This is a genomic window from Neobacillus rhizosphaerae, from assembly GCF_050477885.1.
In the GTDB taxonomy this organism is placed as follows: domain Bacteria; phylum Bacillota; class Bacilli; order Bacillales; family Cytobacillaceae; genus Neobacillus; species Neobacillus rhizosphaerae_A.
Map to the genome: position 1 here is coordinate 1 of NZ_JBCNAC010000053.1, position 57671 is coordinate 57671.

The 57671-nt window shown below is 39.7% G+C and carries 68 protein-coding genes and 1 other annotated feature (1 of these 69 running past the window's edge); of the genes, 6 read left to right on the top strand and 62 right to left on the bottom strand.

Features of this window, described 5'->3' with window-relative positions; translation table 11 throughout:
• Window positions 1–178 precede the first annotated feature (178 nt).
• On the bottom strand, window positions 179–409 hold the full coding sequence (locus ABES03_RS06705) for a hypothetical protein (protein WP_308081533.1): 231 nt from the start codon (window positions 407–409) through the stop codon (window positions 179–181).
• Window positions 410–546: 137 nt separating this feature from the next.
• Here ABES03_RS06705 and pdaB point away from each other — a divergent pair, with 137 nt between their 5' ends.
• Window positions 547–1299 carry a polysaccharide deacetylase family sporulation protein PdaB gene (gene pdaB, locus ABES03_RS06710; protein ID WP_430116262.1) on the top strand — a complete coding sequence of 251 codons (753 nt, stop codon included), beginning with the start codon at window positions 547–549 and terminating at the stop codon, window positions 1297–1299.
• 26 nt (window positions 1300–1325) lie between these two features.
• On the opposite strand, the gene ABES03_RS06715 is transcribed toward pdaB, so the two are convergent.
• Window positions 1326–2003 (bottom strand): KinB-signaling pathway activation protein, encoded by a 678-nt coding sequence (locus tag ABES03_RS06715; protein ID WP_430116265.1) that lies wholly within the window; start codon window positions 2001–2003, stop codon window positions 1326–1328.
• 151 nt (window positions 2004–2154) lie between these two features.
• Here ABES03_RS06715 and gerD point away from each other — a divergent pair, with 151 nt between their 5' ends.
• On the top strand, window positions 2155–2790 hold the full coding sequence (gene gerD / locus ABES03_RS06720; protein ID WP_430116268.1) for a spore germination lipoprotein GerD: 636 nt from the start codon (window positions 2155–2157) through the stop codon (window positions 2788–2790).
• Window positions 2791–3030: 240 nt separating this feature from the next.
• Here gerD and ABES03_RS06725 read toward each other — a convergent pair whose 3' ends face one another.
• The 3 genes from ABES03_RS06725 to ABES03_RS06735 all read right to left on the bottom strand — a co-directional run bounded on the left by ABES03_RS06725 (window position 3031) and on the right by ABES03_RS06735 (window position 5532).
• The gene (locus tag ABES03_RS06725; protein ID WP_430116269.1) at window positions 3031–4083 is read right to left on the bottom strand and encodes an Mrp/NBP35 family ATP-binding protein; all 1053 of its coding nucleotides are present in this window, start codon (window positions 4081–4083) and stop codon (window positions 3031–3033) included.
• 141 nt (window positions 4084–4224) lie between these two features.
• Window positions 4225–4953 carry an N-acetylmuramoyl-L-alanine amidase CwlD gene (cwlD, locus tag ABES03_RS06730; RefSeq protein ID WP_430116270.1) on the bottom strand — a complete coding sequence of 243 codons (729 nt, stop codon included), beginning with the start codon at window positions 4951–4953 and terminating at the stop codon, window positions 4225–4227.
• Window positions 4954–5088: 135 nt separating this feature from the next.
• Window positions 5089–5532 (bottom strand): YbaK family protein, encoded by a 444-nt coding sequence (locus ABES03_RS06735; RefSeq protein WP_335530587.1) that lies wholly within the window; start codon window positions 5530–5532, stop codon window positions 5089–5091.
• A 196-nt stretch (window positions 5533–5728) separates the two neighbouring features.
• On the opposite strand from ABES03_RS06735, the gene ABES03_RS06740 reads away from it, so the two are divergent.
• From ABES03_RS06740 to ABES03_RS06750, 3 genes are read left to right on the top strand one after another with little or no spacing between them, the layout of a single operon-like run.
• On the top strand, window positions 5729–7216 hold the full coding sequence (locus tag ABES03_RS06740; protein ID WP_430116271.1) for a spore germination protein: 1488 nt from the start codon (window positions 5729–5731) through the stop codon (window positions 7214–7216).
• A 17-nt stretch (window positions 7217–7233) separates the two neighbouring features.
• Complete coding sequence (locus ABES03_RS06745; RefSeq protein ID WP_430116274.1) at window positions 7234–8322, top strand: GerAB/ArcD/ProY family transporter; 1089 nt, start codon at window positions 7234–7236, stop codon at window positions 8320–8322.
• Window positions 8319–9380 carry a Ger(x)C family spore germination protein gene (locus ABES03_RS06750; protein WP_430116276.1) on the top strand — a complete coding sequence of 354 codons (1062 nt, stop codon included), beginning with the start codon at window positions 8319–8321 and terminating at the stop codon, window positions 9378–9380. The genes ABES03_RS06745 and ABES03_RS06750 overlap by 4 nt, the downstream gene beginning before the upstream one ends.
• A 50-nt stretch (window positions 9381–9430) precedes the next feature.
• Here ABES03_RS06750 and nhaC read toward each other — a convergent pair whose 3' ends face one another.
• From nhaC to ABES03_RS06770, 4 genes are all read right to left on the bottom strand, one after another.
• Window positions 9431–10861 carry a Na+/H+ antiporter NhaC gene (gene nhaC / locus ABES03_RS06755; protein WP_430116279.1) on the bottom strand — a complete coding sequence of 477 codons (1431 nt, stop codon included), beginning with the start codon at window positions 10859–10861 and terminating at the stop codon, window positions 9431–9433.
• Window positions 10862–11250: 389 nt separating this feature from the next.
• On the bottom strand, window positions 11251–12921 hold the full coding sequence (locus ABES03_RS06760; protein WP_430116282.1) for an alpha-amylase family glycosyl hydrolase: 1671 nt from the start codon (window positions 12919–12921) through the stop codon (window positions 11251–11253).
• Window positions 12905–15589 (bottom strand): glycoside hydrolase family 38 C-terminal domain-containing protein, encoded by a 2685-nt coding sequence (locus tag ABES03_RS06765; protein ID WP_430116284.1) that lies wholly within the window; start codon window positions 15587–15589, stop codon window positions 12905–12907. The genes ABES03_RS06760 and ABES03_RS06765 overlap by 17 nt, the downstream gene beginning before the upstream one ends.
• Window positions 15590–15669: 80 nt before the next feature.
• Window positions 15670–17628 (bottom strand): fructose-specific PTS transporter subunit EIIC, encoded by a 1959-nt coding sequence (locus ABES03_RS06770; RefSeq protein WP_430116287.1) that lies wholly within the window; start codon window positions 17626–17628, stop codon window positions 15670–15672.
• A 169-nt stretch (window positions 17629–17797) separates the two neighbouring features.
• On the opposite strand from ABES03_RS06770, the gene ABES03_RS06775 reads away from it, so the two are divergent.
• A complete protein-coding gene (locus tag ABES03_RS06775; RefSeq protein WP_430116290.1) occupies window positions 17798–18547 on the top strand; it encodes a MurR/RpiR family transcriptional regulator in 750 nt (249 codons plus the stop codon).
• A 269-nt stretch (window positions 18548–18816) separates the two neighbouring features.
• On the opposite strand, the gene ABES03_RS06780 is transcribed toward ABES03_RS06775, so the two are convergent.
• The 53 genes from ABES03_RS06780 to sigH all read right to left on the bottom strand — a co-directional run.
• The gene (locus tag ABES03_RS06780) at window positions 18817–19524 is read right to left on the bottom strand and encodes a hypothetical protein (protein ID WP_430116292.1); all 708 of its coding nucleotides are present in this window, start codon (window positions 19522–19524) and stop codon (window positions 18817–18819) included.
• A gap of 127 nt (window positions 19525–19651) precedes the next feature.
• Window positions 19652–20044, bottom strand: a complete 393-nt coding sequence (gene rpsI / locus ABES03_RS06785; protein ID WP_098533175.1) for a 30S ribosomal protein S9 — start codon at window positions 20042–20044, stop codon at window positions 19652–19654.
• Window positions 20045–20064: 20 nt separating this feature from the next.
• On the bottom strand, window positions 20065–20502 hold the full coding sequence (gene rplM / locus ABES03_RS06790; RefSeq protein ID WP_430116293.1) for a 50S ribosomal protein L13: 438 nt from the start codon (window positions 20500–20502) through the stop codon (window positions 20065–20067).
• 256 nt (window positions 20503–20758) lie between these two features.
• Window positions 20759–21499, bottom strand: a complete 741-nt coding sequence (gene truA / locus ABES03_RS06795) for a tRNA pseudouridine(38-40) synthase TruA (RefSeq protein ID WP_430116295.1) — start codon at window positions 21497–21499, stop codon at window positions 20759–20761.
• Between the two features lie 12 nt (window positions 21500–21511).
• Window positions 21512–22309 carry an energy-coupling factor transporter transmembrane component T family protein gene (locus tag ABES03_RS06800; RefSeq protein WP_430116298.1) on the bottom strand — a complete coding sequence of 266 codons (798 nt, stop codon included), beginning with the start codon at window positions 22307–22309 and terminating at the stop codon, window positions 21512–21514.
• A complete protein-coding gene (locus ABES03_RS06805; RefSeq protein ID WP_430116301.1) occupies window positions 22306–23175 on the bottom strand; it encodes an energy-coupling factor ABC transporter ATP-binding protein in 870 nt (289 codons plus the stop codon). Before ABES03_RS06805 ends, ABES03_RS06800 begins: the two co-directional genes overlap by 4 nt.
• Window positions 23151–23990 (bottom strand): energy-coupling factor ABC transporter ATP-binding protein, encoded by an 840-nt coding sequence (locus ABES03_RS06810; RefSeq protein ID WP_430116303.1) that lies wholly within the window; start codon window positions 23988–23990, stop codon window positions 23151–23153. The genes ABES03_RS06805 and ABES03_RS06810 overlap by 25 nt, the downstream gene beginning before the upstream one ends.
• A gap of 359 nt (window positions 23991–24349) precedes the next feature.
• Window positions 24350–24712: a 50S ribosomal protein L17 gene (rplQ, locus tag ABES03_RS06815; RefSeq protein WP_289989314.1), complete on the bottom strand. Its 363-nt coding sequence runs from the start codon at window positions 24710–24712 to the stop codon at window positions 24350–24352.
• A 54-nt stretch (window positions 24713–24766) separates the two neighbouring features.
• A complete protein-coding gene (locus ABES03_RS06820; protein ID WP_430116305.1) occupies window positions 24767–25711 on the bottom strand; it encodes a DNA-directed RNA polymerase subunit alpha in 945 nt (314 codons plus the stop codon).
• 177 nt (window positions 25712–25888) lie between these two features.
• A complete protein-coding gene (rpsK, locus tag ABES03_RS06825) occupies window positions 25889–26278 on the bottom strand; it encodes a 30S ribosomal protein S11 (RefSeq protein ID WP_026574109.1) in 390 nt (129 codons plus the stop codon).
• 21 nt (window positions 26279–26299) lie between these two features.
• Window positions 26300–26665, bottom strand: coding sequence for a 30S ribosomal protein S13 (rpsM, locus tag ABES03_RS06830; RefSeq protein ID WP_166243776.1), 366 nt, complete (start codon window positions 26663–26665; stop codon window positions 26300–26302).
• 22 nt (window positions 26666–26687) lie between these two features.
• On the bottom strand, window positions 26688–26801 hold the full coding sequence (gene rpmJ, locus ABES03_RS06835) for a 50S ribosomal protein L36 (protein WP_000868344.1): 114 nt from the start codon (window positions 26799–26801) through the stop codon (window positions 26688–26690).
• Window positions 26802–26838: 37 nt separating this feature from the next.
• Window positions 26839–27057 (bottom strand): translation initiation factor IF-1, encoded by a 219-nt coding sequence (gene infA, locus ABES03_RS06840; RefSeq protein WP_007085268.1) that lies wholly within the window; start codon window positions 27055–27057, stop codon window positions 26839–26841.
• Window positions 27058–27240: 183 nt separating this feature from the next.
• Window positions 27241–27987 carry a type I methionyl aminopeptidase gene (map, locus tag ABES03_RS06845; protein ID WP_430116307.1) on the bottom strand — a complete coding sequence of 249 codons (747 nt, stop codon included), beginning with the start codon at window positions 27985–27987 and terminating at the stop codon, window positions 27241–27243.
• On the bottom strand, window positions 27984–28637 hold the full coding sequence (locus ABES03_RS06850; protein WP_430116309.1) for an adenylate kinase: 654 nt from the start codon (window positions 28635–28637) through the stop codon (window positions 27984–27986). The genes map and ABES03_RS06850 overlap by 4 nt, the downstream gene beginning before the upstream one ends.
• A gap of 57 nt (window positions 28638–28694) precedes the next feature.
• Window positions 28695–29990 carry a preprotein translocase subunit SecY gene (secY, locus tag ABES03_RS06855; protein WP_430116312.1) on the bottom strand — a complete coding sequence of 432 codons (1296 nt, stop codon included), beginning with the start codon at window positions 29988–29990 and terminating at the stop codon, window positions 28695–28697.
• Window positions 29990–30430, bottom strand: a complete 441-nt coding sequence (gene rplO, locus ABES03_RS06860; protein ID WP_309856931.1) for a 50S ribosomal protein L15 — start codon at window positions 30428–30430, stop codon at window positions 29990–29992. The genes secY and rplO overlap by 1 nt, the downstream gene beginning before the upstream one ends.
• 32 nt (window positions 30431–30462) lie before the next feature.
• Entirely contained in the window at window positions 30463–30645 is a 183-nt protein-coding gene (gene rpmD, locus ABES03_RS06865; protein WP_307413407.1) for a 50S ribosomal protein L30, read from the bottom strand.
• A gap of 13 nt (window positions 30646–30658) precedes the next feature.
• Window positions 30659–31159 carry a 30S ribosomal protein S5 gene (rpsE, locus tag ABES03_RS06870; RefSeq protein ID WP_098533200.1) on the bottom strand — a complete coding sequence of 167 codons (501 nt, stop codon included), beginning with the start codon at window positions 31157–31159 and terminating at the stop codon, window positions 30659–30661.
• 24 nt (window positions 31160–31183) lie between these two features.
• Window positions 31184–31546 (bottom strand): 50S ribosomal protein L18, encoded by a 363-nt coding sequence (gene rplR, locus ABES03_RS06875; RefSeq protein WP_413304658.1) that lies wholly within the window; start codon window positions 31544–31546, stop codon window positions 31184–31186.
• 32 nt (window positions 31547–31578) lie between these two features.
• Complete coding sequence (gene rplF, locus ABES03_RS06880) at window positions 31579–32115, bottom strand: 50S ribosomal protein L6 (protein WP_308081558.1); 537 nt, start codon at window positions 32113–32115, stop codon at window positions 31579–31581.
• Between the two features lie 31 nt (window positions 32116–32146).
• Entirely contained in the window at window positions 32147–32545 is a 399-nt protein-coding gene (gene rpsH, locus ABES03_RS06885; protein WP_007085276.1) for a 30S ribosomal protein S8, read from the bottom strand.
• Between the two features lie 29 nt (window positions 32546–32574).
• The gene (locus tag ABES03_RS06890; protein ID WP_034676107.1) at window positions 32575–32760 is read right to left on the bottom strand and encodes a type Z 30S ribosomal protein S14; all 186 of its coding nucleotides are present in this window, start codon (window positions 32758–32760) and stop codon (window positions 32575–32577) included.
• Window positions 32761–32784: 24 nt separating this feature from the next.
• Complete coding sequence (rplE, locus tag ABES03_RS06895; RefSeq protein ID WP_308081559.1) at window positions 32785–33324, bottom strand: 50S ribosomal protein L5; 540 nt, start codon at window positions 33322–33324, stop codon at window positions 32785–32787.
• Window positions 33325–33352: 28 nt separating this feature from the next.
• Entirely contained in the window at window positions 33353–33661 is a 309-nt protein-coding gene (gene rplX, locus ABES03_RS06900; protein ID WP_308081560.1) for a 50S ribosomal protein L24, read from the bottom strand.
• Between the two features lie 36 nt (window positions 33662–33697).
• Complete coding sequence (gene rplN, locus ABES03_RS06905) at window positions 33698–34066, bottom strand: 50S ribosomal protein L14 (RefSeq protein WP_308081561.1); 369 nt, start codon at window positions 34064–34066, stop codon at window positions 33698–33700.
• Window positions 34067–34105: 39 nt separating this feature from the next.
• Window positions 34106–34369, bottom strand: a complete 264-nt coding sequence (gene rpsQ / locus ABES03_RS06910; protein ID WP_430116317.1) for a 30S ribosomal protein S17 — start codon at window positions 34367–34369, stop codon at window positions 34106–34108.
• Between the two features lie 22 nt (window positions 34370–34391).
• On the bottom strand, window positions 34392–34592 hold the full coding sequence (gene rpmC, locus ABES03_RS06915) for a 50S ribosomal protein L29 (RefSeq protein ID WP_040203247.1): 201 nt from the start codon (window positions 34590–34592) through the stop codon (window positions 34392–34394).
• Window positions 34582–35016, bottom strand: a complete 435-nt coding sequence (gene rplP / locus ABES03_RS06920) for a 50S ribosomal protein L16 (RefSeq protein ID WP_307282803.1) — start codon at window positions 35014–35016, stop codon at window positions 34582–34584. The genes rpmC and rplP overlap by 11 nt, the downstream gene beginning before the upstream one ends.
• A gap of 2 nt (window positions 35017–35018) precedes the next feature.
• A complete protein-coding gene (gene rpsC, locus ABES03_RS06925) occupies window positions 35019–35675 on the bottom strand; it encodes a 30S ribosomal protein S3 (RefSeq protein ID WP_308081563.1) in 657 nt (218 codons plus the stop codon).
• 3 nt (window positions 35676–35678) lie between these two features.
• Window positions 35679–36020 (bottom strand): 50S ribosomal protein L22, encoded by a 342-nt coding sequence (rplV, locus tag ABES03_RS06930; RefSeq protein ID WP_430116320.1) that lies wholly within the window; start codon window positions 36018–36020, stop codon window positions 35679–35681.
• Between the two features lie 17 nt (window positions 36021–36037).
• Entirely contained in the window at window positions 36038–36316 is a 279-nt protein-coding gene (gene rpsS, locus ABES03_RS06935) for a 30S ribosomal protein S19 (protein ID WP_040203241.1), read from the bottom strand.
• 60 nt (window positions 36317–36376) lie between these two features.
• Window positions 36377–37207, bottom strand: a complete 831-nt coding sequence (gene rplB, locus ABES03_RS06940; protein WP_430116322.1) for a 50S ribosomal protein L2 — start codon at window positions 37205–37207, stop codon at window positions 36377–36379.
• Between the two features lie 29 nt (window positions 37208–37236).
• Window positions 37237–37521 carry a 50S ribosomal protein L23 gene (rplW, locus tag ABES03_RS06945; RefSeq protein ID WP_308081566.1) on the bottom strand — a complete coding sequence of 95 codons (285 nt, stop codon included), beginning with the start codon at window positions 37519–37521 and terminating at the stop codon, window positions 37237–37239.
• A complete protein-coding gene (rplD, locus tag ABES03_RS06950; protein WP_308081567.1) occupies window positions 37521–38144 on the bottom strand; it encodes a 50S ribosomal protein L4 in 624 nt (207 codons plus the stop codon). The genes rplW and rplD overlap by 1 nt, the downstream gene beginning before the upstream one ends.
• 29 nt (window positions 38145–38173) lie before the next feature.
• Complete coding sequence (gene rplC, locus ABES03_RS06955; protein WP_430116324.1) at window positions 38174–38800, bottom strand: 50S ribosomal protein L3; 627 nt, start codon at window positions 38798–38800, stop codon at window positions 38174–38176.
• Window positions 38801–38838: 38 nt separating this feature from the next.
• Window positions 38839–39147 carry a 30S ribosomal protein S10 gene (gene rpsJ, locus ABES03_RS06960; protein ID WP_007085291.1) on the bottom strand — a complete coding sequence of 103 codons (309 nt, stop codon included), beginning with the start codon at window positions 39145–39147 and terminating at the stop codon, window positions 38839–38841.
• Window positions 39148–40173: 1026 nt separating this feature from the next.
• A complete protein-coding gene (gene tuf, locus ABES03_RS06965) occupies window positions 40174–41361 on the bottom strand; it encodes an elongation factor Tu (RefSeq protein WP_308081569.1) in 1188 nt (395 codons plus the stop codon).
• 129 nt (window positions 41362–41490) lie between these two features.
• Window positions 41491–43572, bottom strand: a complete 2082-nt coding sequence (gene fusA, locus ABES03_RS06970; RefSeq protein WP_430116326.1) for an elongation factor G — start codon at window positions 43570–43572, stop codon at window positions 41491–41493.
• A gap of 53 nt (window positions 43573–43625) precedes the next feature.
• Window positions 43626–44096, bottom strand: a complete 471-nt coding sequence (gene rpsG, locus ABES03_RS06975) for a 30S ribosomal protein S7 (protein ID WP_308081571.1) — start codon at window positions 44094–44096, stop codon at window positions 43626–43628.
• 41 nt (window positions 44097–44137) lie between these two features.
• A complete protein-coding gene (gene rpsL, locus ABES03_RS06980; protein ID WP_026565517.1) occupies window positions 44138–44560 on the bottom strand; it encodes a 30S ribosomal protein S12 in 423 nt (140 codons plus the stop codon).
• Between the two features lie 103 nt (window positions 44561–44663).
• Entirely contained in the window at window positions 44664–44912 is a 249-nt protein-coding gene (locus ABES03_RS06985) for a 50S ribosomal protein L7ae-like protein (RefSeq protein ID WP_430116328.1), read from the bottom strand.
• A gap of 165 nt (window positions 44913–45077) precedes the next feature.
• Entirely contained in the window at window positions 45078–48677 is a 3600-nt protein-coding gene (rpoC, locus tag ABES03_RS06990) for a DNA-directed RNA polymerase subunit beta' (protein ID WP_430116331.1), read from the bottom strand.
• Between the two features lie 106 nt (window positions 48678–48783).
• A complete protein-coding gene (rpoB, locus tag ABES03_RS06995) occupies window positions 48784–52344 on the bottom strand; it encodes a DNA-directed RNA polymerase subunit beta (protein WP_430116332.1) in 3561 nt (1186 codons plus the stop codon).
• Between the two features lie 257 nt (window positions 52345–52601).
• Window positions 52602–53201, bottom strand: a complete 600-nt coding sequence (locus tag ABES03_RS07000) for a class I SAM-dependent methyltransferase (protein ID WP_430116333.1) — start codon at window positions 53199–53201, stop codon at window positions 52602–52604.
• A gap of 127 nt (window positions 53202–53328) precedes the next feature.
• Entirely contained in the window at window positions 53329–53691 is a 363-nt protein-coding gene (rplL, locus tag ABES03_RS07005; protein ID WP_066321249.1) for a 50S ribosomal protein L7/L12, read from the bottom strand.
• 60 nt (window positions 53692–53751) lie between these two features.
• Window positions 53752–54252, bottom strand: coding sequence for a 50S ribosomal protein L10 (gene rplJ, locus ABES03_RS07010; RefSeq protein ID WP_430116335.1), 501 nt, complete (start codon window positions 54250–54252; stop codon window positions 53752–53754).
• Between the two features lie 33 nt (window positions 54253–54285).
• Window positions 54286–54431: a sequence feature (ribosomal protein L10 leader region), on the bottom strand.
• A 54-nt stretch (window positions 54432–54485) separates the two neighbouring features.
• A complete protein-coding gene (rplA, locus tag ABES03_RS07015; protein ID WP_430116338.1) occupies window positions 54486–55184 on the bottom strand; it encodes a 50S ribosomal protein L1 in 699 nt (232 codons plus the stop codon).
• A 103-nt stretch (window positions 55185–55287) separates the two neighbouring features.
• A complete protein-coding gene (rplK, locus tag ABES03_RS07020) occupies window positions 55288–55713 on the bottom strand; it encodes a 50S ribosomal protein L11 (protein WP_071458930.1) in 426 nt (141 codons plus the stop codon).
• 220 nt (window positions 55714–55933) lie between these two features.
• On the bottom strand, window positions 55934–56467 hold the full coding sequence (gene nusG / locus ABES03_RS07025; RefSeq protein ID WP_430116341.1) for a transcription termination/antitermination protein NusG: 534 nt from the start codon (window positions 56465–56467) through the stop codon (window positions 55934–55936).
• A gap of 138 nt (window positions 56468–56605) precedes the next feature.
• The gene (secE, locus tag ABES03_RS07030) at window positions 56606–56788 is read right to left on the bottom strand and encodes a preprotein translocase subunit SecE (RefSeq protein ID WP_308081579.1); all 183 of its coding nucleotides are present in this window, start codon (window positions 56786–56788) and stop codon (window positions 56606–56608) included.
• A 47-nt stretch (window positions 56789–56835) separates the two neighbouring features.
• The gene (rpmG, locus tag ABES03_RS07035) at window positions 56836–56982 is read right to left on the bottom strand and encodes a 50S ribosomal protein L33 (protein WP_430116344.1); all 147 of its coding nucleotides are present in this window, start codon (window positions 56980–56982) and stop codon (window positions 56836–56838) included.
• A gap of 117 nt (window positions 56983–57099) precedes the next feature.
• Window positions 57100–57671, bottom strand: partial view of an RNA polymerase sporulation sigma factor SigH gene (gene sigH, locus ABES03_RS07040; protein WP_335544677.1) — the 3' portion only. 79 nt of this gene lie beyond the right edge of the window; only the last 572 of its 651 coding nucleotides appear in the window; its start codon lies off the right edge, out of view — the gene reads right to left on this strand; its stop codon occupies window positions 57100–57102.

A 57671-nucleotide genomic window follows, 5' to 3' on the forward strand; every position in this document is an offset into this window, starting at 1 on the left:
GTTTAGTTTTCAAAGAGCAAAAAATCTCATTCGCTCAAAAGCGACTTTTTTAATATACCATCTGCAAAACATCATGTCAACAACTCTTTAAATTTCATTAAGTTGTTTATATGTCAGCAGCGACGTTTATTAATATACCAAGGCCACAAATAATTGTCAACGGATTTATAAAAAATTCTTATCCTTTTTTTCTATCTTTCTTTCCTCTCCTCATATACTTCAAACATTCATGTGGTGAAGCCACTCTTCTAAACAATGTAAATAATACTTTATATCTTTCTTCCATTGCTCTTTTTACAATATGATCAATTCGCTCATCTCTTAAATCAAATAGTATTTCATCCATTTCTCTTTTAATAAGGTATTCCATTTCTTTTACTTCTTTTTCATTAATCAGAAGTCCAAACATTGAATAACCTCCAGCAAATAATCTAGTTATAGTAGTCTTTTCCAATTTCTGTGATTTTATAAACTTATTTTTTAATCATATTTTCAAAAATACAAGCATAGGTTGAGACAAGGATGGTATTGGACGAGGTGGGAAGGATGAATTTCTTTTTTGTATTGAATGGGAAGTCTTTAAAAAATGTATCATTGGTATTAATTGCAGCTTTTTTTACTGCATGGTTTCTTTATATGGAAAACCATGCACAAATTCCAGTTTTTTCAACGAAAGATGGCCCAAAGGCGGTCTATCGAGGGGAAAGAGATTTAGCTTTAACCTTTAATATTGGCTGGGGTGATGAAAAGGCAGAACCAATTTTAGACACGTTAAAGAAAGAAAATGTGAAATCAGCCACCTTTTTCTTGGCAGGTTCTTGGGCAGAAAGACACCCCGATCTTGTTAGTCGGATTGTGAAAGAAGGATATGAAATTGGTATTCTTGGATACAATTATGTAGAGTATACCGATTTAGAGGATGTGAAGATTGCTAAGGATATATCTAAAGCACAAGAAGTCTTCACAAAATTAAATGTGAAAAGCATCAAACTGTTGCGTGCCCCGACTGGACACTTTGATGAACGCACTTTAAAAATCGCCAAGAGATATGGCTACACAGTAGTCCATTGGAGTGTTGATTCAAAGGATTGGCAAAATCCAGGTGTATCAACTATCGTCGAGAATACAAAAAAAGCGAAGAAGGGGGATATTATTCTTCTTCATGCATCAGATTCCGCCAAGCAAACGGCGAAAGCATTGCCGCTCATTTTAGCGGATATTCGCCAAAAGGGATTGAAATTTGTTTCCGTAACAGAAATGATTGCAAACGGTGAAGCCCACTCAAAAGAAATTAGGTAAAAAAATCCACAGAAAAAACCGCCCATTTAATTGGACGGTTTTATTTTTTTATTTTTATTTTTCGCATTAGGACTAGCTGTTTGTGCACGGTTTTGACGTTCTTGTGCAGATTGTGTATTTAATTTATGAAGAATTAATAGCTGATAGGCATTACAGGCCATTAAAGCAAACATCATGAGATATAGCCAGCTTCTCTCGTTTACACGAAGAACAGGTACCCACTCAACTAGGGTAACTACAATCATAAAGAAAAGAGCAGGAATAAATGCCTCTCGACTAGTCTGTTTCGTTTTATACCAGGCTACGATTAGACCAACCACTAAAAGAATGAGGGCAGGACCAAAATAAGGTAAGACAGAATCCCCATGTTTAGCAAAGTTATCGTAACGTAAATAGATCAAATCAAATAGAGCAAATAGAATAAGAACCATTTGAACCGCATTCCAGAGAGATGCCGATTTAAAAATCCCTAAACCAAACCGATGAACCGTTAAATAAGCAAAAAAGCCCATTTGACTAATGACACTAAAAAGAAAACCCATAACAATTAACCAAATTAACGTTGATAAAATATCAATGATTCTAAATTCGACAAAATAAGGCTGAAATTCGTTCCAGCGAACAATAAAACCCACAATAGCCGTCGTGATCCCGCCTATTAATAATGTGGTCATAAAAAGTCTTACCCAATTGCGGCTTGTCACACTATAAACCTCCATATTACATATAATGAATACCATACTGATTGTACCAAGCCAAATTTGAAAAATCCATAATTTCATTTACATACGAATAATCTCTTCCCTTTTAAATCATTCTAAAATTAAGGATTCTTATGTGAAAGGAGCTTGAATAATGAAAATTAAAAGTATGTTGCTCCTCCTACCCATCATGTTGTTCCTAACAAGCTGTTCTTCTGGTGAATCAAGTAGTGGAGGGCAAATTGATTACGAACAAACAAAGAAAATGGTAGTCGATATCTTAAAGACAGATGATGGTAAGAAAGCAATTCAAGATGTAATGGCTGATGATAAAATGAAAGAAAAGCTTGTGATGGACCAAAAGGTGGTCTCAGACACCATTGAACAAACTCTTACCTCAGATAAAGCGACAGATTTTTGGAAAAAAACCTTCAGCGATCCAAAGTTTGCTAAAGGTGTTGCCAAGAATATGAGAAGCGAAAATGAAAAACTGCTTAAGGAACTAATGAATGACCCTGAATATCGTGGCATGATGATTCAGGTTTTTAAGGAACCAGAAATTCAAAAAGAGATGGCAGACGCTCTGAAAAGCAAAGAATACCGTGCCCATCTTCAGTCCGTCATTTCTGAAACCATAGAAAGTCCGTTGTTTAAAGCTAAAATGCAGGAGTTGCTACTAAAAGCAGCAGAAGAAGCACAAGGAAAATCAAGCTCAAAAGATCAAGGTGGAAGCCAATCTGGTGGTCAGAGCTCTGGAGGTGGACAAAGCGGAGCTGGCGGTGGGCAATAAAGCGTAACAACCATAAAAATAGCCTCTTCGTCATCGAAGAGGCTATTTTTAATTTTTTGGATCTGTTAAAATTGTCCGTTGATTTCCGCTCCAGGCGCTTCGCTTTCCGTGGGTGTTTCGGCGAGCCTCCTCGGCGCTAGCGCCTGCGGGGTCTCCCCTGAACCATACTCCCACAGGAGTCTTCGCGCCTTCCGCTCCAATCAACAGGGTATAAATATCATCACTGTTCTTTAACACAGCCTATTTTTTAAGCAAACTGGTCACTTTTTCAGCAATTTCCAAATAAATCTTACCGATTTGATGATCTTCCTGATAAACAGATGGAGCAAAATCTTCATCATTCCAGTCAGGCTGATTTAGTGGTATCCGTCCAAGAACTTCCGTATGTAACTCCTCGGATAATTTATCACCGCCGCCTTGACCAAATACAAATTCTTTTTCACCTGTTAGCTTACTTTCGAAGTAGGCCATATTTTCAATTACACCTAGCACCTCGTGCTCAGTTCGGATAGCCATCGCTCCCGCACGTGCAGCTACAAATGCCGCTGTTGGATGTGGAGTAGTGACGATAATTTCTTTACAAGCAGGTAGCATTGTGTGTACATCTAATGCAACATCCCCTGTACCTGGTGGTAGATCTAACAGTAAATAATCAATTTCTCCCCATTCCACTTCATTAAAGAAACTATTCAGCATTTTTCCTAACATAGGACCACGCCAGATAATTGGGGCATTATCTTCTACAAAGAATCCCATTGAAATAACTTGAACACCAAAGCGTTCCACAGGGATAATTTTTTCTCCCCTTACAACCGGTCTTTTTGTAATTCCCATCATATCTGGTACACTGAACCCATATATATCAGCATCAATAAGACCCACTCTTTTACCTAAACGCGCTAAAGCTACAGCTAGGTTTACAGATACAGTTGATTTACCTACTCCACCCTTACCACTAGCAATAGCAATAAAAGTCGTATTGTTAGATTGAAGCAGATTTTTTTCCTTTTCTGGTTCCGCATGGCGATGCTGCGCTAATACTTCTTCAGGTAGTTGATTGAAACGGATTCCAACAGTCGCTGCACCTGCTTCTTTTAAAAGATTAACAATTTGTGTTTGCAACTGTAACTGTTCAGACGTCCCTGTTCTTGCAATGGCTATTTTCACGCTAACGTGATTTTTCTCTTCTTTTATTTTAATTTCTTCAATCGCATGTAATTCAGCTAATGTTTTATGTAAAAATGGCTCTTTAAGGCTGCCAAGAACCTCTTGGATCTTTACCTCTGTTAACATGAAAAGCACCTCACCTTATGAATTCGTTTCCATCTCTCAGTATACCATAATCATGCCGGGATACAGTTAAATGAATCACACGTACTACCTATTAAACCACAGAAAAGTATATAAACAAAAAAGGGATGGAAGAATTCCCCATCATCCTTCATCTATTTCTTTAATTTCTTTTTCATTAGTAAAATAACGCAAAATTCCTTTATAGATCGAAATAGCTACTTTCTCCTGATAGGAATCCTTTTTTAACATTGCTTTTTCACCAGGGTTTGAAAGAAAGCCAACCTCAACTAGCGCTCCTGGTTTTTTTGCATTTTTTAAAATATATATTTGGTTCAAAGGTTTTGCTTTCCGGTTTGTATTTTCTAAATTCTTGCGTAGCTCTTCTTGAATAAATTTAGCTGCCCTTGCATTCTCTTGATGATGCGGTGCATAGAAGGTTTGGGCTCCGCTCCATCTGGAGGAAGGTATAGCATTTAAATGAATGCTTACAAAGAGGTCATTATCGGTTTTATTAATCATCTTTAATCTTTTTCTCAAGTCTTCCACTTTTCTTCTACTATACCCTCTTGTATCAGAATCGGCTAAATCGGTATCCGTTTCGCGTGTCATAATCACGAGAGCTCCTTGCTGTTGGAGATAATCCCTTACTTTTAAGGTGATATCTAATGCTATGTCTTTTTCAAGGGTTTTCCCTGTTCCTGCTCCACCATCTGGACCTCCATGGCCTGCATCTAATAAAATGATTTTACCTGACAACGGTAGATTCCATGTATTCCAAGAATCGTCCTCTATAAAGTCATGTTGTAAAATGAGAAACAAAACAAGCAAACCTGCAATAAAACTTATGATTTTTATTCTTCGCTTCGACACCCAAATCATCCTTCCCGCTCGTCCGTGTTCAATAAACTATATGGGACAAGAGGGAAAAATAGAACAGAAGAAAGAGTAAAGCAGAAGTGCACTAGCCGCTATGCACCCCTGCCAATATAATCAAAAGTTCCAATTTTAATGTAGGCGGAGTTTATGACGCCTTTGGCCCTTTTCAAACCCTTCTCTCCACCAAACATGAATATACTGTTCACATAGGTAATAAAGCGATTCACTCATCGTGCCTTCTTCGCCATTTCCCCAGTATAGTAAAAAGTTGTATAAGGTATCTATTAGGTGTTTTTCTTCTTTGTAACACCGCAGCCGCACTGCTTCTAAATCCTCGCCGTAATAGCCAAATTTGCTGAATTTAGACCCTAATAAGAATGCCTCTAAAGCTACATCATAGCAAGCTTCTTCTATACCCGTATTCATGACAAAACTGGAGGCAATTTTTGTTGAACCAAAATATTGTTTTACTCTTTCTTTTAACGTATTGATGGATAAGTCCCGAAGTACGGAACGCTCATATTTAATCTGTTTTTCACGTCTTTTTTCTTTAAAGGTAGTAATAACAGTCACTTCAATTTCACCTCTTAGAACTATTCTTTATCCCTTGTTCATAAGAAATGCAAATACTCTATTACCAATTTTTTATGAAAGTGAACAGGCAATTATTAATCGACAGAATTCAATAAGTACAAATATACGATTACATAATCCTTCCACTAAAGGAAATACTATTCTAAATGTAAAAATACGGCGGTGAAATGTAATAATGAACTGGTTTATGAAAAAAAAAGCCCAAAATAGTGAAAAAGCAACGTTAGAACAATATCTCCAACGTTCGAATGATTATACAAAAGTTCATTATATAAACCAAGCAACCAATAGCCGGTTTTGTTTTTCCTTTATATCTACACTCATTGACGAGAGCATTTTGCAGGAAAATGTCCTTCCCTATTTACTAGAAAAGCCGTTAGAAAGTATCGAAGACGTCAAAAAAATCATTCCCATTGCTGATGTACAGGTAAGTAATGATGAAAGCCTCATCGAACAGAAATTGTTTAATGGATATGTCCTTTTAACCCTTGATTCAGATCCTACTCATTTTGCCTTTTTGGCCGCTCAAAAAGAGGTTGTCCGCAGCATTACACAGCCAGAGGTTGAGTTTAGTGTCATCGGACCAAAAGAAGCGTTTGTCGAATCTCTCGAGCAAAATGTCAACTTAATTCGTAAACGATTACCTGTTAAAGAACTAATTAGCGAACAGTGGACACTTGGCTCTCTTTCCAAAACGAAAATTTCAATGATGTATCTAGCTGAAATCGCTGATCCTGATAATGTCCAAGAAGTTAGAGAGAGGTTAAACAATGTTGATTTCGACGCCATAACCGATAGTTCTTATATTGTTCAATTAATCTCAGATAATAAAAATTCCCCCTTCCCACAGCTTCTCGATACCGAGCGACCAGACCGGGTAACTGCCATCTTGGCAGAGGGGAAAATCGCCATATTTGTTGATGGGTCTCCGCATGTGCTGATTACCCCAACAACGCTCGTTGAATTTTTCGGCTCGTTTGAAGATTACTTTTTGAATTGGATGATATCCTCATTCTTTCGATTAATCCGGCTTTTCGCCGTTGCCTTTTCCATTTTGATAACACCCATATATGTCGCGACTTTGTCTTATCATTATGAACTGATTCCAAAGGATTTAATGAATACGTTAGTTACGTCTCGCCGTGAAATACCGCTTCCTCCTATTTTGGAAGCCTTGTTTTTAGAGCTAACGATTGAGCTACTACGTGAGGCTGGGGCCCGACTTCCTACAAAGGTCGGTCAGACAATCGGTATCGTGGGTGGTATCGTTATCGGGACCGCTTCGGTTGAAGCAGGACTAACAAGTAATGTTCTATTAATTATCGTCGCTCTTGCTGCACTCGCTTCATTTACGACTCCTGTTTATAAAATGGGCAACGCCATTCGTTTACTGCGCTTTCCATTTTTATTTTTTGCTGAGCTTTGGGGCCTCTTAGGAATCGTTTTTTGTTTTTGTCTGTTACTGGCACATTTAATTAGACTAACATCCCTTAATAGACCATTTTTAGAACCGATCTATCCACCAAGAATGACGGACCTAAAGGATTCTATTATTAGGCTTCCATTCTCAAAGCAATCCTTAAGACCACAGACTTTAAGGACTCAAAACCCCGTTCGTTTTACTCCTAGTAAAAAAGTGAAAAAAGGAGATATTGACGAATAGAACGCGGAGGACGTGCTATGGAACAATTAGTGCCGGAAAAAGCAAAAGTATCGCCTTTTTTAGTTTTCTTTCTCGTCCATTCAATGCAGGTGGGTATAGGCGTTCTTGGCTTTCAACGCATTATCGCTTTAACAGCAGGATATGATGCATGGATGTCGGTGATTTTTGCAGGTTTAAGTATTCATATCATTATATGGATGATGTATAAAATACTTGAGACAGGCGATGGTGATATCGTCACTGCCCATTCGTTTGTTTTCGGGAAGAAAATAGGGAAACTTCTTTCACTTCCCTTTGTCCTTTATTTTTTAATGATTGCCTTGACCCTTCTAAGAACCTTTATTGAAGTCGTCCAAGTATGGATGTTCCAGGATATGAGCACCTTTTGGTATTCTTTCGCATTTTGTGGATTAGCCATATATATTATCTTTGGAGGCTTTAGAACAGTGACCGGAGTGGCATTCTTTGGAGTTGTGCTCCCTGCCTATTTAATCTTAACTTTTTTCTTTACGATTCCTTATGCAGATGTAAAAAATTTGCTTCCTATTTTTGATCATTCAATTAAGGATTTGGCCATGGCATCTTATCAAATGTCGCTAACCTACCTTGGGTACGAAGTATTGTTATTTTTTTATCCTTATATTAAAGATCCTCAAAAATCGAAAAAGTGGGCGCATTTAGGGGTCCTTTACACAACAGTACTCTATACTTTGCTAACGTTCGTAACCTTTACCTACTTTTCAGAGGGGCAGCTGCAAAAAAATATTTGGGCCACCCTGACGATGTGGAAAGTGGTTGAAATGCCCTTTGTTGAAAGATTCGAATACATTGGGATTGCTAATTGGAATATCATCATTCTTCCTAATTTTTGCATCGCCCTTTGGTGTGGTAGCCGAATTATTAAAAGAGTGACCAACATAAAACAAAAATATGGCGTTCTAGCATTAGCAATAAGTACTTTAATTTTTATTAATTTTTTTAAATCACGGGATCAAATAAATACTCTTATCGACTATACTGGAAAAATTGCCTTTTTCCTTAATTACGGCTATATTCCTTTGCTCTTTTTTCTTGTGTTAATTGTGAAGAAGGTGAAGAAAAAATGAGAAAACTCCTTACCTTTTTTATTGTTTCGACCATTCTTACTGGATGCGTTCGAAAAGAAATTTTAGACGATGTCAATCTTGAAACGGGAAGTGCCTATGATTATATTGATAATCAAATACGCGGCACGGCTCTCATTCCTGTATACTTACCAGATAAATCTGTTGAAAATAAAACTTTTACCGCTTCTTCAAGTCTAAGCAGAGACTTTTTAAGAGATGTTCAGCGTCAATCGTCGGACCCGCTCGTAACAGGGTCAGTTAAAGTGGTTCTATTTGGGGAAAAACTTGCCAAGGAGAAAGGCATTTTAGCCCTCATTGACTCCTTCCAACGAGACCCGAGCATCGGTGCTGGCCTTTACCTTACTGTCACTGAAGGAGAAGCCAAAAATGTTATTGAAGGGAAATATGGAAAAAGAGGAAATGCTGTCTACTTATCCAATCTTATTCGTCATAATATGAAGTCAAAGGATTTACCTAAAACAAATTTACAACGCTTTTTATTTGATTTCCATCAAAAGGGAAAATCCCCCTATCTCCCGCAAATTCGATCATTAGGTGATGAACAAATTGAAATAAGTGGAATTAGCTTTTTTAGGTATGGTCGTGTAGTTGAAACGATTCCTGCTTCAAAGATGTTTTATTTTAAGCTTCTTGTAGACAACTACAGTGAGGGAACCTTAAAGGTAAACATAGAAAAAGAAATTGCATCTATTGAAAGTATTCGTTCCAAATTCAAGATGAAACTCGTAGCTAGGAATCCCTTTACCGTAAATGTGCACATTAAAGTGAAAGCGATGTTGAATGAATACACCGGAGCTAGTTTGACACCAAAAGATCTAAAGAAAGTTGAAAAAAAAGTGGAAAAGGACATTGAATCAGTATGTCTTAAGTTAACAAAAGGTTTTCAAGAAAAAGAAATTGATCCAGTAGGATTTGGCCATTTTATAAAAAGTAGAACAAGGAATTTCAGTTTTAAAAAGTGGGATACCGACTATCAATATTTGAAAGTCCATGTTCATGCAGATGTGAGTATTATCGAATCAGGTGTTATTGAATAAATTAATTTAATTAAGACTCCTAGCCGTCAAAGTCTAGGAGTCTCTACTAGTTAGTTCATATTTTGTGACTGCTTCAATTTTCGACTATTGGAATAGATTTTAGCAGGCTTCGGAAGCGTAATACCTGTAAAACCATAAAAAACGGTGAGTAGCGGTGAAACTAAGCAAAACAATGCAAATGGAAAATATTCTGTAACGGGAACTCCCAGGACTGATGCTAAAAATACACCGCATACACTCCACGGTACAAGCGGATTAACAACTGTCCCTGCATCTTCAAGAACCCGTGAAAGATGCTTTGGTTCCATGCCTGCTTTTTTGAAATGCTCTTTAAATGCATTCCCAGGCAAAAGGATTGATAAATATTGCTCACCAAGTATAAAATTTACTGCTATCGCCATTCCGGCAGTTGCACTGATTAATATGGACACTCGTTTTAATTGGGAATTAATTATTGATAAAACCGCTGGTACTATTCCTAATCTGAACAGCAAGCCTCCCATGCTTAGTGCAAGCAGAATGACTGATATGCTAAACATCATGCTTTCCATTCCACCCCGTGTCAAGATTGAATCAACTTCCTTTATCCCACTTTCAGATTTGTAACCAGAATAGAGCAGGTCTAAAAATCCTTTACCGCCAATTCCACTATTGGTATAAAACGAGATAATAAGAGCAGATAAAATGCCTGCGGAAAGCGTTGCAATAGCAGGGACCTTTTTGGCAGCCAAAAGCGCAAGAATAATGAATGGTAATAGTGAATACCAGTGCACTAGGTTCAAGTTTAATAAAGTATCCTTAACAACTGCAATTTGTTGAATGCCTTTTGCAGTTTCCGCTGGGGATAGAAGCAGATAGACGACAAATGAAAGAATAAAAGCAGGGATGGTCGTCCATGCCATATTTTTTATATGGTCAAATAGATCGGCTCCCGCAACACTTGATGCAAGGTTTGTTGTATCCGATAAAGGCGACATTTTATCACCGAAGAAAGCACCTGATACTACCGCCCCTGCTGTGATCACAGGTGAAATACCCAGTGCAGTGCTTGCAGAAACAAATGCGACTCCCACTGTAGCAGCAGTGGTTAAAGAGCTCCCTATACTGAGGCCTATAATGGATGTTACGACAAAAACAATTGCATAGTAAAATTTCCCCGAAACTAAGTCAACCGCTAAATAAATAAATGTTGGAATGGTACCACTGGCCATCCAACTGCTTATCAGCATCCCGATAAAAAAGAAAATCATAACTGCAGCGATGCCGGATTTTGCTCCATTTGCCATGGCTTCTTCCAGATCTTTAAAGCTTACTTTTTTAATTACGCCATAACCCAGCAATAGAGCTATTCCAGAAATTATCGCTAGGTGCGGGACCACCTGAAGGCCAATGATCAAATAACCCACCAGACCCATTAAAACCGCTATAATCAACGTGGCTTCAGTTGGTTTAATGGATAATCCATTTTGTTCTTGTTCCATACAAAAATTCCCCCTAATAAAGATAGAAATAAACGCAAAAAAGCCCCTTCGTCTAGGGACGAAAGGACTCCGCGTTACCACCCTAATTGGCAAGGTAAAATCTATACCTGCCCTCTTAAATAAGTATGCCCGTTTAAAACAGCTGTACTTCAAAATGGTCATCGCCCAGATTTTCACCCTTCATCTGGTCTCTGTTTGCTGCTCATGACATTTCTACTAAAACTGTAGGCGCGTTATTTGCTTTTTTACTAAAACGCTTTTAAGTGTTAAAGTATGTGTGTAAGTAATATACAACGCCAAACCCTATTTGTCAAAAGATTTTTTAACATAATAAAAAATACTCCCAACCAAATTGGTTGAGAGTATTTGAACGTTCAGGGGAAAATCATTTATTTTTTAATCCACATGAATTGATAAGGAGCCAGTTCTACATTTCCTTCAACGAATTCCTTACTCCAAAGGTCGTAGCCTTCTAACGGAAGCTTGACCTCAATTTTTTCTTTTGCAGTGTTCACAATAAATAATACAGTCTCATCTGTTTCTTTATTTTGGCGAATTAAGGAAAATACCTGCTCACCCAGCTCTAATATATCCTGATCAGCAAAGGGAGAAAAGGCTGTCTCCTTCTGACGAGTACGTATGATTTTCTTTATTCCTGAGAATACTTTTTGCCTTCTTGTCGATACTTCCAATTGACTGATTAAATCTTCATACTCAAATTTTTCACGGTTAATCCGTCGGTTAATACCTGAAGCTTCAATTCCCTCATAATCGTTTCCAGATCCAAGGAGGGAATGATAATAAATAGCTGGGACACCCATTACAGAAAACAAAATAGAGTGCGCCGCAAGCATTTTCTCTACAATTATATCCTCGCTCACATCTTCTTCCTTATTAATTAAAGCATCCATATAATTTATATTCAGCTCATACGGAGACTCCGTGCCATCTGGATTACTTTTATAAGAAACCCTTCCACCATTCTCCAGAACCTTTTCCGCCAATGCTGACCGCTCTTCCTCTGTTAAAATTCCTTCTGTGGGTCGCATACCAATTCCATCATGGCTTGCTAAAAAGTTAAAATACGTTGCTTTGTCTGATACTTTTCCAATTGTTTTCGCCCATTTTGTCAGTTTGCTTGCATTATGGGTTGTCAGTGTATGAAGGACGAGAGGTGGCAGCGAAAACTGGTATACCATGTGTGCCTCATTCTGACCATCTCCAAAATAACTAATATTCTCATTATGCGGAACATTCGTCTCCGTAATCAGCAGCGTGTTCAACTCTAACTCCATTAATATCTCCCGCCACAATTGGATTATTGCATGTGTTTGCGGCAAGTGAATACAAGATGTGCCTGATTCCTTCCACATAAAACCGATTGCATCCAAGCGAATACTCGTCCCGCCACGGAACGCATACTCTAGTAGAATGTCTGTCATCTCGAGCAGTACAGGGAAATGCTTAAAGTTCACATCTACCTGATCTTCACTAAACGTTGTCCAGGCAGTCTTTCCACCATACTCATGATAAAGAGGAGATGTACGAGGCCGAACAACCTTTGACGCATCAAAGTCATCCTCTTTAGGAATAAAGAAGTTTTTATACTTAGGGTCATCCTTTAAATATCCTTGAAACCATTTGCTTGATTTAGACATATGATTAGCTACAAAATCAAACATTAACCGATAGTCTTCAGCCATCTGTTCAATGTCAGCCCAATCACCCAGTTTCGGATGAATTTGACGATAATCAACGACAGAGAATCCATCATCTGAAGTATATGGGAACATGGGAAGTAGGTGAATATCTGTAATCTCATTCTTAGCATATTCATTAATAAACCTGTTCAAAGTTCTTAATGCTGGCTGCCCTTCTTCTTTAATAATGTCACCATAAGTAATAAGATACACATTCTTTTCAGTTAAGTGGGACGTTTCTTTCCATTCTTTTTTCATCCATTTTTTTGCGAGCTTATTAATCTCACTCTTATAATCTTCTGTATACTCTACTCCATAGATCGTTTTTAACAATGTTTCAACTTTAGTTAAAAAACTCATGTATCCCACTCTCCTCCATGACAAGCTTCAATGTAACATATCCTTTTGGTAGGATTGTCACCCGTTCGTTCACACTCAATTGGGCCTTTTCATTCAAGCTCGTTTGCTCCATTGACTTTACATGTACACTTGTCAGATTTAATACTTGCGCTTCACTGCCCGGATTGAATAGCCGAATAATGATCGATGAATCATCATGTGCCTTTTTCATCGAACTAAAAAACACATCCTTGTTGGAAACTTCAAGTAAACTAAATCGCGAAGGAAGCTTGGAAACCGGATAAGGAATTTCAAATCGGTCCAAACGTTCTTCAAATGTATTTAAGGTCTGCTTCTGATAACACACATGGTGTCCACGATAACAATTTACCACACTGAACAAATGGGATTCATTCAACACTTTAGAGAAATAAATCGCATACTCAAAGTTCATTTCCCCCTGCATCTGTGCATCGGGAGTATAAACAATCTTGTTATTAATTCCAGACGCACGTCCTGGTCTCCATTCAAGGTTATCTCGTCCAAGCAAGCCCACACTTCGGAATAATGTTAGTGCCAGTTCCCCCGTATCTTTTACGACTTGATATTCTTTGATACCTTTTGTTATCACGGCAGAGGTAACCTGGCCATTTGTTGTACCTGCTATGTTTTCTAAGGGGTAAATCGGTACAGGAGCTTCTGCAAATTTTAACTCTTTCCAGTTTTCTATATATGGATTAACAGTTGGGCGCTGAATTAAGCTGAATCCCTGGTCTCCAAAGGAATTTTCAGGAGCTTCGATTCCCGTTTGTAAAAGGATTCTTAGTCTGCAGTCTTTTACATGATTATCAAGATCATGGTTAACTCTGATAAAATCTTCGCCTTTTCTAAGCTCAAAACGTGTAACAATTACTAGTTCTTTAGAGAATACACCAGCCTGCCGCTCTTCTAAATCGGCAGGAACCTCCAAAATATGCTCCACTTCCATAATTTCTAACCCAGCACTTGCATCAATAGAAAGAACTTTTGCTTTTTTAGAGTAGATTTCCTTGTCATCCCTCAGTGGGGAGAAGTCATAAGAATCACCAGCATCAGCCACATGCTCAAATCGAATAAAGTCAGTAATCAGTAAATCATTTTCTTTTATATATAAATTCAGTACACCGTGATCCTCTTGAATAAAATAGTGTTCGTTTTCAATAAGACCATTAGTTTTTGGCGAGAAGGTTAGATAGCCTGTTTCTTTACTATCAACCACTTCAAATGTCCCATAACCCATCGCAGGCAGCTTTATATCACGAAGAAGGACTACATTACGATAATAGCCAGGAGCTTCCATTTCTTTCTCTCCTTCTGCTGTGACGACAATGGTTTTCCCTCCACTTATATATTCCTGTTCTAAAACATCCATCATAACCTGGTTCGCTTCTCGATCACGGACAAAGAACTCTCTCGTTTTTGTAAATAAAACCATCTTTCGAGAGCCTTCAAATGCTACAGGCAACAAATGAAACATAACAAAAATAGAATCTTTGCCAAGTTCTTGGCTAATCGCTTCAGTGATTTGCTTTTTCAAAAGGTTTAAGCAGCCATCTGCCATACGGATTACCTTTTTCAACCTGCTAACGATTTCTTTATTCGTATCGTCGGAGTTACATCCGCCAATGCTGTCATGCGCATGGACGTCAAATAGCATCTTCCACATTTCATCTAGCCACGCTTGTGGATACCTAAAGCCAAGGGCAGTAGCCAAACTACCAAGTGGCTCAAGCTGATAAATGACTTTTTCTTCTGCTAAATCATTCAGTTTTTTAATGTCATAACGTTGTGAACGAATCGTGTTATGAATACGGGATTTTTGGGTGGCTATTAATTCACCCTGTATCACATTAGTAAATCGTCCCTCTTGATCCCATGTATCTCTCATAAATGTTTCATAATCTGATAGCACATATTCATACTGTTCATCTATTTCATTCAATGCTTTCACAGTCTCTGGAAAATGCTCACGTACCAATACCTGATCACCCCCAGCAGGAAGCAGTAAGTGATCTGTATTCTTATTTAAATTTGTCAATTTTTCTAAAATGGGCAGCAATCGCTCTTTCATGTACTCATTGTCTGCCGCTAAAAACTTTCCAGGTCCATATCCAAAATAAATGTTGTTTGCCTTTACGCTTTTCCCATCAGGAGATTGCCAAGTGAAGTTCAAATCACTATTCAATTGTTCTGTGTATATTCCACGCTGTAACACACTATATTCAATCTTAAATTCATTAAAAATTGAGGGCAAATAGGTGTTTTGCCCAAAAATATCAGGAAGATAGCCCACGTTCATGGAATGCCCCATCTTTTCAGCAATACGGGTGCCATATAGTAAGTTTCTAATCAATGATTCCTTATTTACAAGCAATGAATCTGCCTGCGTATACCAAGGACCGACGAGAATCTTCTTTTCACTAATCAAAGCTGCCAAGCGCTGTTTTTCCTCAGGACGGATTTTTAAATATTCATCGATAATCGAGCTTTGAGCGTCAAATACATATCCAGTATACTCGGGGTCGTTTTCCATAACGTTCATTAATCGATCCATATTTTCAACGAGTAAAAGATTGGAATCTTCTAAAGTAAAATACCACTCTCTATCCCAATGAGAATGTGGTACAACGTAAACTTTTTTCTTCTTCATCCTAGTTCCCTCCCACGATGTCTATTTTCAACTTAAAAGAAAGAGGGGTCACCTCTCTTAAGATGCGCCCCTTTTTTGTTTTATGCCTGAGTTTCTTTTTTCTTTAAAATTGAAAAGCGTACAAAAATATTAGTTAGTGCGATAAAGCCTACTCCCACTAAGAGTCCTACAAGGTATGCCCATAAGTTTTCAACCATTGGCCAGCCCCAAATAGCAGGTAGAGGCAGCCATTGAACAGCTCCTAACACAACGGCCGTTGCACTTCCTAGAATCGCACCGATAATATTGATTGGAATCGTAATCAGCGGATTGCGAAGCATGAACGGAATTGCCCCTTCGCTGATTGCAATAAAGCCTAATAACAATGAGGTATTCCCTGCAATTCGCAGATCCTCCGGAAACACTCTACGGCCAACGATATACTTATCAATCACTGTTGCAAGACCGATACCAATTGGCGGAATGACGATTGCTAATACGCGGGCAGTTAACGGATATACATGATCCGCAGCTAAACCAATAGCTATAGCTCCAGCCGCTTTATTAATTGGCCCCCCAAGGTCAAAGGCAGTAGCAGAAGCGATGATAGCTGCAAGAATTACATCACCTGTACCTGCTGCAGATTCAATCCAATTGCGAAGGATGACATTCAATCCTCCAAATACAGGATCTACAATATAAAAATTTAAGAAGAAAATAGCTAATACACTTATTGCAGGAATAATTAACATTGGTTTCATTGCCTGCAGGTTCTTGCTTAATTGAATTTTTTGATTTAGGAAACGACTAACGTAACCAGCAGTTAAACCCAGGATTAACGCACCAAGGAACCCCGATGGAATTCCTCCCTCAACAGCCCAAAACGTATAATGAAGACCACCAGCAAATGCCCCCCCAATGAATCCGGAAACTAGTCCTACTCGGTCTGCCAACGAATAAGCAACAAATGCTGCGAATATAGGATACATAAACTTGAAGATCAAACCGCCAAACATATCTAAATAATGTAAGATCACAAATAGTTCATTGGGATGTGTCGCATATTTAGGATCACCGAGTTCATTTACAAGTCCAAATGGCATCGCTCCTAGTTTGGCAATCCCCATCATAAGTCCCGCTGCAACAATAACTGGGATCATGTACGAAATACCGGTCATTACCGCCTGAACAGCTTCTCTAAAGAATCCACCACCAGAGGAAGTAGTTATTACATCAGCTGATTCAACACCCTCAACTACCCCATCAGGATTATTTAGTGCTTTTTGAATCATTTCTTTACCTTTTCTTAGAGGCTCTGCAACGCGGGTTTGCACAAATGGCATTCCAAAGAAACGTTCTTTTTGTTTCGGTGCTATATCTGTTGCAAAAATAACTGCATCTGCTTTTTTTATTACTTCTGGAGAAAGCTGATCCTCTATTCCGTTTGCGCCTTGTTTTTCGACTAGAACCAATACTCCAAGATCACGACCCGCTTGTTCAAGGGCTTCAGCAGCCATATACGTATGTGCAATGCCTGTTGCACAAGCTGTAACGGCAATCACTGTTTTGGTGAACTCTTGGTCCACTACCGGCTCTGTTACTTTTTCTATATCTAGAAGGTTTAGAAATTGTTCAGGCGTAGCTGCAGCCATTAGCCTATCCAAATAACCCTCACGCATTAGATTCGTACTTAATTCAGACAATATCTTTAAGTGGGTTGTGCCTGCTTCGTTTTCTGGGATAGCAATTAAGAACACTAGTTGCACCTTATTGCTTGGATCAATACTCGGCCAATCATTCAGTGGCGTTCTTAATCTAGCCACAGCAAAAACAGCCTTTTTAACAGTTGAAGATTTTCCATGTGGGATCGCCAATCCCTTTTCAAGTCCGGTTGGAGAAATCTCTTCCCTCTGTAAAACCTTCTCCAAAAATGCCTGTTCTGAAACTATATAACCTTCTTTATAAAGGTTAGAGATCAGTTGCTGGATGACTTGCTCTTTACTATTGGCCTGAACATCAAACACTACTAAATTCGGATGGGTCATGTTTCTAATTCCCATAACATTCACTCCTGTCTCACCTATTATGAAAACACTTTCAATTCCTTATACTATAGTTTTAACATAGAAAAAGCGGTTACAATTGTACATCCTCTGTACATTTGTACAGAATGAATACTATACTTGATTTACTAGATAAAAGATTTGGATGGAAATGAGGAACAACCAGATGGGGAAAATTCTCGACCAGTTCGGTAATCATATAGCAGAATTAACTTCGACAGAAAAACAGGTGCTTTATTACATTGATCAAAATTTAGATGAAGCAAAAAAACTTTCGCTGACCGAAATCGCGAAAGTGAATAATGTAAGTACCACAACAATTGTAAGGATGACACATAAACTTGGTTTAGAGGGGTTTTCAGAATTAAGGTATCTCCTAAAAACAATTGAAAATCAGCAGTCTCTGCTAAACGATAATCCGGTAGAACGATATCAAACAGAATTTCTATCTGCATTTGAAACCATTTCTATTGAAGAATTGGAAAAGCTCAGTGAGAGAATTAAGAACGCTAAACGAGTGATTGTAGTGGGCGTAGGGTTGTCCAAAATGCTCGCGGAGTATTTTAGTATGCTTCTTATGCAAACAAACAAGCAGACACATTATACATATGAATCACATATGATTGACCTTCTTCCTAACATGGTGGAACCCAAAGATTTAGTCTTTTTTATCTCTTCGAGTGGGGAAACACAAACGGTCATAAAAGCAGCGGAAAAACTATCCTACAAGGTCGTTGAAACGGCAGCAATTACGAATACCTCTGATTCAGCGTTAGGAAAACTAGTCAAAACAAACCTCAGTATGACAGTTGAACGAGTAAAGTATGCTGGATATGATATTACTGCTCGTTCCACTTTGATGCTGTTGATTGATTTATTGTTTGAATACTATTTAAAGAAAAGTATCGGTAAATAGGAATACCTTTTTTAAAAGAGTCTACTACATTAGGTTCTTTTTTTCTTTATTAGAATAGCTAATATAAGCTTCTAAAATTTGTCGATATCTACTCAGAATTTGTCGATATTTCCCGGGAATTTGTTGAAAATTAAAAAAATAGTGGATACGGTAGTTTAAATATCATCTCGCATATCGACTCTTTTTTTATTAAAGCAGAAGTCTCTGGGGATTTATTTGTATGTTATATCGCCCTGCGATACAAGAAAAAAAAGCCTAAAACAGGCACTTTATTTTCTGAATATGGAGAAAAGCCATGCCCATTTTTCTTTAGGCTGTTGTATCGCTTCTTCTAAACGTTTATTAAAATCATTTTGTGAAATCCACTCATTTTTCTGTTCGTCCCGCATATTTTGTATTTCTTTTTGTAAGAAATCGCTTATTTGTTGCTCCTGTTGCAATAACGTTTCATAATGGGTCATTTGTTGTTCAGTTAATTTTTCTATTTTAGCATGCGTTTTTTGTGCGGAATTTCCAATATTAGAACTTATAACATGATGATCTTGCTGGAGCCGGGAAACCGTTGTTTTAAGCTGAGACATATCGTTCGTCAATTGGACATTCATTTCACGTGTGGCTGCGAGTTCTTGAGCTAAAAACAATAAGATCTCTTCTAATTGTTTGGGGTCTTGGGGTAAATTACTATATGTATCGGGTATAGCAATCTCACTTTCATTAGGTCCTTCCAAACTTTCTTTTTGTTTATATACAATGTTTTTAGCTGTTTCGTCTAGGGGCTTGTCCGTATCGCGTAACGCTATAAGCGCTCCGATGTCAGATTGTACAAAAATACGCCGATCTCCATCTTTCAAAAATTCATATCCATTCCGCTCTAAGATTTGGCCATACTTTCGAACAGTGGGTGTTGCAATTCCTAATTCTTCTGCCACTTCTTTGGAAGAGAAAGCTTGTTCATTAGGTTGTATATCAAGTCGCATATCGGACCTCCTTTTAATTTAAATATGAACATTTTTAGATAAATTTGCAAGGGTCATATCACCTAGCGATACAAAATAAAAAAGACCCTCAACCAAATGGTCGAGAGTCTTGGAATGTCCGCAAAGATTAACGCTTTGAGAACTGAGGCGCACGACGAGCACCTTTAAGACCGTATTTCTTACGCTCTTTCATACGTGCATCACGAGTTAATAAACCTGCGCGCTTTAATGTTGGACGGAACTCAGGATCAGCTTGAAGTAATGCGCGAGCAATACCGTGGCGAATTGCGCCAGCTTGACCAGTGTATCCACCGCCGCTTACGTTTACAAGAACATCATAGCTTCCTACAGTTTCAGTAGCTACTAATGGTTGTCTTACAACAACACGTAAAGCTTCAAATGGGATATAATCTTCGATTTCACGACCGTTAACTACAATTTTACCTGTGCCTGGAACTAGACGCACACGTGCGACTGAGCTCTTACGGCGACCAGTACCGATATATTGAACTTGTGCCAAGTTAATTCCCTCCCTCTAAATTATCCGCGAAGTTCGTAAACTTCAGGTTTTTGTGCTTGGTGCGGATGTTCGCTACCAGCATATACGTGTAATTTTTTGATCATTTGACGGCCAAGAGAATTCTTTGGAAGCATACCTTTAATAGCAAGCTCGATCATTTTCTCAGCATAGTTTGTACGCATTTCAAGAGCAGTTCTTTGTTTTAAACCACCAGGATGCATGCTGTGACGGTAGTAGATCTTGTCAGTTAATTTCTTTCCTGTTAGTTCTACTTTAGATGCATTAAGAATAATTACATTATCACCAGTGTCAACATGTGGTGTAAAAGTTGGTTTGTTTTTACCACGTAGAATTGATGCTACTTCAGAAGCAAGACGTCCAAGAGTTTTGCCCTCAGCATCAATCACGTACCATTTACGCTCGATATTGTTGGCATTTGCCATAAACGTTGTACGCATGAGTTTCCCTCCTAATTAAATCCATTAAAGATTATTTTTTCGCACGTTCATAAAGCAGTTACTGTTTATTCTGTTCCGGGAATCCACAATAATGCCGTTGTGCGCTTAAGTTTTCTAATTCATATATTTTCAATCACGATGAAGACTTTCCGGGGCTTAATCGTGGGATTAAAAACACACACATATAATATAATAAATACTTTAGGTCTATATGTCAAGGGGATGTTACACCAGGTTGGGTTGTTTTATTCAAAAGTTATTTGTAAAAAACTTCCCAAAGGTATAGACCGTGGGCTGGAGCTGTTTTTCCTGCCAGGCGACGATCTTTTTTTTCTAGAATGGCAGGGATGTCCTCAGGGTTTCGATCACCAGACCCTACTTCTAGCAAAGTGCCTACCAAAATACGAACCATATTATACAAAAAACCGTTTCCGACAAAGCGAATCGTAAGCTGGTCATCTTCCAGCAAAAAGTCAATTTCTTTAACAGTTCGTATTTTATCTTCTACTTCTGTTCTTGCAGAACAAAAGCTAGTAAAGTCATGGGTGCCAAGGAAATATTTACTTGCTTCCCTCATAGCTTCTAAATTGAGACGATAGGGGTACCGATAGGCAAAGACCCTCTGAAAAGGATTCCTCTTAGACGATAAATGCAGCACATATCGATACTCTTTCCCTAACGCATCAAACCGAGAATGAAAGCTGTCGCTCACTTTTTTAACCGAAAGAATTGAAATATCCTCCGGCAGCATCGAATTTAGGGCGATTTCCCACCGGTCCTCAGAAATAGGCAGGGGCGAATCAAAATGAATCACCTGTCCTATTGCATGAACGCCTGCATCTGTTCGTCCAGAGCCTGTAACCTTCACAGAGGTGCCCTTATGCATTTTTGCTAAGACGCCTTCTATCTCTCGTTGTACAGTCCTCTTATTTGGTTGTACTTGATACCCCGAGAAACCCGAGCCATCATAGGATATTATGCATTTGTATCTTTGCATGGTTTCGCTCCATTATGAACGTAATAAGATTAAAAAGATGGTTAAAACACCTAGGAGTACTAATTGCAAGGAATCGCCTAATTGCCATTCGAGCTGCCTGTATTTTGTTCTTCCTTCTCCTCCGCGATAACCTCTTGCTTCCATCGCTATGGCCAGTTCTTCCGCCCGTTTAAAGGAGCTGACAAACAACGGAATAAGTAGTGGAATGACTGCCTTAATCCGCTCCCTAAAGGGACCACTTGAAAACTCAACACCACGGGCCATTTGAGCCTTCATGATTTTGTCTGTTTCCTGCATTAATGTTGGGATGAAACGTAAGGATATAGACATCATTAGAGCCATTTCATGGACAGGAAAATGTATCTTTTTTAATGGATGTAAAAGAGTTTCTAATCCATCTGTAATTTCAATTGGAGTGGTTGTTAAAGTTAACAATGAAGTCATTAAAATCAAGAAGAAGAATCGTAAAGAAATAAAGATTCCCTGTCTGACACCTTCTTCATATATTTTAATGGGTCCCCATTGATATAAAAGGTCTCCTTGTTTCGTAAAGAACAATTGCAAGGCTAAGGTAAAGAGCACAAGCCATAGAACCGGTTTCAGGCCACCGTATAAAAAACGAACAGGAATGCGGGACAAACCAAGCATGAAAAAGGTATAAATTCCTATTAGTGCATAGGTAACTGCATTATTCGCGAAGAAAATAACACATACAAATAAAAAGATAATCAGCAATTTAGAACGAGGGTCCATTTTGTGGATTAGAGAATCGGCAGGAACATAACGGCCAAAAATCATTTTCTCCATCATGAGTGAACACCTCTTTTTAATGTTTCAGTAACAGCTTCAGATAACTCTTCTATTGATAAATACATTTTATCGAGTTTTACACCTATTTTTTCTTCAAGCTTTAGCTGGAAACGAACCACTTCTGGAACATCCAATCCCATTTGTACCAACTGGGCAGGCGCAGAAAAGATTTCTTCTGGTGTTCCTTTGTTTACTACTTTTCCTTGTTGCATGATGACAATCTGGTCTGCGTATCTAGCTGCATCTTCCATACTATGTGTAACTAATATAGTGGATAGATTTCTATCCTTATGGAGTGTATAAAACATATCCATAATTTCTTTCCGGCCGCGTGGATCAAGTCCTGCGGTAGGTTCATCCAAGACGATAACATCTGGTTCCATGGCCAACACACCAGCAATCGCAACTCGACGCATTTGCCCGCCAGAAAGATCAAATGGGGATTTTTCTAAGACATCTTCCCCAAGTCCTACTTGTTTCAATGCAAGACGCGCCCGCTTTTTTGCCTCAGTTTCAGAAACACCGAAATTAAGTGGACCAAAAATAATATCCTTTTCTACTGTTTCTTCAAAAAGCTGATGTTCCGGAAATTGAAAAACAATGCCTACCTTTTGCCGTACTTGTTTTAAATTCTTATTTTTTTTCTGTGCTCTAATTTCATGTTCCCCAATCTTAACCGTTCCATTAGTTGGTTGTAAAAGGGCATTTAGATGCTGAAGAACCGTTGACTTGCCAGAACCTGTATGACCGATTATTGCCAAATATGTTCCAGATGGAATATCGATAGATACATCCTCAAGCGCTATGCGTTCAAAAGGAGTGTTTGCTTGATAACGGTATTCTATATGTTGAAGCGAGATGTCCATAGCTCTGTCACCAACTCTTCTTCCGATAAATAATGCTTGGATAGGTCAATCCCTTTTTGACGGAAAGCTTTGCTCATTTTAACCGAGAACGGAATATCCAATCCTAATTGAATCAACTGCTCGTCCATTGAAAAAATCTCTTCCGGTACGCCTTCACGGAAAACCTCACCTTTATTCATGACAATAATTCGATCTGCTTTTGCTGCCTCTTCCAGATCATGAGTAATAGAGATTACCGTTAAAGACTTTTCTTCTTTTAATAGTCTAACCGTCTCTAAAACCTCCTCACGACCTCTTGGATCAAGCATGGAGGTTGCCTCATCTAGAATAATAATAGAAGGCCTTAAGGCAAGTACGCCAGCAATTGCTACTCGCTGCTTCTGTCCACCTGATAGATGGTGGGGCTCTTGATATAGAAATTTATCCATTTTCACTTTCTTCAATGAATCTTCCACACGCTGGACCATTTCATCTCTAGGTATGCCATGATTTTCTAGACCAAAAGCCACATCATCCTGTACAGTTGTGCCGACAAATTGGTTATCGGGGTTTTGGAATACCATCCCTAATTTTTTTCGGACATCCCATACCGTTTCTTCATTCAAACCTATGCCGCATACCGTGATATCACCCTTTTGTGGGAATTGCAACCCATTTAGGAGCTTTGCCATAGTAGACTTACCTGAGCCATTATGACCAACAATGGCCAGCCATTCACCTTCATAGATATCGAATGTAACATTATTAAGTGCGTAGCGTTCTTGTCCTTCGTATTGAAAGGAAACTCCCTTAAGTGAAACAATTGATTCGTTCATTGTCATTCCTCCTCTCGACTAACATACTAAACTAAGCTCTACTAAGACAATATTTTTACATATAAAAAAAGCCCGCACCTCGTCCCTGGGCAGCAATTACTAAGGCTGCAAAAAGGAATTTCTATCAAGAAATGGGAGGAGGTGCATGAGCTAGACGAGACGTGAAAAAGAAAACAATTGATTATGAATCGTTTTCAATCCAAGGGGGTATTACTCCCTTCATGCTCCTACACGTAGAAGTCACGCTCATCATAACACTCGTTTGGCTTGGATCGAACAATATATTCTCTTACAGAAAAAGGGCAAAGAACAAGTTTGTTTGTAAACTGTCCAGCGCCCTTGTTGTCTGTTAAAAGGTATTAAACTAACTCGATAATAACCATTGGCGCACCGTCACCGCGGCGAGGTCCAAGTTTCATAATACGAGTATATCCACCTTGACGCTCTTGGTATCGTGGAGCGATATCAGCGAAAAGTTTTTGTACAGCATCTTGACCATTTTCAGCATTAGCAACTTCATTACGAACGTAAGAAGAAGCTTGACGACGAGCATGTAAATCGCCGCGTTTACCTAAAGTGATCATTTTTTCAACAGTCACACGAAGTTCTTTCGCGCGAGTTTCTGTTGTTTCGATGCGCTCGTTGATAATTAAGTCTGTAGTTAAATCACGTAGCATAGCTTTACGCTGTGCACTTGTGCGTCCTAACTTTCTGTATGCCATGAAGGGTTCCCTCCTTTGTTGAAGTCATTAAACGGATTATAAGCAGTGTTTGAACTAGTCGTCCTTACGCAAGCCTAATCCAAGCTCTTCTAGTTTCGCCTTCACTTCTTCGAGTGATTTGCGGCCTAAGTTTCGAACCTTCATCATATCTTCTTCAGTCTTATTAGCTAATTCCTGAACAGTGTTGATTCCAGCACGCTTTAAGCAGTTATAAGAACGAACAGAAAGGTCAAGTTCTTCAATAGTCATTTCAAGAACTTTTTCTTTTTGATCTTCTTCTTTTTCAATCATGATTTCAGCATTTTGAGCTTCATCGGTTAACCCAACGAAAATGTTCAAATGCTCGGTCAAAATTTTCGAACCAAGAGCAATCGCTTCCTTTGGCCCAGTGCTTCCATCTGTCCAAACATCTAGCGTTAGCTTGTCATAATTTGTCATTTGACCTACACGAGTATTTTCTACTTGATAGGACACACGAGAAACTGGCGTAAAGATTGAGTCAATTGGAATGACACCAATTGGTTGATCTTCTCTCTTGTTCAGATCAGCCGGTGTGTAACCACGACCGCGTCTTGCAGTTAAACGCATGCGAAGATGACCATTTGAAGCTAATGTAGCAATATGAAGGTCTGGATTTAAGATTTCAACATCACTATCATGAGTGATATTGCTTGCCTTAACAGGTCCTTCACCCTGAACATCAATCTCAAGAGTTTTTTCTTCGTCAGAGTAGATTTTTAAAGCTAATTTCTTAATGTTTAAAATGATGGATGTTACATCCTCTACGACGCCTTCAATTGTTGAGAACTCATGAAGTACCCCATCGACCTGAATCGATGTAACAGCGGCACCTGGGAGTGAAGATAGTAGGATACGACGTAAGGAGTTACCCAAAGTGGTACCATATCCACGCTCAAGTGGCTCTACGACGAACTTCCCGTACTTGGCATCATCGTTGATCTCAACCGTTTCGATTTTTGGTTTTTCTATTTCGATCATCAAATAACCCTCCTTCAAAACGTCGAAATCTCAACTAGTTTCATTCACTAATTGAAATTCCCCCATGTATACGTTCCCGTTTTGTGCACAACAACTGGAATAAATTCTCTGTATGAACTCTAAAAAATTAGTATCATATCCATTATAGACGCTTGATACAACTTCTATACAGAAAAATTAAACGCGACGGCGTTTTGGTGGACGGCATCCATTATGAGGAACAGGTGTAACGTCTTTGATTGCAGTTACTTCAAGACCAGCAGCTTGAAGTGCACGGATTGCAGCTTCACGGCCTGCGCCAGGTCCTTTAACTGTAACTTCTAAAGTTTTCATACCATGTTCGATAGATGTCTTTGCTGCAGTTTCAGCTGCCATTTGAGCTGCGAATGGAGTAGATTTACGAGAACCTTTAAATCCAAGCGCTCCAGCACTTGACCATGAAATTGCATTACCATGAACATCAGTGATTGTTACGATCGTATTGTTAAAAGTTGAACGGATATGAGCGATCCCAGATTCAATATTCTTTTTAACACGACGTTTACGAGTATTAGTTTTACGTGCCATTTAAATAACCTCCTTTGCCGATTACTTCTTCTTGTTCGCAACAGTCTTACGAGGACCTTTGCGTGTACGAGCGTTGTTTTTCGTATTTTGTCCACGAACCGGTAAACCACGACGATGACGTAATCCGCGGTAGCAGCCGATTTCCATTAAACGCTTAATGTTAAGAGAAATTTCACGGCGAAGATCACCTTCAACTTTTAATTTGTCGATGATGTCACGGATTTTGTTTAATTCGTCTTCTGTTAAATCACGTACACGAGTATTTTCAGAAACACCTGCTTCAGCTAATACTTTTTGTGCAGTATTTTTACCAATACCATAAATGTAAGTTAAAGAGATAACTACACGCTTTTCACGTGGAATATCTACACCAGCAATACGTGCCATATTTTAGCGCACCTCCTTCAGATTAACCTTGTTTTTGTTTATGTTTAGGGTTTTCACAGATAACCATAACTTTTCCGCGTCTACGGATAACTTTGCACTTTTCGCAGATCGGTTTAACAGATGGTCTTACTTTCATTATCCTAACCTCCTTAATGGTACGGAGTGCAAGCTGATTATTTAAAGCGGTAAGTAATTCTTCCGCGTGTTAAGTCATATGGAGAAAGCTCAACAGTCACCTTGTCACCCGGAAGGATTCGAATGAAGTGCATTCGAATTTTGCCAGAAACATGAGCTAGCACAGTATGACCATTTTCTAATTCTACCTTAAACATTGCATTTGGCAAAGTTTCAATTACTTTACCTTCAATTTCGATTACATCATCTTTGGCCATCGGTCTCGTCTCCCTTCTCTATTCAGAATAGCATTCGCCAATACATAGTAGGGCGCATTGGGTCAATTCTTCATACGTAATCCTGCAACCTTACAATTTTAACATAATGAGTAGCATTCTGTCCTCTAGTAACTATTACAAATTACAAATATTTCGGATTAGAATGGGTCTAGTAATAAAATACTAAATTTTAGTTAATATTTCAAAACCTGTTTCAGTGATCGCAATCGTGTGCTCAAAATGTGCACACCATTTTCCATCCACTGTAACAACCGTCCAATCGTCAGCCAATGTTTTTACATACCGGCTTCCGGCATTCACCATCGGTTCAATTGCAAGGACCATACCAGGCTTTAATACAGGACCTTTGTTTGGTAGACCAAAATGAGGAATATCTGGATCCTCATGTAAGTCTTGCCCTACTCCGTGCCCCACATACTCACGTACAATAGAAAAGCCATTTGCTTCCACATACTTTTGTATCGCATGGGAGATGTTCGAGAGTCGCTCGCCCGGTTTAGCTTCCTTTAAGCCTTGATAAAGTGACTCCTCTGTTACGTCGAGTAAACGCTGGGAATTTTCATCAATCGTTCCTACAGCATATGACCAAGCTGAATCACCATGATAACCATTATATTTAGCACCGATATCGATACTAATGATATCGCCCTCATGAAGGACGCGGTCCCCAGGAATTCCATGAACAAGTTCATTGTTCACACTTGTACAAATACTGCCGCGAAAACCATTATACCCTTTAAACGAAGGAATAGCATCCTTGCTGAGGATAAACTCTTCAGCAATTCTGTCCAATTCACGCGTTGTCATACCTGGAGCGATATGTTTCTTTAACTCTTGATGAGTCAAAGCAACTATCCGACCAGCTTCCCGCATGATGTCAATTTCCTTAGGGGTTTTACAAATGATCATTCAGCTAAGCCCCCAAGTAATTCCTCGATATCAATAAATACTTTATTAATATCTTGTTGTCCATCAATTGTGCGTAAATATCCCTTATCCTCATAAAAACCTAATAATGGTGCAGATTGCTTAATGTTAACGTCTAAGCGATTTTGGACTGTTTCTGCATTATCATCTGCTCTTTGGTATAGCTCCCCGCCACAGCGGTCGCAAACACCCTCTTTTGCAGGAGGATTAAAAACTAAATGATAAGTAGAGCCACAATCTTTGCAAATCCGTCTTCCAGTCAAACGATCCATTAAAATACTTTTATCCACGTCGATATTAATCACGTAGTCAATCTTTTTAGTTAGATCAGCTAATAGATTCTCTAACGCTTCTGCTTGAGGTACAGTCCTAGGAAAGCCGTCTAGTAAGAAGCCTTTTTGACAGTCTTCTTTACTTAAACGTTCACGTACAATGCCGATTGTTACTTCATCAGGAACAAGTTCGCCTTTGTCCATGTATGATTTTGCTTGTAACCCTAGTTCGGTTCCTTCTTTCATCGCTGCACGGAACATATCTCCAGTAGAGATATGAGGGATGCCGTATTTTTCGACGATTCGTTCAGCTTGAGTACCTTTACCTGCACCAGGTAGCCCCATTAAAACTAAATTCACACGTGTTCCCCCCTCGTGCTATAAATGGGTTTTAGGGAACAATAGTCCCCAAAACCATTACTTTATAAATCCTTTATAATGACGTTTAACCAGTTGAGCTTCAAGCTGTTTGTACGTGTCAAGCGCAACGCCGACAACGATCAAAAGACTTGTTCCTCCAATTTGAGCCGATTGCGGTAAATTCGCTATTTTAATAAAAATAGTTGGAAGTACTGCAATGATGGTTAGGAAGATTGCACCAACAAAGGTTAATCGATATAAAACGCGAGTTAAGTATTCCTGCGTGCTCTTACCAGGACGAATTCCTGGGATGTAGCCGCTTTGCTTCTGTAAGTTTTCCGCTGCTTGTTCAGGGTTAACTTGGATAAAAGCATAGAAATAAGTGAACGCGATAATTAATGCTGCATATAGCGTCATCCCAAGTGGATGAGAATAATCTAGATTTCTGTTAATCCAAAGCGTGACATCATTTGTTGGAAAAAATGATGCAATCGTTCTTGGTGTTACAATGAATGAAACCGCAAAGATGACAGGAATTACACCCGCAGCGTTAACTTTTAACGGCATGTGTGTAGACTGTCCTCCAACAGGATTCTTTCCTGCAACAACACGTTTTGCATATTGAATTGGAATTTTACGATTGGCTTGTTGGATGAAGATAACACCAACAACAATTGCAATAACAGCAAGTGCTATTATGACAACAGTTACAATACGTAAAAATAAAGCTTCTCCTGCGTTTTCAAACTGCTGAACATAAATTTGATTGATAGTTGAAGGCATACCAGCAACGATCCCTGCAAAGATGATAATGGAAATACCATTTCCAACACCCTTTTCAGTTATTTGCTCACCTAACCACATCAAGAAAGAAGTACCAGCAGTAAGTGTAACGGCAATCAGTAGATACGTACCAATTCCAGGGTTTTCAATCAAACGGCCACTTGCTAAGTTGTTGAAACCGTATGACATACCTAATGCTTGGATAAATCCAAGCACAACAGTGAAATAGCGAGTGAATTGAGCAATCTTACGACGGCCAGATTCACCTTGCTTGGACCATTCCGTAAATTTAGGAACAACGTCCATTTGTAACAACTGAATGATAATGGAAGCTGTGATATACGGCATAATACCCATTGCAAAGATGGAGAATTGTTTCAATGCCCCACCGCCAAAGGTATTTAAAATACCGAAAACACTAAGCTTATCCTGACTAGCAAGTACATCAGCATTAACATTCGGTACAGGAATAAATGTACCTAGTCGAAAGACGACTAGCATTAAGAGGGTGAATAAGATCTTACGTCGTATATCACCCACGCGCATAAAATTGGAGATTGTCTGGAACATTAGATCACCTCAGTAGTTCCACCAGCAGCTTCGATCGCTTCCTTAGCAGCAGAGGAGAATTTGTGAGCTTTTACAGTCAACTTTTTCTCTACGTTCCCTTTAGCAAGAATCTTGATTCCTGCTTTTTCGTTACTTACAACGCCTGTTTCGATAAGAAGTTCTGGAGTAACTTCTGTACCTTCTTCAAAGCGATTTAATGCATCAAGATTGACAACAGCATATTCTTTGCGGCTGACATTTGTAAATCCGCGTTTTGGTAAACGACGGTATAAAGGTGTTTGACCACCTTCAAAACCTAAGCGTACACCACCGCCTGAACGAGCATTTTGTCCTTTATGACCTTTACCCGCGGTCTTACCTTGACCAGAACCGATACCACGTCCTAAACGTTTACGCTCTTTACGAGAACCTTCGGCAGGTTTTAATTCATGAAGTTTCATATTGGCACCTCCTTATGAAAGAAAAGAATCAATTATTGTTCTTTAACTGTTACAAGGTGAGCAACTTTGTTAATCATACCGCGAATCGCAGCGTTATCTTGATGCTCAACTGTTTGATTTAATTTACGTAAACCTAATGCAGTAACTGTCGCGCGTTGGTCCTCAGGGCGACCAATTACACTACGGTTGAGGGTAATTAAAAGTTTATTCGCCATTTGATTTCCCTCCTTATCCTAACAGTTCTTCTACTGATTTACCACGTAATTTAGCTACGTCTTCAGCACGTTTTAATTGTTTTAATCCGTCAATAGTTGCACGAACCATGTTGATCGGAGTGTTAGTTCCTAATGATTTAGAAAGGATATCAGCAACTCCACCTAATTCAAGAACGGCACGAACTGGACCACCAGCGATAACTCCTGTACCTTCAGAAGCAGGCTTTAGAAGGATTTCGCCAGCACCAAAGCGTCCAATTACTTGGTGAGGAATTGTAGTTCCAACCATTGGCACTTCGACTAAGTTTTTCTTTGCATCTTCGATGGCTTTACGGATTGCATCTGGAACCTCTTGAGCTTTACCAGTACCAAATCCTACATGACCGTTTTTATCCCCAACTACTACAAGAGCAGAGAAACGGAAACGACGTCCACCTTTAACAACTTTCGCAACACGGTTAACCGTAACTACGCGTTCTTCAAGTTCAAGTTTGTTTGGATCAATACGACGCATCTTTTTGTGTCCCTCCTTTGTCTATTAAAATTGTAAGCCGTTTTCGCGAGCAGCATCAGCTAATGCTTGCACACGTCCGTGGTATAGGTATCCTCCACGATCAAAGACAATAGAAGTAATACCTTTTTCTACCGCACGTTTAGCGACTAATTCTCCGACCTTTTGTGCTGCTTCAACGTTACTAGTAGATTCAAGACCGAAATCTTTTTCTTTAGTAGAAGCACTTGCTAAAGTTACTCCAGCCATGTCATCGATTAATTGAGCATAAATATGCTTATTTGAACGAAACACGTTTAGACGTGGACGAGCAGAAGTACCGCTAAGTTTCGCACGAACACGAGCATGTCTTTTCTTGCGAGTAGCGTTTTTATCTTGCTTCGTAATCATTTACGTCACTCCTTTCGTTTACCTATGCGGCATTACTTACCTGTTTTACCTTCTTTACGACGAACGTTTTCGCCTTCGTAACGGATTCCTTTACCTTTATAAGGCTCTGGAGGACGTACTCCGCGGATATTGGCAGCTAATGCACCAACACGTTCTTTATCAGTACCTTTTACAATAACTTTTGTATTAGCAGGTACTTCGATTTCAAGGCCAGCTTCAGGTTCAATTTCAACTGGGTGAGAATAACCTACGTTTAATACAAGCTTGTTACCTTGCTTTTGAGCACGATATCCAACCCCGATTAACTCAAGGTTTCTTGTAAATCCGTTGGAAACACCTTCAACCATGTTCGCAATCACTGCACGAGTTGTACCGTGCAACGCGCGGTGTTCTTTCACGTCAGATGGACGAGCGATCGTTACAACGTTCTCTTCAACGTTGATTGTGATATCAGGATTAAAAGTACGAGTTAATTCGCCTTTAGGTCCTTTAACAGTTACTGTACTACCGTTTAAAGTAACAGTAACACCTGCTGGAATTTCAATTGGTTTTTTTCCTACGCGAGACATTTAGTGCACCTCCATTCATTCAAAAACTCGATTACCAAACGTAAGCTAATACTTCTCCGCCGACTTGTTTTGCACGAGCTTCTTTATCTGTAATAACACCTGTAGATGTTGATACTAAAGCGATACCAAGACCGTTAAGAACGCGTGGTACCTCATTTGATTTAGCGTAAACTCGAAGTCCAGGCTTGCTTATGCGCTTAAGACCAGTAATAACACGTTCGTTATTTGCACCGTATTTTAAGAAGATACGGATAATACCTTGTTTGTTGTCTTCGATAAATTCGACGTCACGTACGAAACCTTCGCGCTTTAAAATTTCAGCAATTTCTTTTTTTAGATTAGAAGCAGGCACTTCTAACTTTTCGTGACGTACCATGTTCGCATTACGAATGCGAGTAAGCATATCAGCAATTGGATCTGTCATGACCATTATTTTTACCTCCTTCCCAGACTTGGGTTTTACCAGCTAGCTTTTTTAACACCAGGAATTTGTCCTTTGTACGCTAATTCGCGGAAACAAATACGACAAAGCTTAAATTTACGGTATACAGAGTGTGGACGGCCACAACGTTCGCAGCGTGTATACTCTTGTACTGCATATTTAGGCGTGCGCTTTTGTTTCGCAATCATTGACTTTTTAGCCACGTTTTCGCCTCCATTATTTAACGATTACTTTTGGAATGGCATTCCAAATTGAGTTAAAAGTTCACGAGATTCTTCATCAGTGTTAGCAGTCGTTACGATAACGATATCCATACCACGAACTTTGGTTACTTTATCGTAATCAATTTCAGGGAAGATTAATTGTTCTTTAATTCCCAATGTATAGTTACCGCGACCATCGAAAGCTTTTTTAGAAACTCCACGGAAGTCACGTACACGAGGTAAAGAAACGGAAACTAATTTATCCAAGAATTCGTACATGCGCTCACCGCGAAGAGTAACTTTTGCACCGATTGGCATACCTTCACGAAGACGGAAGCCAGCGATAGACTTTTTCGCACGAGTTACTAATGGTTTTTGACCTGTGATTGTTGCAAGTTCCTCAACTGCATTATCAAGAGACTTAGCATTCGCTACTGCGTCACCAACACCCATGTTCACAACGATTTTTTCAAGTCTAGGAACTTCCATAACTGATTTATAGTTGAACTTGCTCATAAGAGCAGGAGTAACTTCTTTAACAAACTTTTCTTTTAGGCGGTTCACTTATTGTACCTCCCTTCTAAAATTTAAACTATTTATCTAAAACTTCACCGGATTTTGCTACGCGTACTTTTTTGCCATCAACCGCAGTGTAACCTACACGAGTTGGGTTACCTGATTTAGGATCGATAGGCATTACGTTTGATACATGAATAGGAGCCTCAAAACTGATAATTCCGCCTTGTGGATTCACTTGAGAAGGCTTAGCGTGTTTTTTAACAATGTTAACACCTTCAACTAGTACACGGCTTTCTTTAGGATAAGCAGCTAGGATTACACCTGTTTTGCCTTTATCCTTACCAGAGATGACTCTTACTTTATCACCTTTTTTTACATGCATCTGTGCGCACCTCCTTAAAGGCAATTAATTTTGAAATTATAATACTTCTGGAGCTAAAGAAACTATTTTCATAAAGTTATTATCGCGAAGTTCACGGGCAACTGGTCCGAAGATACGAGTTCCACGTGGGCTTTTGTCGTCTTTGATAATTACACATGCGTTTTCATCGAAACGAATGTAAGAACCATCATTACGGCGAGCACCGCTCTTTGTACGTACAATAACAGCTTTAACAACATCACCTTTTTTAACAACGCCACCAGGTGTTGCTTGTTTTACTGTACATACGATCACATCACCAATACCAGCAGTTTTGCGACCAGAACCCCCAAGAACTTTAATCGTAAGTACTTCACGAGCACCAGAGTTGTCAGCAACTTTTAAACGTGATTCTTGTTGAATCATGTGTGTAACCTCCCTTCGGAATGAAGCTTATCCGAACAATTAAATAATTACTGCTTTTTCTATTACTTCTACTAAACGGAAGCGTTTTGTAGCTGAAAGTGGGCGAGTTTCCATAATACGAACTACATCGCCAGTCTTAGCTTGGTTTTGCTCATCATGAGCCTTTAACTTTTTAGAGTACTTAACGCGTTTACCGTATAATGGATGCTTTTTATAAGTCTCGACAAGAACGGTAACAGTCTTATCCATTTTGTCAGAAACTACGCGTCCTGTGTAAACCTTGCGTTGGTTACGTTCACTCATTGTGTGAACCTCCTCTCAATCATTACTTGTTAACGCTGATTTCTCTTTCACGAACAACTGTTTTCATGCGAGCAATCGATTTGCGTACTTCACGAATACGAGCTGTGTTTTCAAGTTGTCCTGTCGCCAATTGAAAGCGAAGGTTGAAAAGCTCTTCTTTTAAAGATTTTACTTTTTGTTCAATTTCAGCAGTGGTAAGGTCACGTAGTTCATTAGCTTTCACTTGATTCACCACCAATTTCTTCTCGTTTTACAAACTTACATTTTACAGGAAGTTTGTGCATTGCTAGTCGAAGTGCTTCACGTGCGATTTCTTCAGAAACGCCAGCAATTTCGAACATAATCTTTCCAGGCTTAACAACAGCTACCCAGCCTTCTGGAGCACCTTTACCGGAACCCATACGCACTTCTAATGGCTTAGCAGTGTAAGGCTTGTGTGGGAAAATTTTAATCCAAACTTTACCGCCACGTTTCATGTAACGTGTCATCGCAATACGAGCAGCTTCGATTTGACGGTTTGTGATCCAAGAAGCTTCAAGTGCTTGTAGGCCGTATTCACCGAAAGTTACTTCAGTACCGCCTTTAGCGTTACCACGCATGTTACCACGGTGTTGACGGCGATATTTTACGCGTTTTGGCAATAACATGATTATTTGCCTCCTTCCGCATTTTTCTTCTTAGTAGGAAGGACTTCTCCCTTATAGATCCATACCTTTACGCCAAGCTTACCATATGTTGTATCAGCTTCAGCTGTAGCATAGTCGATATCAGCGCGAAGAGTATGAAGTGGAACAGTTCCCTCGCTGTAATGTTCAGAACGAGCGATATCAGCGCCGCCAAGACGACCAGATACCATTGTTTTGATACCTTTCGCACCAGCACGCATAGCACGTTGAATAACTTGCTTTTGTGCACGACGGAAAGATACACGGTTTTCTAATTGACGAGCAATATTTTCAGCAACTAGTTTCGCATCAAGATCAGCTCTCTTGATTTCAAGAATGTTGATATGAACACGTTTGCCAGTTAGTTGATTTAAAGCTTTACGAAGTGCTTCAACTTCAGTACCGCCTTTACCGATAACCATACCAGGCTTAGCTGTATGGATTGTAACATTCACACGGTTAGCAGCACGTTCGATTTCTACTTTAGAAACAGAAGCATCTTTTAAACGCTTCGTGATGTACTCACGAATTTTAAGGTCTTCGTGTAAAAGAGTAGCGAAGTCTTTACCTGCGTACCATTTAGATTCCCAATCACGGATGATTCCGATACGCAAACCGACTGGATTTACTTTTTGACCCACAGCTTATCCCTCCTTCTTTTCTGATAAAACGATTGTAATGTGGCTTGTGCGTTTGTTAATTTGGCTTGCACGGCCCATAGCGCGAGGACGGAAACGTTTTAGTGTCGGTCCTTCATCAACGAATGCTTGAGAAACAACTAAGTTATTAACGTCCATTTCATAGTTGTGCTCAGCATTTGCCATAGCTGATTTTAATACTTTTTCTACGATTGGAGAAGCAGCCTTAGGAGTGAGATTTAAAATCGCCACCGCTTCACCAATTTGCTTTCCTCGGATTAAATCAACGACTAAACGTGCTTTACGAGGAGCAATACGAACTGTTCTTGCAACAGCTTTAGCTTGCATTTGGATGCCCTCCTCTCTTAACGTCTTGTTTTCTTATCATCGTTACCATGGCCTTTGTAAGCACGTGTTGGAGCGAATTCTCCAAGCTTGTGTCCTACCATGTCTTCAGTAACATATACAGGCACATGTTTGCGACCATCATAAACTGCGATTGTGTGGCCGATAAATTGTGGGAAGATCGTAGAACGACGAGACCAAGTTTTAACAACTTGTTTACTCTCAGTTTCATTTAACTTTTCGACCTTAACCATTAAATGATCATCAACAAATGGTCCTTTTTTCAAGCTGCGACCCATGAAGGAACCTCCCTTCGTGACTGTTCTACGGTTCTTTCTTTGAACCGTAGTATAGTCCCGTTATTTTTTACCACGACGTACAATAAACTTATCTGATTTGTTTTTCTTCTTACGAGTTTTGTAACCAAGAGTTGGTTTACCCCAAGGAGTCATTGGTGACTTACGTCCGATTGGTGAACGTCCTTCACCACCACCGTGTGGGTGATCGTTAGGGTTCATTACTGATCCACGTACAGTTGGGCGCTTACCTAACCAACGAGAACGACCAGCTTTACCAATGTTAATAAGTTCGTGTTGTTCGTTTCCTACTTGACCGATAGAAGCACGGCACTCAGCAAGAATCATACGAACCTCACCAGAATTTAAACGTACAAGTACGTATTTACCTTCTTTACCAAGAACTTGTGCAGATGTACCAGCAGAACGAACTAGCTGACCACCCTTACCTGGTTTTAACTCAATGTTGTGTACTACTGTACCAACAGGAATGTTTGCTAATGGAAGAGCGTTACCCACTTTAATATCAGCCTCAGGGCCTGACATTACTTCCATGCCAACTTGTAGATTTTTAGGAGCTAAGATATAACGCTTTTCTCCATCCACATAGTTGATTAATGCAATATTTGCAGAACGGTTTGGATCGTACTCGATAGTGGCAACGCGTCCTGGAATGCCATCTTTGTTACGTTTGAAATCGATGATACGATATTGACGCTTATGGCCGCCACCTTGATGACGAACAGTTAACTTACCTTGGTTATTACGGCCGCCTTTTCTCTTTAATGGTGCTAATAGAGATTTCTCAGGAGTGCTAGTTGTGATTTCTGCGAAATCAGAAGTAGTCATTCCGCGACGACCATTAGAGGTAGGTTTGTACTTTTTAATCGCCATTTTTTTTCCCTCCTCTTCTTGTTAGGTTCTTATGCTTCAAAGAATTCGATTTCTTTGCTGTCAGCAGTTAATTTTACAATTGCTTTACGACGTTTGTTTGTGTATCCGCCGAATTTGCCCATACGCTTGAACTTACCTTTATAGTTCATAATGTTAACTTTCTCAACTTCAACGCCGAAGATTTCTTTGATCGCATCTTTGACTTGAGTTTTGTTAGCTCTAACATCAACTTCGAACGTATATTTCTTTTCAGCCATTAGGTCAGTAGAACGCTCAGTGATAACGGGGCGCTTAATGATATCGCGTGCATCCATTATGCAAGCACCTCCTCTACTTTTTCAACCGCTGCTTTAGTCATGATTAATTGATCATGATTAACAACATCTAATACGTTAATGCCATTAGCTGTTACTACTGTTACACCAGGAATGTTACGTGCAGAAAGTGCTACGTTCTCATCTAGGTCAGCTGTAACAATCAATGCCTTCTTCTCAACAGAAAGACCAGCTAATACAGCTTTAAAGTCCTTTGTCTTCGGAGCTTCGAATGCTAAGTTTTCTAATACTACAATGTTTTCTTCTAGAACTTTAGAAGATAATGCAGATTTAATCGCTAAGCGACGAACCTTTTTAGGTAATGTATAGCTGTAGCTGCGTGGTGTTGGACCGAATACAATACCACCTCCGCGCCATTGTGGAGAACGAATTGACCCTTGACGTGCACGGCCAGTTCCTTTTTGACGCCATGGTTTACGACCACCGCCGCGTACTTCAGAACGAATTTTTGTTTTATGAGTACCTTGACGTAAAGAAGCTCTTTGCATAACAATTGCTTCAAATAATACGTGTTGGTTAGGCTCAATACCAAAAACTGCTTCATTAAGTTCGATTTCACCAACTTGTGAACCGTTTTGGTTTAATAATGCTACTTTAGGCATTCCTTTGTTCCTCCTTTCTTAAATACTATTTATGCTTTTACCGCACCTTTGATTTTAAGTAATGCTTTTTTAGCTCCTGGTACGTTACCTTTGATTAGAAGTAAGTTGCGTTCAACATCAACTTTAACTACTTCAAGGTTTTGAACTGTAATTTGGTCTCCACCCATGCGTCCTGGTAATAATTTACCTTTGAATACGCGGTTTGGAGCAACAGGTCCCATTGAACCAGGGCGACGGTGATAACGAGAACCGTGAGCCATTGGGCCGCGTGATTGTCCGTGGCGTTTAATAACACCTTGGAAACCTTTACCCTTTGAGATTCCTGTTACATCTACGATATCTCCTGCAGCGAAAATATCAACTTTGACTTCTTGACCAACTTCATATCCTGCTAAGTCGTCTCCGCGGAATTCGCGAATGAAGCGCTTAGGAGCAGTGTTTGCTTTAGCAACATGTCCTTTTTCAGGTTTGTTAGCTAACTTTTCACGCTTGTCTTCAAAACCAACTTGAACAGCAACATATCCATCGCTATCAACTGATTTCTTTTGAAGAACTACGTTTGGAGCTACCTCAACCACAGTTACAGGGATTAAGTTGCCGTTTTCTGCAAATACTTGAGTCATACCAATCTTTCTTCCTAAGATTCCTTTGGTCATTTAAGTCACACCTCCTATAAAATGTTTGTTTATTTAGATTAAAGTTTAATTTCAATATCAACGCCAGATGGTAAGTCTAAACGCATTAACGCATCAACTGTTTGTGGAGTTGGGTTAACGATGTCGATTAGACGCTTATGAGTTCTCATTTCGAACTGCTCACGAGAATCTTTGTACTTATGAACCGCACGAAGAATCGTGTATACAGATTTTTCAGTTGGTAACGGAATTGGACCAGAAACTGCCGCACCTGAACGTTTTGCTGTTTCAACGATTTTTTCTGCTGATTGATCAAGAATTCTGTGATCATAAGCTTTTAAACGAATACGAATCTTTTGTTTTGCCATTATTTTCCCTCCTTTATTCGCCTATTTTAAAAATAGACATTCTCAGTGAAAATTTCCCACACACTCGCCATGGCAAAGCGGCCGGGTGTGTCAGCAACCTTTCACATCATCGCAGTCAAAGACCAACATTGTCTATTATACATAAAACATAAAAGAAACGCAACACCTATTAAAATTTTTTTCTTTATGTTTCTGTCCTGAACACTTTTCTTATTATAGCGGCTGTAAAATACTTTTTCAACTGAAATTATCAATCTCCAATAATAACCTAATTAGAGATTAGGATGTTACGTTATAATGATGATTACCAGATACTCATAAGAGCGTAAACATTTTATGTATTGTCTTTGGTTGGGAAGATTGGATTAGCTAATAAGTCTATGGGTATGGCGCAGCAGAATTTACAAAACATAAATCATTTGTTGTATTTATATAGAAGAAACTCGGTTATATAGGTACATTGCTGAAGTTTAAATATGATTTTTTTGTGGTTTAGGGGGTTAGTAAGCTTATAGGAGACTGGTTTCCGGGTTTTTTATCAGTTCGGGTCGCTGAGGGGCCTTATTGACGACCGGTTCTCCGATTTTTCATCGGTTTAGGTCGCTTAGGAGCCTTATTGGCTACTGGTTCTCCGATTTTTCACCGGTTCAGGTCGCTTAGGAGTCTTATAGGCGACCAATTCTCCGGTTTTTCAACAGTTCGGGTCGCTTAGGAGCCTTATTGACGACCGGTTCTCCGATTTTTCACCGGTTTGGGTCGCTTAGGAGCTTTATTGACGACCGGTTCTCCGGTTTTTCATCGGTTTGCGTCGATTAACAGCCTTATTGGCGACTGGTTCTCCGATTTTTCAACAGTTTGGGTCGCTTAGGAGACTTATTGGCGACTGGTTTTTCATTTTTTCACCGGTCTCAGTCGCTTATATTCCCTATTAGTGACCGTGCTTTGATTTTCACAATAGGGTCGATCACATTCTTTAAGACAAAAAAAAGCAGATGGATCGTCACCCATCTGCTTTCATTTATTGAATTACTCAGTGATTGTAGTGATTGAACCTGAACCTACTGTACGTCCACCTTCACGAATAGAGAACTTAGTTCCTTCTTCGATAGCGATTGGAGCGATAAGTTCAACAGTCATTTCGATGTGGTCGCCAGGCATAACCATTTCAGTACCTTCTGGAAGGTTACAGATACCAGTGATATCAGAAGTACGGAAATAGAATTGTGGACGGTAGTTTGTGAAGAATGGAGTATGACGTCCACCTTCTTCTTTTGATAATACGTATACTTGTGCTTTGAACTTTGTGTGTGGAGTGATTGATTTTGGCTTAGCCAAAACTTGACCACGCTCGATATCTTCACGCGCTACACCACGAAGTAGGGCACCAATGTTGTCACCTGCTTCAGCAAAGTCAAGAAGCTTACGGAACATTTCTACACCTGTTACAGTAGTAGATTTTGGCTCTTCAGTGAAACCTACGATTTCAACTACGTCACCAACTTTAACTACACCACGCTCAACACGTCCAGTAGCAACAGTTCCACGACCAGTGATTGAGAATACGTCCTCAACTGGCATCATGAAAGGCTTGTCAGTGTCACGAGTTGGAGTTGGGATGAATTCGTCAACAGCAGTCATAAGTTCAAGAACTTTTTCTTCCCAAGCCGCTTCACCTTCTAATGCTTTAAGAGCAGAACCTTTGATAACTGGAGTGTCATCGCCAGGGAAATCGTATTCAGATAATAGGTCACGAATTTCCATTTCTACTAATTCAAGAAGTTCTTCGTCATCAACCATATCACACTTGTTCATGAATACAACAAGGTAAGGTACGCCTACCTGACGAGAAAGAAGGATGTGCTCACGAGTTTGTGGCATTGGACCATCAGTAGCAGATACTACTAAGATACCGCCGTCCATTTGTGCAGCACCAGTGATCATGTTTTTAACATAGTCAGCGTGTCCTGGGCAGTCTACGTGTGCGTAGTGACGTGCGTCAGTTTCATATTCAACGTGTGCAGTAGAGATTGTGATACCACGCTCTTTTTCTTCTGGAGCACCATCGATTTGATCGTATGCACGAGCTTCTGCTTTACCTGATTTAGCAAGTACAGAAGTGATTGCAGCAGTTAAAGTAGTTTTACCATGGTCAACGTGTCCGATTGTACCAATGTTAACGTGTGGCTTTGAACGGTCGAATTTAGCTTTTGCCATTTGGAAAATCCTCCTTTGGATTATAAAAGTTTTAAGTATATTAGGTAGAGACTGCGAATATGTTTGTCCATATTTCACAGTTTCTATTCTTACATAAGTAGTTATACTTTAAACAAAGGTGAAAATCAATTATTCACCTTTATTTTTTTTGATAATTTCTTCAGAAACTGATTTTGGTACTTCTTCGTAGTGATCGAAGTGCATAGAGAATACTCCACGACCTTGAGTACTAGAACGAAGTGCTGTTGCATAACCAAACATTTCTGAAAGTGGAACCATTGCACGAACTACTTGTGCGTTACCGCGTGCTTCCATACCTTCAACACGGCCACGACGTGCAGTGATTTGTCCCATGATATCCCCTAGATATTCTTCAGGGATTACAACTTCAACCCTCATCATAGGTTCAAGGATAACAGGGCTACACTTAGAAGCAGCATTTTTAAGAGCCATTGAAGCGGCAATCTTAAACGCCATTTCAGATGAGTCAACATCATGGTATGAACCGTCAAATAGTCGAGCTTTAATATCCACTAATGGGTATCCAGCAAGAACTCCACGGTCAAGTGAATCTTCAAGACCAGCTTGAACAGCAGGGATGTATTCACGAGGAACAACACCACCGACGATACCGTTTACGAATTCGAATCCTTTACCCTCTTCATTAGGTGAGAATTCGATCCAAACGTGACCGTACTGTCCACGACCACCAGATTGACGTGCGAATTTACCTTCAACTTGTGCAGAAGAACGGAAAGTTTCGCGGTATGCAACCTGAGGAGCACCTACGTTAGCTTCAACCTTAAATTCACGACGCATACGGTCAACAATGATATCTAAGTGAAGTTCGCCCATACCAGCAATGATTACTTGTCCAGTTTCCTGGTCAGTATGTGCACGGAATGTTGGATCTTCTTCTTGAAGTTTTTGTAGAGCTGTTGTCATTTTGTCTTGGTCAGCTTTTGACTTAGGTTCAACTGAAAGTTGAATTACAGGCTCTGGGAATTGCATTGACTCAAGGATAACTGGGTTCTTGTCATCACATAGAGTATCACCAGTAGTTGTATCTTTCAGACCTACTGCAGCAGCGATGTCACCAGCAAAAACCTTAGAGATTTCTTGACGGCTGTTCGCATGCATTTGTAGGATACGTCCGATACGCTCACGCTTGCCTTTAGTTGAGTTCTGAACATATGATCCAGATTCTAAAGTACCAGAGTAAACACGGAAGAACGTTAATTTACCAACATAAGGGTCAGTCATAACTTTAAACGCAAGAGCAGAGAATGGCTCTTCGTCGCTTGAATGACGTTCAATTAATTCTTCTTCATCATCAATAGCGTGTCCTTTGATTGCAGGAACATCTAGTGGAGATGGAAGGTAATCAATAACGGCATCTAGCATTAGCTGAACACCTTTGTTTTTGAAAGCTGATCCACAGATTACTGGAAAGAATTCAACGTTAACTGTACCTTTACGAATCCCTGCTTTTAGTTCTTCTTTAGTGAGTTCTTCCCCACCAAGGTACTTTTCCATTAACTCTTCATCTAATTCAGCTACTGCTTCAACTAGCTTTTCGCGATATTCTTCAGCTTGCGCCATATATTCTTCTGGGATTTCACGAACTTCAATGTCAGTTCCTAAATCGTTCCCGTAAAATACAGCGTTCATTTCCACAAGGTCAATGATTGCTTCGAATTCATCTTCAGCACCGATTGGTAACTGAATTGGATGTGCATTCGCTTGTAAACGGTCATGAATTGTACCTACTGAGTATAAGAAATCAGCACCAATTTTGTCCATTTTATTAACGAATACAACACGTGGTACACCGTAAGTTGTTGCTTGGCGCCAAACTGTTTCTGTTTGAGGCTCAACACCAGACTGTGCATCTAGTACAGCTACCGCACCGTCGAGCACACGTAGGGAACGTTCAACTTCAACCGTGAAGTCTACGTGTCCTGGTGTGTCGATGATGTTTACGCGGTGGCCTTTCCATTGTGCAGTTGTTGCTGCGGAAGTGATTGTAATTCCGCGTTCTTGCTCCTGCTCCATCCAGTCCATCTGAGAAGCGCCTTCATGTGTTTCACCGATTTTATGAATCTTACCAGTGTAATAAAGTACACGCTCAGTGGTAGTCGTTTTACCGGCATCGATGTGAGCCATGATACCGATATTACGTGTGTTTGCTAAGGAGAACTCTCTTGCCATTTGGTCTTTCTCCTTCCTAGTTTGGAATGAAATTATTTATATTGAAGGTTAGATTACCAACGATAGTGAGCAAACGCTTTGTTTGCTTCAGCCATTTTGTGTGTATCTTCACGCTTCTTAACAGATGCACCAGTGTTGTTAGCTGCATCCATGATTTCATTAGCTAAACGCTCTTCCATGGTTTTTTCACCGCGAAGACGAGCGTAGTTTACTAACCAACGAAGTCCAAGAGTTGTACGGCGGTCAGGACGCACCTCAACTGGTACTTGGTAGTTTGCACCACCTACACGGCGAGCTTTAACTTCTAATACAGGCATGATATTTTTCATAGCTGCTTCAAAAGTTTCCATTGGCTCTTTGCCAGTACGTTCGCGAATAGTATCAAACGCAGAATAAAGAATTTCTTGAGATTTACCTCTTTTACCGTCAACCATCATTTTGTTGATTAAACGAGTAACTAATTTTGAATTGTAAAGCGGATCTGGTAACACGTCTCTTTTTGCTACAGGACCTTTACGTGGCATATTTTTTCCTCCTTTCAATGAAGCTATTATTAAAGTAGTTATTATTTCTTAGCTGCTTTTGGTCTCTTAGTACCATATTTTGAGCGACCTTGCATACGGTTGTTTACACCAGCAGTATCAAGTGCTCCACGTACGATGTGGTAACGTACCCCTGGTAAGTCTTTTACACGTCCTCCGCGAATAAGAACAACACTGTGTTCTTGAAGGTTGTGTCCGATACCAGGAATGTATGCAGTCACCTCGATACCATTTGTCAAACGTACACGTGCATATTTACGTAACGCTGAGTTTGGTTTCTTTGGAGTCATTGTACCAACACGAGTACATACTCCACGTTTTTGTGGTGAAGATACATTTGTTTGTGATTTCTTGAAGCTGTTATAACCTTTGTTTAGCGCAGGTGATTTTGACTTTTCCTCTTTTGATTGACGAGGCTTGCGCACAAGTTGGTTAATAGTAGGCATGTATTTTTCCTCCCTTCATTTTTTGTAAGCCCACACATCCAGGTGGTTCATTTTTTTGCAAAAACAAAGTTTTTGCAGACTACTCTATCTACAAAAACAGTTTTTAACGGATAATAGCAACAGCTGCCGCGCCAACTTCAATCCCACATGCTTTTCCGAGTTTTTTCATCGAATCCACATATCGGACCGGAACTTCTATACCAAGAGCTACTTCCACGACTTTTGCTGTCACCTTTGGTTCAGCATCGCTTGCAACGACTAACTCTTGTGCATTACCTTCCTTAAGCGCTTTAACTGCTTGTTTTGTTCCTATAACAATCTTTTGTGCCTGTAATACTTTTTCATAAGACATAAATCATATCCTCCAAAGTATCGGATGAATAGGAGCACCTTTGATATAGTATCATCTTACCAAATAGTTGTCAACAAATGTTTCGATTTTTTATTCAAGACAGCAATTGGTAAATTTTATTCTTAAAATAGGGTACCTGCAATTGTGCAGGTACCACTATGTTAATTAATCAATTGCAACGGTCTCTTCAGAAGTGGTATCACGAAGAACTGGCTCCGCTTTACGGTAACGCTGCATACCTGTACCAGCAGGAACAAGCTTACCGATGATAACATTCTCCTTCAAGCCGAGTAATTCATCACGCTTGCCTTTGATTGCTGCATCTGTAAGAACTCTTGTCGTTTCTTGGAAGGATGCTGCAGACAAGAATGAATCTGTTTCAAGAGATGCTTTTGTAATACCAAGTAGTACTGGACGGCCTGTTGCAGGTAGTTTACCTTCAAGTAATGCCTTTTCGTTCGCATCAGTAAATTGGTGAATATCAAGTAGTGTACCTGGAAGTACCTCTGTTTCACCCGCATCACTAACACGGATTTTACGGAGCATCTGACGAACCATTACTTCTACGTGCTTATCGCCGATTTCAACCCCTTGCATGCGGTAAACTTTTTGTACTTCACGCAATAGGTATTCTTGAACAGATGTAACGTCTTTGACTTTGATTAACTCTTTAGGGTCGATTGAACCTTCAGTTAGTTCTTGACCACGAGCAACCTTGTCATTGATCGCCACTTTTAAGCGTGCTGTGTATGGAGCATTGTAAGTACGTGATTCAACTTCGCCTTGAACGACGATTTCATGCTGACGATCACGTCCTTCGTTAATTCCAACAACCACACCTTCAATTTCAGAAATAACAGCCTGACCTTTAGGGTTACGCGCTTCGAAAATCTCTTGGATACGCGGTAAACCTTGGGTAATATCGTCTCCAGCAACACCGCCGGTATGGAAGGTACGCATGGTTAACTGTGTTCCTGGCTCACCGATGGATTGTGCAGCAATAATACCAACTGCTTCACCTACTTCAACTTCTTGACCAGTTGCCAAGTTACGGCCATAACATTTCTTACATACACCATGACGTGTATTACATGTAAATGCAGAACGAATTTTCACTGTATCAATTCCTGCACCGACAATGATTTCTGCTAAATCTTCAGTAATCAGACCATTTTCAGGAACAAGTACTTCATTTGTTTCTGGATGCTTGATTGGATTTCGTGCATAACGACCAATTAGGCGTTCATCTAAGCCTTCGATGATTTCTGTACCGTCTTTTAAGGCACTGATTATAAATCCGCGGTCGGTGCCACAATCATCTTCACGAACAATGACATCTTGAGCAACGTCAACAAGACGGCGTGTTAGGTAACCTGAGTCAGCTGTTTTAAGGGCTGTATCTGCAAGACCTTTACGCGCACCGTGCGTAGAGATAAAGTACTCTAATACGGTTAAGCCTTCACGGAAACTTGATTTAATTGGTAATTCAATGATACGACCAGCCGGGTTGGCCATCAGACCACGCATACCAGCAAGCTGTGTAAAGTTAGATGCGTTACCACGGGCACCAGAATCACTCATCATGAAGATTGGATTTGTCTTGTTTAAGGATTTCATCAACTTACCTTGAATAACATCCTTCGCTTGAGACCAAATTGCAATCACACGATCATAACGCTCTTCCTCGGTAATAAGACCACGTCTGAACTGCTTTGTCACGTTATCTACTTTACCTTGAGCTTCTTGGAGGATTTGCTGTTTCTCACCAAGTACAACGATATCAGCTACACCAACTGTTATTCCCGCTTTTGTTGAATGTTTAAATCCAAGGTCCTTCATACGGTCAAGCATTTTAGACGTTTCTGTGATTTTGAATCGCTTGAATACTTCAGCAATAATATTACCAAGGATTTTCTTTTTGAACGGATCCACCAATGGCATTGACTTTATTTTAGCTAGAACGTCCTCACCTTTTTCAACGAAATACTTCGCAGGTGTTTCAACTTCTAGATTATGTCGAGTCGGTTCATTGATATATGGGAATGACTTCGGAAGAATCTCGTTAAAAATAAGCTTACCAACTGTAGTAATTAATAGCTTATTGTTTTGTTCTTCAGTGAAAGTCTCATTCCCTAACGAACCAGCATGAACAGCTACACGTGTATGGAAATGAGCAAAACCATTCTGATAAGCAAGAACTGCTTCGTTTGTATCTTTGAAAATCATACCCTCGCCGACAGCGCCTTCACGCTCTAGAGTTAAGTAATAGTTACCTAACACCATATCCTGGGAAGGAGTAACAACCGGTTTACCATCTTTAGGGTTAAGGATGTTTTGCGCTGCAAGCATTAATAATCTTGCTTCAGCTTGCGCTTCAGAAGATAGTGGTACGTGAACAGCCATTTGGTCACCATCGAAGTCCGCATTGTATGCAGTACATACAAGAGGGTGAAGGCGAATTGCCCGTCCTTCAACAAGCGTTGGTTCAAATGCCTGAATACCTAATCTGTGCAATGTAGGGGCACGGTTTAAGAGAACTGGATGCTCTCTAATTACATCTTCGAGTACATCCCATACATCTGGGGATACTCGTTCAATTTTACGTTTAGCTGATTTGATATTATGAGCTAAACCTTTTTCAACAAGCTCCTTCATAACAAATGGCTTGAAGAGTTCAAGTGCCATTTCTTTAGGAAGACCACATTGATACATTTTTAAGTTTGGACCTACAACGATTACGGAACGACCAGAATAGTCAACACGCTTACCAAGCAAGTTTTGACGGAAACGTCCTTGTTTACCTTTTAACATATGTGAAAGAGATTTTAGCGGACGGTTACCAGGTCCTGTAACTGGACGGCCACGACGACCGTTATCAATCAAGGCATCAACTGCTTCTTGAAGCATACGCTTTTCGTTTTGGACGATGATGCTTGGTGCACCAAGGTCTAATAGACGCTTTAAACGGTTGTTACGGTTAATTACTCTACGGTAAAGATCGTTTAAGTCAGAAGTAGCAAATCTTCCTCCATCCAATTGAACCATTGGACGAAGTTCAGGAGGAATTACAGGTAGTACGTCAAGAATCATCCAATCAGGTTCATTTCCAGAACCACGGAATGCTTCTAACACTTCAAGGCGCTTAATCGCACGTGTACGACGTTGACCTTGTGCTGTTTTTAGTTCTTCCTTTAAAATATCTACTTCTTTATTTAAATCGATATCGGATAGAAGCTTTTTAATCGCTTCAGCACCCATGGCAGCTTGGAATTTGTTTCCGTACTTTTCACGATAGGCACGATATTCTTTTTCAGAAAGAAGCTGCTTTTTATCAAGAGCAGTATCACCTGATTCTGTCACTACATAAGAAGCAAAGTAAATTATTTCTTCTAATGCACGAGGGGACATATCAAGAACAAGTCCCATTCGGCTTGGGATTCCTTTGAAATACCAAATATGTGATACAGGTGCTGCAAGTTCGATGTGACCCATACGCTCACGACGTACTTTTGCACGAGTGACTTCAACCCCACATCGGTCACAAACGACGCCTTTATAACGGACACGCTTATATTTACCGCAATGACATTCCCAATCCTTTGTTGGACCAAAAATACGTTCGCAGAATAAACCATCCTTTTCAGGCTTTAACGTACGATAGTTAATGGTTTCTGGCTTTTTCACTTCTCCGAATGACCATGAACGGATTTTATCCGGTGAAGCAAGACCAATTTTCATATACTCAAAATTATTAACGTCAAGCAAGGGGCCTACCTCCCTTTCGATATCCAGGTTTTACCCTTAGTGCGTTCAAAAAATACAACAGCGCACACACAAATGGATGTGCGCTGTAGATCAGATATTTAATTAATTACTCTTTTGAACCTACTTTTTCAGATTCAAGGCTTGGCGCATCTGGAACAATGTTTAACGTATCGACTTGTTGTAAGTCATCCTCGTCTTCCGTGTCGCGCATTTCTATTTCTTTTTCATCACCAGATAGGATTTTAACATCCATACCTAGACTCTGAAGTTCTTTAATTAATACTTTAAATGACTCAGGAACACCTGGTTCTGGAACATTTTCACCTTTAACAATGGCTTCATATGTTTTCACACGACCAACGACGTCATCTGATTTAACAGTAAGGATTTCTTGAAGAGTATATGCAGCACCGTAAGCTTCAAGTGCCCATACCTCCATCTCTCCGAAACGCTGTCCACCAAATTGTGCTTTACCACCAAGTGGCTGCTGTGTAACAAGTGAGTAAGGTCCAGTTGAACGAGCATGAAGTTTATCATCAACCATGTGTGCTAGTTTGATCATATACATGACACCAACTGATACACGGTTATCAAATGGCTCACCTGAGCGACCATCATAAAGAACGGTTTTCGCATCACGAGACATTCCAGCTTCTTCAATTGTTCCCCACACATCTTCCTCACGCGCACCATCAAATACTGGAGTTGCCACGTGAATATTAAGTGCTCTCGCTGCCATACCGAGGTGAAGTTCAAGCACCTGTCCGATATTCATACGAGAAGGTACCCCTAACGGGTTTAACATGATATCAACTGGTGTACCATCTGGTAAATAAGGCATATCCTCTTCAGGTAAGATCCTTGAGATAACCCCTTTGTTACCATGTCGTCCCGCCATTTTATCTCCTTCATGAATCTTACGTTTCTGAACGATATAAACGCGGACAAGCTGGTTAACACCCGGTGGTAGTTCATCACCATCTTCACGATTGAAGACTTTAACGTCATGAACGATACCTCCGCCACCATGTGGAACCCGTAATGAAGTATCACGAACTTCACGAGCCTTTTCTCCAAAAATGGCATGTAAGAGACGCTCTTCAGCAGTTAATTCAGTCACACCTTTTGGCGTAACTTTACCTACAAGAAGATCTCCGTCTTTTACTTCTGCACCTGTGCGAATAATACCTCGCTCATCTAAGTTACGAAGAGCATCTTCACCAACATTTGGAATATCACGGGTAATTTCTTCAGGTCCTAGTTTAGTATCACGAGATTCTGACTCGTATTCTTCAATATGAATGGATGTATACACATCATCTTTTACAAGACGTTCACTCATAATGATCGCATCTTCGTAGTTATAACCATCCCAAGTCATGAAGGCAACAAGAACATTACGTCCTAGTGCTAACTCACCTAATTCCATTGAAGGACCATCAGCAAGAATTTCGCCTTTTTTCACTCGGTCACCAACAGCAACGATTGGGCGTTGGTTGTAGCAAGTACCCTGGTTAGAACGGATGAACTTTAATAAACGATATTTCTTAAGATCGCCTTTCACTTCTTGGCCATCTACTTCTTTCATTTCGCGAACCCAAACTTCACGGGCTTCAACATGCTCAACGATTCCATCAGTCTTACAAATGACCGCTGCACCAGAGTCTTTTCCTGATACATATTCCATACCTGTACCAACTCTTGGAGCCTCAGGCTGCATAAGAGGTACTGCTTGACGCTGCATGTTCGCACCCATCAAGGCACGGTTGGAGTCATCGTTTTCAAGGAACGGAATACAAGCTGTTGCCGCAGAAACTACTTGTTTTGGTGATACATCCATATAGTCGATACGGTCACGGTTTACTACAGTGTTTTCACCACGGAAACGCGCTACGATATCTGCATCAATGAATGAACCATCATCAGAAAGACGGGAATTCGCCTGTGCTACTACATAGTTATCTTCTTCATCCGCTGTTAAGTAATCGATACGGCTTGTTACCTTGCCAGTGTCTGGATCAACACGACGGTAAGGAGTTTCAATGAAACCGAAACGGTTTACTTTTGCATAGGAAGATAGTGAGTTGATCAAACCAATGTTTGGACCTTCCGGCGTCTCAATCGGACACATACGGCCATAGTGAGAGTAGTGAACGTCACGAACTTCAAAGCCTGCTCGCTCACGAGTTAAACCACCAGGTCCGAGTGCAGATAGACGACGCTTATGTGTTAACTCAGCAAGTGGATTTGTTTGATCCATAAACTGAGATAACTGGGAGCTTCCGAAGAACTCCTTAATTGATGCGATAACTGGACGAATATTAATTAACTGCTGTGGTGTAATCGTTGCTGTATCTTGAATAGACATTCTTTCACGAACGACACGTTCCATACGGGATAAACCAATACGGAATTGATTTTGCAACAATTCACCAACAGAACGAAGACGTCTGTTACCTAAGTGGTCGATATCATCTGTATCGCCTACTCCATGCAATAAATTGAAGAAGTAGCTGATTGAAGCAATAATATCGGCAGGTGTAATATTTTTAATTGGTTCCGCCACATAGGCATTACCTAATACATTAATTACTTTTTCATTTTCATCACCAGGTGCATAAATTTTAATGCCCTGTAAAGTGATTTCATCCTCAACCACACCGCCAACAGGATTAAAGCCTTTGAAATTAATGTTCTTTTCAAGTGCAGGGATAATTCTATCTAGGTTTCTTCTATCTAGAACGGTTCCCTTTTCAGCGATAATTTCACCTGTTTCAGGATCGGCAAGCGATTCTGCTAAACGTTGGTTAAATAAGCGGTTTTTAATATGAAGCTTCTTATTAATTTTATAGCGTCCTACATTTGCAAGATCGTAGCGCTTTGGATCAAAGAAGCGAGAAACTAATAAGCTTTTTGCGTTATCAACTGTAGGTGGTTCACCTGGACGTAGACGCTCATAGATTTCAAGAAGCGCTTTATCCACACCTTCTGTGTTGTCCTTCTCTAGAGTATTACGAATATACTCATTGTCGCCAATCAATTCAATGATTTCTTGATCAGAGCCGAAGCCTAGTGCACGCAAAAGAACCGTAACGGGCAGTTTCCGAGTACGATCTATTCTCACATATACGACATCTTTGGCATCTGTTTCATATTCCAGCCAAGCGCCGCGGTTCGGAATTACAGTAGCTGTAAACCCTTTTTTCCCATTTTTATCAAGTTTTCCACTAAAGTAAACGCTCGGTGAACGCACTAATTGTGAAACAATAACGCGTTCTGCTCCATTAATGACGAACGTACCTGTTTCAGTCATAAGTGGAAAATCACCCATGAATACATCTTGATCTTTTACTTCGCCTGTTTCTTTGTTTACAAGACGTACTTTTACACGTAATGGAGCAGAATATGTAACGTCCCGTTCTTTTGATTCTTCTACAGAATACTTTGGATCGCCAAGGCTGTAATCAATAAATTCCAGTGATAGGTTACCAGTAAAGTCTTCGATCGGTGAAATATCCTGGAACATTTCACGCAATCCCTCATCCAGAAACCATTGATATGAAGAGGTTTGGATTTCAATAAGATTTGGTAATTCTAAAACTTCACTGATTCGTGCGTAACTTCTTCGTTGGCGGTGTCGTCCATACTGAACTAGTTGACCTGTCAACTGATTCACCCCTCAAATCAAGCGTTTTTTAATAAATCTATTAACGTCTACCGGAAGGAAAAATTAACCCTTCTCATTAGACAAAAAGAAAAAGGGTTTTTTACTCAAAAACCACATTTTCACATTTTGACTATTATTTTGTCATCATTTCCTTCTTATCCATTTTTTATACTAAAAACTTCAGTATTTTAAGGAATAATTCGGAAATTATTATGATGGCATTTTATAATGCTACCACAACGCAAATTCCAAGTCAACTACTTTATCGCTTTAATAATAAAATAGCCCTTGGATTTGTCAATAGTCTCTACTTCGGAAAATAGTGTCTTTAATTTTTCAATGGCAGATGGTGCACCTTGCTTCTTTTGAATAACTACCCACAGCCCACCATTCGAAACAAGATGATTATAGCTTTGTTCAAAAATATCATGCACTGTTTGTTTTCCCGCTCTTATAGGCGGATTGGTTAGGATTGCAGCAAAATTCGTTTCTTTTACACTTAGCAGCCTGTCACTTTCATACACTTTAACATTTTCGATCTTGTTTAATGCTGCATTTTCCTTTGACAGTTGAATCGCACGTTCATTTACATCTACCATATGAACCACACGATCATGATATTGTTTCGCAATAGACAAACCGATAGGACCGTAGCCACAGCCTACATCCAGAACGAATCCTTCTGTCTGAGGCATTTCAAAAGACTCAATCAATAAACGTGAGCCAAAATCTACCTCTCTTTTTGAAAAAACACCGTTATCCGTTTTAAAACGGAAGAGGTTATTTTTTAACATAAAGTCCCAAAACTTTGGATCACTTTCAACCTTCTGGGTACGAGAATAGTAGTGTTCAGACATAAAGCTCACCTCCCGAGGAGTATATAATGAAGAAAAACGGGGAATTCCTTTTAACTATTCAAAGCACTTCCGCTTTTAAAATAGCCAAAAAAAGCCCGCTTATACAGCGAGCTTTTCTATATGGTTATTACTTAACTTCAACGTTAGCTCCAACTTCATCAAGCTTAGCTTTGATTGCTTCAGCATCTTCTTTAGAAACGCCTTCTTTGATTGCCTTTGGAGTGTTGTCAACAAGGTCTTTTGCTTCTTTAAGACCAAGGCCTGTGATTTCACGAACAACCTTGATAACTTTGATTTTTTGATCTCCAGCGCTAGCAAGGATTACATCAAATTCAGTTTGCTCTTCAACAGCAGCAGCACCAGCGCCGCCAACCATTGCTACAGGAGCAGCAGCAGTTACGCCGAATTCTTCTTCGATTGCTTTTACAAGATCGTTAAGTTCTAAAACAGTCATAGATTTAACTGCTTCAATGATTTGTTCTTTAGTCATGATTAAATTTCCTCCTTAGTTTTGGTTACATTTTATTTTTGTTAGGCTGTCAGTGTTAGCTTACGCGCCTTGTTCTTCTTTTTGTTCTGCAACTGCTTTTGTAACAAGAGCAAGATTGCGAATTGGAGCTTGTAGTACGCTGAGTAGCATAGAAAGCAAGCCTTCGCGTGATGGTAGGTCAGCAAGAGCTTTAATTTCTTCAGCTGATGCGACATTCCCTTCAATTACACCTGCTTTAAGTTCAAGTGCTTCATGCTTTTTAGCAAAGTCATTCAAGATCTTAGCTGGCGCTACTACATCTTCAGAACTGAACGCGATTGCGTTAGGACCTGTTAATGCTTCGTTTAAGCTAGAAAGCTCAGCAGCATCAGCAGCACGGCGTACCATTGAATTCTTGTAAACCTTAAATTCTACGCCTGCTTCGCGAAGTTGTTTACGAAGTTCAGTTACTTCAGAAACTGAAAGACCACGATAATCAACAACGACAGTTGATACACTTGCTTTTAACTTATCAGTAATTTCGTCAACTAATTGTTTTTTTACTTCGATTGCACTGCTCATCTTTACACCTCCTGTAGATTGTCTACATTTATACCAGGCAAGTAAAAGCCTCCATATCGATCATCAGACATGGAGGCAGCATACAACAGCCGAAAATTTTCAGCCAATTCTATCGCATTACCTCGGCAGGTTATTAAGCAAAACGCCCCTGCTGTCTACAGTACAAATGTTTATTATATTAAACAACAAAATACATTATATAAAATGCATTTCAGAATGTCAATTGGTAAAAATTACTTAACTGTAACTGAAGAAGGATCTACTTTTACGCCAGGTCCCATTGTTGAAGCAACAGTAACGTTCTTCATATAAGTACCTTTTGCAGCTGAAGGCTTAACTTTAAGCAATGTTTCAAACACAGTTTTGAAGTTTTCAACAAGCTTTTCGTTTTCGAAAGATGCTTTACCGATTGGTACATGAATGTTACCAGACTTGTCAACACGGTATTCAACTTTACCTGCCTTGATTTCGTTGATCGCTCTTGTTACATCAAATGTAACTGTACCTGTTTTAGGGTTTGGCATTAAGCCTTTAGGTCCTAATACACGTCCAAGTTTACCAACTTCACCCATCATGTCAGGAGTTGCTACGATTACATCAAATTCAAACCAACCTTGTTGGATTTTGTTGATGTATTCAGAATCACCTACATAATCAGCACCAGCTGCTTCTGCTTCTTTCACTTTCTCACCCTTAGCGAATACTAAAACGCGTTGAGTTTTACCAGTTCCGTTTGGAAGCACAACTGCACCACGGATTTGTTGGTCAGCTTTCTTAGGATCAACACCTAAGCGGAAAGCCACTTCAAGAGTAGCGTCAAATTTTGTGTAGTTAGTTTTCTTTGCAAGATCAATTGCTTCTGCAACTGGGTATGCTGTTAAACGATCTACAAGCTTTGCAGCTTCTACATACTTTTTACCTTTTTTAGCCATTTTTATTTCCTCCTAGAATGTGGTTTTAGCGGAATAACCTCCCACGAATAAAGGTTGCGCAATAACGCAACCCCACTCCTTACAACAATAAAACTTACATGGATTAATCTTCGATTACAATACCCATGCTGCGTGCAGTACCTTCAACCATGCGCATTGCTGCTTCAACGCTTGCTGCGTTTAGGTCAGGCATTTTTTGTTCCGCAATCTCGCGTACTTTATCACGCTTTACTGTTGCTACTTTATTACGGTTAGGTTCACCTGAACCAGACTGGATTCCAGCTGCTACTTTCAAAAGAACGGCAGCAGGAGGAGTTTTCGTAATAAATGTAAATGAACGGTCTTCAAATACCGTGATTTCAACAGGGATAATCAAACCAGCTTGATCTGCTGTACGGGCGTTAAATTCTTTACAGAATCCCATGATATTAACACCTGCTTGACCTAATGCAGGACCAACCGGTGGCGCTGGGTTAGCTTTACCAGCAGGGATTTGCAATTTAACCATTTTAATTACTTTTTTAGCCACGAGACACACCTCCTTAAAGTCCGTGATGTGGTTAATGGGGTATTTACCCCTCCCACTCAACAATAGTCTTTATATTATAATCATAAAGAACTTTACAAAAGTCTTGTCTCCATTGGAGACATACTGACCTATGAAATATTACCACTTTTTAAAAATGATTTCAAGTTTTTTTACAATATCAGATTATTTTTCTTTAAAAACCGCCTTAACAAGGGATTTTTTATAGTTTCTCAATCTGTGTAAAATCAAGTTCAACTGGCGTATCACGGCCAAACATATTTACAAGAACTTTAAGCTTCGCTTTGTCTTTGTCCATTTCTTCAACAGATCCAGTAAAGTTTGCAAAAGGACCTTCTTTTACGCGGACTGTTTCACCAATTTCATAATCAACATCCACACGTTTTTCTTCAACGCCCATGCGCTTCAGTAAAACTACTACTTCTTCTGGTAATAGTGGTGTTGGTTTTGAACCTGATCCAGCAGAGCCAACAAAACCAGTGACACCTGGTGTATTACGTACAACATACCAAGAATCATCTGTCATGACGATCTCAACGAGAACATATCCAGGGAATACCTTACGCTTTACTACTTTTTTCTTACCGTTTTTGATTTCTGTTTCTTCTTCTTCCGGAACAACTACGCGGAAGATTTTATCCGACATGCCCATTGATTCGACACGCTTTTCTAAGTTGGCCTTTACTTTATTTTCATAACCTGAGTAAGTATGGACTACATACCAATTCTTTTCCATTTAAGAGGACTAGACGTCCGTCCCTCCCTATTTCTAAAAGATAAAAACTATTTTTTAAGCAAATAAAAAACCCGTCAAAACGGGCTTTTAGCTAAAATTTCCTTTGATGTTTACCATTATACCATGAAAGTTGGTTTATTATTCAAGAATTAAGCGAATCAATTTTGAAATTCCTAAATCAAGAACAGCAAAGAAGGCTGCGAAAAAAACAACAGTTGATAAAACAGTAACAGTAGAACGAGTTAGCTCACTGCGCTTTGGCCAGCTAACTTTTCTCATTTCGCGTAAAACATCACTGAAGAACTTCGTTATGCGTTGCATATCTGTAACCCCCAAAATCTAAAAATAACTGCAAAGATCTATCTAAATTATTTTGTTTCCCTGTGGATTGTATGGGTGGCGCAGGTTTTACAGAACTTTTTCAATTCTAATCTTTCTGTTTGCTCCTGCTTGCTGATGGTCGAATAATTCCTATAGCCACAATCAGCACATGCAAGAATTACTTTTTTACTCATATTCGACACCTTCAAACAAATTTCTTTTTTATCCTCAAAAATGTAACATGACCCCTCATTAAAGTCAATATCATTGGGAGCGGATTCACAAGAACGCCATTTCCTCTTTTTGTTAATTTAAAGGGAGAATTCACGAATTTCTAAATAACGTTCCAGTTTTCTTTTCACACGTTGTAGAGCGTTATCAATGGATTTTACGTGACGATTTAGCTCTTCAGAAATCTCCTGATAGGATTGGCCGTCTAAATAAAGGGCCAGTACCTTTCTTTCTAAATCGCTTAATAATTCAGTCATTTTAATCTCTATGTGATCAAATTCTTCTTGATTAATAATCAATTCTTCCGGGTCCAATACCTTTGCACCAGATAAGACATCCATCAGCGTGCGATCAGATTCTTCATCATAGATAGGCTTGTCCAGAGATACATAGGAGTTTAACGGAATGTGTTTCTGCCGGGTTGCGGTCTTAATGGCTGTAATAATCTGACGTGTGATACACAGCTCGGCAAATGCTTTAAAGGAGGTAAGCTTGTCCTCACGGAAGTCACGAATGGCCTTATAAAGCCCGATCATGCCTTCTTGGACAATATCTTCCTTATCTGCTCCAATTAAAAAATAGGATCTTGCTTTTGCACGTACAAAATTACGATACTTATGGATTAAATAATCCAACGCTTCACTATCACCTT

Coding starts and splice junctions, on each gene's coding strand:
- ABES03_RS06705 (WP_308081533.1), bottom strand. CDS start 409: ATGTTTGGACTTCTGATTAATGAAAAAGAAGTAAAAGAAATGGAATAC.
- pdaB (WP_430116262.1), top strand. CDS start 547: ATGAATTTCTTTTTTGTATTGAATGGGAAGTCTTTAAAAAATGTATCA.
- gerD (WP_430116268.1), top strand. CDS start 2,155: ATGAAAATTAAAAGTATGTTGCTCCTCCTACCCATCATGTTGTTCCTA.
- ABES03_RS06725 (WP_430116269.1), bottom strand. CDS start 4,083: ATGTTAACAGAGGTAAAGATCCAAGAGGTTCTTGGCAGCCTTAAAGAG.
- ABES03_RS06740 (WP_430116271.1), top strand. CDS start 5,729: ATGAACTGGTTTATGAAAAAAAAAGCCCAAAATAGTGAAAAAGCAACG.
- ABES03_RS06745 (WP_430116274.1), top strand. CDS start 7,234: ATGGAACAATTAGTGCCGGAAAAAGCAAAAGTATCGCCTTTTTTAGTT.
- ABES03_RS06750 (WP_430116276.1), top strand. CDS start 8,319: ATGAGAAAACTCCTTACCTTTTTTATTGTTTCGACCATTCTTACTGGA.
- nhaC (WP_430116279.1), bottom strand. CDS start 10,861: ATGGAACAAGAACAAAATGGATTATCCATTAAACCAACTGAAGCCACG.
- ABES03_RS06760 (WP_430116282.1), bottom strand. CDS start 12,921: ATGAGTTTTTTAACTAAAGTTGAAACATTGTTAAAAACGATCTATGGA.
- ABES03_RS06765 (WP_430116284.1), bottom strand. CDS start 15,589: ATGAAGAAGAAAAAAGTTTACGTTGTACCACATTCTCATTGGGATAGA.
- ABES03_RS06770 (WP_430116287.1), bottom strand. CDS start 17,628: ATGGGAATTAGAAACATGACCCATCCGAATTTAGTAGTGTTTGATGTT.
- ABES03_RS06775 (WP_430116290.1), top strand. CDS start 17,798: ATGGGGAAAATTCTCGACCAGTTCGGTAATCATATAGCAGAATTAACT.
- ABES03_RS06780 (WP_430116292.1), bottom strand. CDS start 19,524: ATGCGACTTGATATACAACCTAATGAACAAGCTTTCTCTTCCAAAGAA.
- rplM (WP_430116293.1), bottom strand. CDS start 20,502: ATGCGTACAACGTTTATGGCAAATGCCAACAATATCGAGCGTAAATGG.
- truA (WP_430116295.1), bottom strand. CDS start 21,499: ATGCAAAGATACAAATGCATAATATCCTATGATGGCTCGGGTTTCTCG.
- ABES03_RS06800 (WP_430116298.1), bottom strand. CDS start 22,309: ATGATGGAGAAAATGATTTTTGGCCGTTATGTTCCTGCCGATTCTCTA.
- ABES03_RS06805 (WP_430116301.1), bottom strand. CDS start 23,175: ATGGACATCTCGCTTCAACATATAGAATACCGTTATCAAGCAAACACT.
- ABES03_RS06810 (WP_430116303.1), bottom strand. CDS start 23,990: ATGAACGAATCAATTGTTTCACTTAAGGGAGTTTCCTTTCAATACGAA.
- rplQ (WP_289989314.1), bottom strand. CDS start 24,712: ATGGCATACAGAAAGTTAGGACGCACAAGTGCACAGCGTAAAGCTATG.
- ABES03_RS06820 (WP_430116305.1), bottom strand. CDS start 25,711: ATGATCGAAATAGAAAAACCAAAAATCGAAACGGTTGAGATCAACGAT.
- rpsK (WP_026574109.1), bottom strand. CDS start 26,278: ATGGCACGTAAAACTAATACTCGTAAACGTCGTGTTAAAAAGAATATT.
- rpsM (WP_166243776.1), bottom strand. CDS start 26,665: ATGGCACGTATTGCTGGTGTAGATATTCCACGTGAAAAGCGTGTAGTT.
- rpmJ (WP_000868344.1), bottom strand. CDS start 26,801: ATGAAAGTAAGACCATCTGTTAAACCGATCTGCGAAAAGTGCAAAGTT.
- infA (WP_007085268.1), bottom strand. CDS start 27,057: ATGGCCAAAGATGATGTAATCGAAATTGAAGGTAAAGTAATTGAAACT.
- map (WP_430116307.1), bottom strand. CDS start 27,987: ATGATCATTTGTAAAACCCCTAAGGAAATTGACATCATGCGGGAAGCT.
- secY (WP_430116312.1), bottom strand. CDS start 29,990: ATGTTCCAGACAATCTCCAATTTTATGCGCGTGGGTGATATACGACGT.
- rplO (WP_309856931.1), bottom strand. CDS start 30,430: ATGAAACTTCATGAATTAAAACCTGCCGAAGGTTCTCGTAAAGAGCGT.
- rpmD (WP_307413407.1), bottom strand. CDS start 30,645: ATGGCGAATAAACTTTTAATTACCCTCAACCGTAGTGTAATTGGTCGC.
- rpsE (WP_098533200.1), bottom strand. CDS start 31,159: ATGCGTCGTATTGATCCAAACAAACTTGAACTTGAAGAACGCGTAGTT.
- rplR (WP_413304658.1), bottom strand. CDS start 31,546: ATGATTACGAAGCAAGATAAAAACGCTACTCGCAAGAAAAGACATGCT.
- rplF (WP_308081558.1), bottom strand. CDS start 32,115: ATGTCTCGCGTAGGAAAAAAACCAATTGAAATTCCAGCAGGTGTTACT.
- rpsH (WP_007085276.1), bottom strand. CDS start 32,545: ATGGTCATGACAGATCCAATTGCTGATATGCTTACTCGCATTCGTAAT.
- rplX (WP_308081560.1), bottom strand. CDS start 33,661: ATGCATGTAAAAAAAGGTGATAAAGTAAGAGTCATCTCTGGTAAGGAT.
- rplN (WP_308081561.1), bottom strand. CDS start 34,066: ATGATTCAACAAGAATCACGTTTAAAAGTTGCTGACAACTCTGGTGCT.
- rpsQ (WP_430116317.1), bottom strand. CDS start 34,369: ATGAGTGAACGTAACCAACGCAAGGTTTACACAGGACGCGTAGTTTCT.
- rplP (WP_307282803.1), bottom strand. CDS start 35,016: ATGTTATTGCCAAAACGCGTAAAATATCGCCGTCAACACCGTGGTAAC.
- rplV (WP_430116320.1), bottom strand. CDS start 36,020: ATGCAAGCTAAAGCTGTTGCAAGAACAGTTCGTATTGCTCCTCGTAAA.
- rpsS (WP_040203241.1), bottom strand. CDS start 36,316: ATGGGTCGCAGCTTGAAAAAAGGACCATTTGTTGATGATCATTTAATG.
- rplB (WP_430116322.1), bottom strand. CDS start 37,207: ATGGCGATTAAAAAGTACAAACCTACCTCTAATGGTCGTCGCGGAATG.
- rplW (WP_308081566.1), bottom strand. CDS start 37,521: ATGGATGCACGCGATATCATTAAGCGCCCCGTTATCACTGAGCGTTCT.
- rplD (WP_308081567.1), bottom strand. CDS start 38,144: ATGCCTAAAGTAGCATTATTAAACCAAAACGGTTCACAAGTTGGTGAA.
- rplC (WP_430116324.1), bottom strand. CDS start 38,800: ATGACCAAAGGAATCTTAGGAAGAAAGATTGGTATGACTCAAGTATTT.
- rpsJ (WP_007085291.1), bottom strand. CDS start 39,147: ATGGCAAAACAAAAGATTCGTATTCGTTTAAAAGCTTATGATCACAGA.
- tuf (WP_308081569.1), bottom strand. CDS start 41,361: ATGGCAAAAGCTAAATTCGACCGTTCAAAGCCACACGTTAACATTGGT.
- fusA (WP_430116326.1), bottom strand. CDS start 43,572: ATGGCAAGAGAGTTCTCCTTAGCAAACACACGTAATATCGGTATCATG.
- rpsG (WP_308081571.1), bottom strand. CDS start 44,096: ATGCCACGTAAAGGTCCTGTAGCAAAAAGAGACGTGTTACCAGATCCG.
- rpsL (WP_026565517.1), bottom strand. CDS start 44,560: ATGCCTACTATTAACCAACTTGTGCGCAAGCCTCGTCAATCAAAAGAG.
- ABES03_RS06985 (WP_430116328.1), bottom strand. CDS start 44,912: ATGTCTTATGAAAAAGTATTACAGGCACAAAAGATTGTTATAGGAACA.
- ABES03_RS07000 (WP_430116333.1), bottom strand. CDS start 53,201: ATGTCTGAACACTACTATTCTCGTACCCAGAAGGTTGAAAGTGATCCA.
- rplL (WP_066321249.1), bottom strand. CDS start 53,691: ATGACTAAAGAACAAATCATTGAAGCAGTTAAATCTATGACTGTTTTA.
- rplJ (WP_430116335.1), bottom strand. CDS start 54,252: ATGAGCAGTGCAATCGAAGTAAAAAAACAATTAGTTGACGAAATTACT.
- rplA (WP_430116338.1), bottom strand. CDS start 55,184: ATGGCTAAAAAAGGTAAAAAGTATGTAGAAGCTGCAAAGCTTGTAGAT.
- nusG (WP_430116341.1), bottom strand. CDS start 56,467: ATGGAAAAGAATTGGTATGTAGTCCATACTTACTCAGGTTATGAAAAT.
- secE (WP_308081579.1), bottom strand. CDS start 56,788: ATGCAACGCATAACGAAGTTCTTCAGTGATGTTTTACGCGAAATGAGA.
- rpmG (WP_430116344.1), bottom strand. CDS start 56,982: ATGAGTAAAAAAGTAATTCTTGCATGTGCTGATTGTGGCTATAGGAAT.